This is a genomic window from Weizmannia acidilactici (assembly GCF_008974185.1).
Taxonomy (GTDB): domain Bacteria; phylum Bacillota; class Bacilli; order Bacillales; family Bacillaceae_C; genus Weizmannia; species Weizmannia acidilactici.
This window is the reverse complement of sequence record NZ_BKZP01000027.1, coordinates 1-46,423: the sequence shown is the minus strand read 5'-3', so window position 1 is coordinate 46,423 and position 46,423 is coordinate 1. Positions and strand designations below refer to the sequence as shown.

Annotated in this window: 42 protein-coding genes, 1 other RNA gene, 3 pseudogenes and 1 riboswitch; of the genes and pseudogenes, 37 read left to right on the top strand and 9 right to left on the bottom strand. The window is 46.9% G+C overall.

Features of this window, described 5'->3' with window-relative positions:
- Positions 1 to 280: 280 nt before the first annotated feature.
- Positions 281 to 1,144, bottom strand: coding sequence for a YitT family protein (locus BpJC4_RS11855; RefSeq protein ID WP_151680751.1), 864 nt, complete (start codon positions 1,142 to 1,144; stop codon positions 281 to 283).
- 165 nt (positions 1,145 to 1,309) lie between these two features.
- On the opposite strand from BpJC4_RS11855, the gene BpJC4_RS11850 reads away from it, so the two are divergent.
- From BpJC4_RS11850 to BpJC4_RS11765, 18 genes are all read left to right on the top strand, one after another.
- Positions 1,310 to 1,639 carry a nucleotide pyrophosphohydrolase gene (locus BpJC4_RS11850; protein ID WP_151680750.1) on the top strand — a complete coding sequence of 110 codons (330 nt, stop codon included), beginning with the start codon at positions 1,310 to 1,312 and terminating at the stop codon, positions 1,637 to 1,639.
- Between the two features lie 17 nt (positions 1,640 to 1,656).
- Positions 1,657 to 2,457 (top strand): 4-hydroxy-tetrahydrodipicolinate reductase, encoded by an 801-nt coding sequence (gene dapB / locus BpJC4_RS11845; protein WP_151680749.1) that lies wholly within the window; start codon positions 1,657 to 1,659, stop codon positions 2,455 to 2,457.
- Between the two features lie 17 nt (positions 2,458 to 2,474).
- Positions 2,475 to 2,882 (top strand): methylglyoxal synthase, encoded by a 408-nt coding sequence (mgsA, locus tag BpJC4_RS11840; RefSeq protein ID WP_151680748.1) that lies wholly within the window; start codon positions 2,475 to 2,477, stop codon positions 2,880 to 2,882.
- Positions 2,879 to 3,586 carry a bacillithiol biosynthesis deacetylase BshB1 gene (gene bshB1 / locus BpJC4_RS11835; RefSeq protein ID WP_151697946.1) on the top strand — a complete coding sequence of 236 codons (708 nt, stop codon included), beginning with the start codon at positions 2,879 to 2,881 and terminating at the stop codon, positions 3,584 to 3,586. Before mgsA ends, bshB1 begins: the two co-directional genes overlap by 4 nt.
- Positions 3,583 to 4,767: an N-acetyl-alpha-D-glucosaminyl L-malate synthase BshA gene (gene bshA / locus BpJC4_RS11830; protein ID WP_151680746.1), complete on the top strand. Its 1,185-nt coding sequence runs from the start codon at positions 3,583 to 3,585 to the stop codon at positions 4,765 to 4,767. Before bshB1 ends, bshA begins: the two co-directional genes overlap by 4 nt.
- Complete coding sequence (locus tag BpJC4_RS11825; RefSeq protein ID WP_151697945.1) at positions 4,721 to 5,926, top strand: CCA tRNA nucleotidyltransferase; 1,206 nt, start codon at positions 4,721 to 4,723, stop codon at positions 5,924 to 5,926. Before bshA ends, BpJC4_RS11825 begins: the two co-directional genes overlap by 47 nt.
- On the top strand, positions 5,896 to 6,873 hold the full coding sequence (locus BpJC4_RS11820) for a biotin--[acetyl-CoA-carboxylase] ligase (protein ID WP_151680744.1): 978 nt from the start codon (positions 5,896 to 5,898) through the stop codon (positions 6,871 to 6,873). Before BpJC4_RS11825 ends, BpJC4_RS11820 begins: the two co-directional genes overlap by 31 nt.
- 270 nt (positions 6,874 to 7,143) lie before the next feature.
- Positions 7,144 to 7,983, top strand: coding sequence for a 3-methyl-2-oxobutanoate hydroxymethyltransferase (gene panB, locus BpJC4_RS11815; protein ID WP_151680743.1), 840 nt, complete (start codon positions 7,144 to 7,146; stop codon positions 7,981 to 7,983).
- Between the two features lie 14 nt (positions 7,984 to 7,997).
- On the top strand, positions 7,998 to 8,843 hold the full coding sequence (gene panC / locus BpJC4_RS11810; protein ID WP_151680752.1) for a pantoate--beta-alanine ligase: 846 nt from the start codon (positions 7,998 to 8,000) through the stop codon (positions 8,841 to 8,843).
- 27 nt (positions 8,844 to 8,870) lie between these two features.
- On the top strand, positions 8,871 to 9,254 hold the full coding sequence (gene panD, locus BpJC4_RS11805) for an aspartate 1-decarboxylase (RefSeq protein WP_151680742.1): 384 nt from the start codon (positions 8,871 to 8,873) through the stop codon (positions 9,252 to 9,254).
- A 129-nt stretch (positions 9,255 to 9,383) separates the two neighbouring features.
- Positions 9,384 to 12,191, top strand: coding sequence for an ATP-dependent DNA helicase DinG (gene dinG, locus BpJC4_RS11800; RefSeq protein WP_151697944.1), 2,808 nt, complete (start codon positions 9,384 to 9,386; stop codon positions 12,189 to 12,191).
- Between the two features lie 179 nt (positions 12,192 to 12,370).
- Positions 12,371 to 12,541, top strand: coding sequence for a YpmA family protein (locus BpJC4_RS11795; RefSeq protein ID WP_151680740.1), 171 nt, complete (start codon positions 12,371 to 12,373; stop codon positions 12,539 to 12,541).
- A 22-nt stretch (positions 12,542 to 12,563) separates the two neighbouring features.
- On the top strand, positions 12,564 to 13,016 hold the full coding sequence (locus BpJC4_RS11790) for a cell wall elongation regulator TseB-like domain-containing protein (RefSeq protein ID WP_151680739.1): 453 nt from the start codon (positions 12,564 to 12,566) through the stop codon (positions 13,014 to 13,016).
- A 22-nt stretch (positions 13,017 to 13,038) separates the two neighbouring features.
- On the top strand, positions 13,039 to 14,226 hold the full coding sequence (locus BpJC4_RS11785; RefSeq protein WP_151680738.1) for a pyridoxal phosphate-dependent aminotransferase: 1,188 nt from the start codon (positions 13,039 to 13,041) through the stop codon (positions 14,224 to 14,226).
- 114 nt (positions 14,227 to 14,340) lie between these two features.
- Entirely contained in the window at positions 14,341 to 15,633 is a 1,293-nt protein-coding gene (gene asnS, locus BpJC4_RS11780; RefSeq protein ID WP_151680737.1) for an asparagine--tRNA ligase, read from the top strand.
- 122 nt (positions 15,634 to 15,755) lie between these two features.
- Positions 15,756 to 16,451 (top strand): DnaD domain-containing protein, encoded by a 696-nt coding sequence (locus BpJC4_RS11775; protein ID WP_151680736.1) that lies wholly within the window; start codon positions 15,756 to 15,758, stop codon positions 16,449 to 16,451.
- Between the two features lie 273 nt (positions 16,452 to 16,724).
- A complete protein-coding gene (nth, locus tag BpJC4_RS11770) occupies positions 16,725 to 17,378 on the top strand; it encodes an endonuclease III (RefSeq protein WP_151680735.1) in 654 nt (217 codons plus the stop codon).
- Between the two features lie 2 nt (positions 17,379 to 17,380).
- Positions 17,381 to 17,887, top strand: a complete 507-nt coding sequence (locus BpJC4_RS11765; RefSeq protein WP_151680734.1) for a YpoC family protein — start codon at positions 17,381 to 17,383, stop codon at positions 17,885 to 17,887.
- 48 nt (positions 17,888 to 17,935) lie between these two features.
- Here the strand turns inward: BpJC4_RS11765 and BpJC4_RS11760 are convergent, their stop codons facing one another.
- Positions 17,936 to 20,629 carry a PBP1A family penicillin-binding protein gene (locus BpJC4_RS11760; protein WP_151697943.1) on the bottom strand — a complete coding sequence of 898 codons (2,694 nt, stop codon included), beginning with the start codon at positions 20,627 to 20,629 and terminating at the stop codon, positions 17,936 to 17,938.
- A gap of 98 nt (positions 20,630 to 20,727) precedes the next feature.
- Positions 20,728 to 21,336: a Holliday junction resolvase RecU gene (gene recU / locus BpJC4_RS11755; RefSeq protein ID WP_151680732.1), complete on the bottom strand. Its 609-nt coding sequence runs from the start codon at positions 21,334 to 21,336 to the stop codon at positions 20,728 to 20,730.
- A gap of 223 nt (positions 21,337 to 21,559) precedes the next feature.
- Here recU and BpJC4_RS11750 point away from each other — a divergent pair, with 223 nt between their 5' ends.
- A complete protein-coding gene (locus BpJC4_RS11750) occupies positions 21,560 to 22,516 on the top strand; it encodes a DUF2515 family protein (RefSeq protein WP_151680731.1) in 957 nt (318 codons plus the stop codon).
- Positions 22,517 to 22,570: 54 nt separating this feature from the next.
- Here the strand turns inward: BpJC4_RS11750 and BpJC4_RS11745 are convergent, their stop codons facing one another.
- The gene (locus BpJC4_RS11745; protein WP_151680730.1) at positions 22,571 to 22,828 is read right to left on the bottom strand and encodes a hypothetical protein; all 258 of its coding nucleotides are present in this window, start codon (positions 22,826 to 22,828) and stop codon (positions 22,571 to 22,573) included.
- 85 nt (positions 22,829 to 22,913) lie between these two features.
- On the opposite strand from BpJC4_RS11745, the gene BpJC4_RS11740 reads away from it, so the two are divergent.
- From BpJC4_RS11740 to BpJC4_RS11730, 3 genes are all read left to right on the top strand, one after another.
- The gene (locus BpJC4_RS11740) at positions 22,914 to 23,153 is read left to right on the top strand and encodes a hypothetical protein (RefSeq protein ID WP_151680729.1); all 240 of its coding nucleotides are present in this window, start codon (positions 22,914 to 22,916) and stop codon (positions 23,151 to 23,153) included.
- Between the two features lie 101 nt (positions 23,154 to 23,254).
- Positions 23,255 to 23,617, top strand: coding sequence for a YppE family protein (locus BpJC4_RS11735; protein ID WP_151680728.1), 363 nt, complete (start codon positions 23,255 to 23,257; stop codon positions 23,615 to 23,617).
- A gap of 278 nt (positions 23,618 to 23,895) precedes the next feature.
- On the top strand, positions 23,896 to 24,393 hold the full coding sequence (locus tag BpJC4_RS11730; RefSeq protein ID WP_151697942.1) for a YppG family protein: 498 nt from the start codon (positions 23,896 to 23,898) through the stop codon (positions 24,391 to 24,393).
- 127 nt (positions 24,394 to 24,520) lie between these two features.
- On the opposite strand, the gene BpJC4_RS11725 is transcribed toward BpJC4_RS11730, so the two are convergent.
- Complete coding sequence (locus BpJC4_RS11725; RefSeq protein WP_151680726.1) at positions 24,521 to 24,976, bottom strand: Hsp20/alpha crystallin family protein; 456 nt, start codon at positions 24,974 to 24,976, stop codon at positions 24,521 to 24,523.
- 208 nt (positions 24,977 to 25,184) lie between these two features.
- On the opposite strand from BpJC4_RS11725, the gene BpJC4_RS11720 reads away from it, so the two are divergent.
- From BpJC4_RS11720 to BpJC4_RS11675, 10 genes are all read left to right on the top strand, one after another.
- A complete protein-coding gene (locus BpJC4_RS11720; protein WP_216643731.1) occupies positions 25,185 to 27,437 on the top strand; it encodes a DEAD/DEAH box helicase in 2,253 nt (750 codons plus the stop codon).
- Entirely contained in the window at positions 27,425 to 28,681 is a 1,257-nt protein-coding gene (locus tag BpJC4_RS11715; RefSeq protein ID WP_151680724.1) for a ribonuclease H-like domain-containing protein, read from the top strand. Before BpJC4_RS11720 ends, BpJC4_RS11715 begins: the two co-directional genes overlap by 13 nt.
- 418 nt (positions 28,682 to 29,099) lie before the next feature.
- A complete protein-coding gene (locus tag BpJC4_RS11710) occupies positions 29,100 to 29,348 on the top strand; it encodes a CotD family spore coat protein (protein WP_151680723.1) in 249 nt (82 codons plus the stop codon).
- Positions 29,349 to 29,441: 93 nt separating this feature from the next.
- Positions 29,442 to 29,993, top strand: a complete 552-nt coding sequence (locus tag BpJC4_RS11705; protein WP_151680722.1) for an SLOG family protein — start codon at positions 29,442 to 29,444, stop codon at positions 29,991 to 29,993.
- Between the two features lie 80 nt (positions 29,994 to 30,073).
- Positions 30,074 to 30,376, top strand: a complete 303-nt coding sequence (gene gpsB, locus BpJC4_RS11700; protein ID WP_151680721.1) for a cell division regulator GpsB — start codon at positions 30,074 to 30,076, stop codon at positions 30,374 to 30,376.
- 95 nt (positions 30,377 to 30,471) lie between these two features.
- Positions 30,472 to 30,861, top strand: an RNA gene (gene rnpB, locus BpJC4_RS11695) — RNase P RNA component class B.
- A gap of 200 nt (positions 30,862 to 31,061) precedes the next feature.
- On the top strand, positions 31,062 to 32,207 hold the full coding sequence (locus tag BpJC4_RS11690) for a THUMP domain-containing class I SAM-dependent RNA methyltransferase (RefSeq protein WP_151697941.1): 1,146 nt from the start codon (positions 31,062 to 31,064) through the stop codon (positions 32,205 to 32,207).
- A gap of 105 nt (positions 32,208 to 32,312) precedes the next feature.
- On the top strand, positions 32,313 to 33,830 hold the full coding sequence (locus BpJC4_RS11685; protein ID WP_151680719.1) for a carboxypeptidase M32: 1,518 nt from the start codon (positions 32,313 to 32,315) through the stop codon (positions 33,828 to 33,830).
- Positions 33,831 to 33,900: 70 nt separating this feature from the next.
- A riboswitch (purine riboswitch) is annotated at positions 33,901 to 34,002 on the top strand.
- 164 nt (positions 34,003 to 34,166) lie between these two features.
- Positions 34,167 to 34,754 (top strand): xanthine phosphoribosyltransferase, encoded by a 588-nt coding sequence (xpt, locus tag BpJC4_RS11680; RefSeq protein WP_151680718.1) that lies wholly within the window; start codon positions 34,167 to 34,169, stop codon positions 34,752 to 34,754.
- Complete coding sequence (locus tag BpJC4_RS11675; RefSeq protein WP_151697940.1) at positions 34,751 to 36,064, top strand: nucleobase:cation symporter-2 family protein; 1,314 nt, start codon at positions 34,751 to 34,753, stop codon at positions 36,062 to 36,064. The genes xpt and BpJC4_RS11675 overlap by 4 nt, the downstream gene beginning before the upstream one ends.
- 45 nt (positions 36,065 to 36,109) lie before the next feature.
- Here the strand turns inward: BpJC4_RS11675 and BpJC4_RS11670 are convergent.
- Both BpJC4_RS11670 and BpJC4_RS11665 read right to left on the bottom strand, forming a co-directional pair.
- A pseudogene (locus BpJC4_RS11670) lies at positions 36,110 to 36,820 on the bottom strand (SPFH domain-containing protein); the annotation flags it as partial.
- A 272-nt stretch (positions 36,821 to 37,092) separates the two neighbouring features.
- The gene (locus tag BpJC4_RS11665) at positions 37,093 to 37,296 is read right to left on the bottom strand and encodes a methionine aminopeptidase (protein ID WP_151680716.1); all 204 of its coding nucleotides are present in this window, start codon (positions 37,294 to 37,296) and stop codon (positions 37,093 to 37,095) included.
- Positions 37,297 to 37,467: 171 nt separating this feature from the next.
- Here BpJC4_RS11665 and BpJC4_RS11660 point away from each other — a divergent pair, with 171 nt between their 5' ends.
- The 3 genes from BpJC4_RS11660 to glnA all read left to right on the top strand — a co-directional run bounded on the left by BpJC4_RS11660 (position 37,468) and on the right by glnA (position 42,976).
- The gene (locus BpJC4_RS11660) at positions 37,468 to 41,061 is read left to right on the top strand and encodes a dynamin family protein (RefSeq protein WP_151680715.1); all 3,594 of its coding nucleotides are present in this window, start codon (positions 37,468 to 37,470) and stop codon (positions 41,059 to 41,061) included.
- A 114-nt stretch (positions 41,062 to 41,175) separates the two neighbouring features.
- On the top strand, positions 41,176 to 41,571 hold the full coding sequence (locus tag BpJC4_RS11655; protein WP_151680714.1) for a MerR family transcriptional regulator: 396 nt from the start codon (positions 41,176 to 41,178) through the stop codon (positions 41,569 to 41,571).
- Positions 41,572 to 41,638: 67 nt separating this feature from the next.
- Positions 41,639 to 42,976: a type I glutamate--ammonia ligase gene (gene glnA / locus BpJC4_RS11650; RefSeq protein WP_151680713.1), complete on the top strand. Its 1,338-nt coding sequence runs from the start codon at positions 41,639 to 41,641 to the stop codon at positions 42,974 to 42,976.
- Positions 42,977 to 43,085: 109 nt separating this feature from the next.
- On the opposite strand, the pseudogene BpJC4_RS17320 reads toward glnA, so the two are convergent.
- Positions 43,086 to 43,627, bottom strand: a pseudogene (locus tag BpJC4_RS17320) (site-specific integrase); the annotation flags it as partial.
- A gap of 373 nt (positions 43,628 to 44,000) precedes the next feature.
- On the bottom strand, positions 44,001 to 44,108 hold the full coding sequence (locus BpJC4_RS11640; protein ID WP_151680712.1) for a YjcZ family sporulation protein: 108 nt from the start codon (positions 44,106 to 44,108) through the stop codon (positions 44,001 to 44,003).
- Between the two features lie 976 nt (positions 44,109 to 45,084).
- Here BpJC4_RS11640 and BpJC4_RS11630 point away from each other — a divergent pair.
- Entirely contained in the window at positions 45,085 to 45,561 is a 477-nt protein-coding gene (locus tag BpJC4_RS11630) for a 2-thiouracil desulfurase family protein (protein ID WP_151697939.1), read from the top strand.
- Positions 45,562 to 45,966: 405 nt separating this feature from the next.
- A pseudogene (locus BpJC4_RS11625) lies at positions 45,967 to 46,423 on the top strand (transposase); the annotation flags it as partial.

Genomic DNA, 46,423 nt, shown 5'->3' with positions numbered 1-46,423 from the left:
AGACCTCAAGAGGGTGGAGCCAGAACAGGTTTATTGAAAGAGGATACAAATGGGTCATTGAGGAGAAACTCAAGGAAAGCATATTGGCGAATTTCTAAAAGTCCAATATTACACAAAACCCTTGGTAACTCCTACTGGAATCACCAAGGGCTGAAAGCCTGTATGAAAAGTATTGTGACAAGCGTCATTTATTTGGTTGAACCGCCGCATACGGAACCGTACGTACGGTGGTGTGAGAGGACGGGGGCTAGTCACCTCCTCCTACTCGATTATGATCCGGTTAATCCTGGATCGGCTGTTTGTTTTCATCAAGCGTAAATCCTTCCCCGAGCACATCGTGGACGACCATCATCGATACAAAGGCATGGGGATCAATGGAGTGGATAATGCCTTTTAAGCGGGAGACTTCGTTTTTCCCAACAACACAATACAACACATCGCGATCCTGCTTTGTGAACATCCCGTGCCCGCGGAAAACGGTGACGCCGCGGTCCATCTGATTCATCACCTTTTCGGCAATTTCATTATGCTTTTCCGAAATAATAAAAGCTCCTCTTGCCGTATAGGCGCCTTCCTGCAGAAAATCGACGACGCGTGAGCCGACAAAAACGGCAACAAGCGTATACATCGCCTCCCGGTAGTGCAAGTACGTAATGAGCGACAGCGTGATCACACAGGCGTCGAACATAAACATCGTTCTCCCCATCGCCACGCCTTTATATTTAAATATGAGCCTCGCAATAATATCGACGCCGCCTGATGTTCCCCCGTAACGGAAAATAATACCTAGCCCGACGCCGATAAACACGCCTGCAAAAAGCGATGCGAGAAACATATCATCGTGCAGCGGGATATTGAAATGCTTTTTTCCGAAAATCCATAAAAAAAGGGAGGACCCAAGCGTGCCAATGATGGTGTAGTAAAACGATTTTTTTCCTAAAAGTTTCCATCCAATAATAAATATGGGAATATTCAAAATCAGGTTGGAATAGGAGGGATTGATATGAAATAAATAGTAGAAGAGCAGCGTGATCCCGGTAAACCCGCCTTCCGCCAGATGGTTCTGGATATTGAAATGGACAATGCCAAAGGCGAAAATGGCAGACCCGAGCAAAATAAAAAAGATGTTTTTGATTTTCAGCATATCCATATCCTCCTTTTCCGGCAAATTTTTCATATCCGGCGTCCCCATTATAGCTTAAAAGAAATCAAAACCGCAATAAGGCGCATTGTACGCAAATGAATCATTTGTAAAATCCGCCAATTTTAGCTAACATGGAAGAGTATCAAACATTGCGGGGGTCAGGATATGACGGACGACAAAACAATGCGGCAAATGCAAAAAGAAGTGGACGATTATATCTCACAGTTTAAGGAAGGGTACTTCAGCCCGCTTGCGCTTACGGCCAGGCTGACGGAGGAACTCGGGGAACTGGCGAGGGAAATCAACCATTATTACGGGGAGAAGTCGAAAAAACCGGATGAAGAGCCGAAAACGGTGGAAGAAGAGCTCGGCGATTTGCAGTTTGTCATCATTTGTATGGCGAATGCTTTACATATTGATTTACAAAAAGCGCATGACCGGGTGTTGCATAAATTTAATACCCGGGATAAAGATAGATGGACGAGAAAAGATTGAAAAGGAGTTGTTGGGACGTGGATGTAATACGCATTATTGTTGCCGGCGCGCGCGGGAAAATGGGGAGCGAGGCGGTCAAGCTCGTTCAAAGGACGGAAAATTTTAAACTGGTCGGCGTTTTGGACCATAAAGACGGCGGGAAACTGTTGAATGATGTATCTGATTATGACGGCGAACCGGTCCGGATTTATACGGATCCCAAGGAATGCCTTGAAAATTGCCCGGCTGATGTATGGATTGATTTAACGGCGCCGAAAGCAGGGTATCACAATGCAAAAGCCGCCCTTGAGTACGGTGTCCGCACTGTTGTGGGAACGACCGGGTTTACGGATGCGGAACTCGACGATTTAAAAGCGGTTGCCGAGGAAAAAGGGATCGGCTGCATCATTGCTCCGAATTTTGCCGTCGGGGCGGTGCTCATGATGAAATTTGCGAAAATGGCGGCGAAATATTTCCCCGATGTGGAAATTGTTGAACTGCATCACGACCAGAAAGTGGACGCCCCGTCCGGCACGAGCGTAAAAACGGCACAAATGATTTCAGAGGCCCGTACGAAAAAAACACAAGGACATCCGAATGAAAAAGAAACGTTGAAAGGGGCAAGAGGGGCAGATTTTGAAGGGATGCACATCCACAGTGTCCGCCTGCCTGGCCTTGTTGCGCACCAGGAAGTGCTGTTCGGCGGCGGCGGCCAGCTGTTGACGATCCGCCACGATTCATTTAACCGGGAATCTTTTATGTCAGGTGTCAAAGTTGCAGTAGAAACCGTCATGAACCTCGATACATTCGTTTACGGCCTGGAAAATATTTTGGATTGATAGGGGAGTGGAGAGACATGAACATTGCACTGATCGCCCATGATAAAAAGAAAGACGATATGGTCCGGTTTGCCTGGGTCCATAAAGAGGTGCTTGTTAAACACAAGCTTTACGCGACAGGGACAACCGGTAAAAGGATTATGGATGAAACAGGGCTTTCCGTCCACCGTTTCCAGTCGGGCCCTTATGGTGGTGACCAACAGATCGGGGCGCAAATCGCAAAAAATGAAATGGATCTCGTCATTTTTCTGCGTGACCCATTAACCGCGCAGCCGCATGAACCGGATGTCTCCGCCTTGATCAGGCTTTGTGATGTCCACCAGGTTCCTTTGGCGACGAATATCGGGACGGCTTCCATTCTGATGGAACAGTTAAAAAGAGAAGGCATTTCTTGGCCGACGCTTGCGGGAGATGGAAAACAATGACAGGTAAGGTAGATATCCTCGCATTCGGGGCACATGCTGATGACGTCGAAATCGGCATGGCGGCTTCAATTGCCAAATGGGCATCCCTTGGAAAAAAGGTTGCGATCTGCGATTTAACGGAAGCGGAGCTGTCTTCCAACGGGACAGTCGAAAACCGGAAAATCGAAGCAAAAAAATCGGCAGCTTCTCTCGGGGTTGCAGAAAGGATGACGCTCCAATTGCCGGATCGCGGCCTTTTTATGCTGGATGAATATATCCGGAAAATTACAGGTGTGATTCGTGCATTTAAGCCTGAAGTGATATTTGCGCCGTATCATGAAGATCGCCATCCTGACCACGGCAACTGCGGCAGGCTGGTCGAAGAAGCTTTCTTTTCAGCCGGAATCCGGAAATACGTTTCCGATCCGGATCTTCCTTACCATAAGCCGAAACATCTCTATTTTTATATGGTAAATGGCTCCCATCAGCCGGATTTTATCGTAGATGTCTCGGATTATATGGATAAGAAAATCGAAAGCCTGCATGCGTATGAAAGCCAGTTTTCAGATGGGAAAAACAACGTCAGCACCCCGCTTACAGACGGCTATATTGAAACAGTGGTTTCCCGTGAAAGGTTGTTTGGCAAGGAGCTCGGGGTAAAATATGCGGAAGGATTTTTAAGCAAAAAGCCATTACTCGTGAATTTGGATGTGCTCGATTTATGAAAAAGTTGAAAATCGGGATTACATGCTATCCGACAGTCGGTGGCTCCGGCGTCATTGCCGCGGAGCTCGGCCAGCTGCTTGCGGAAAACGGACACGAGATCCATTTTATTACGTCAAGCGTGCCGTTTCGGCTTAATAAAATGTACCATAATATTTATTACCACCAGGTCGAAGTCAACCCGTATGCCGTTTTCCAATATCCGCCTTATGATATTGCACTCGCCAGCAAAATCGCCGAAGTTGCGGAAAGGGAAAAACTCGATGTGATGCATGTCCATTATGCGATCCCGCATGCGATTTGCGCGATTCTCGGCAAAATGATGGCGAAAATAGGCATGAAAATTGTAACGACACTGCACGGCACGGACATCACCGTGCTCGGGTACGACCCGTCCCTTGCTTCCGCCATCCGCTTTGGGATCGAACAGTCCGACGCAGTCACGGCGGTTTCCAATGCACTCGTCCAGCAGACATACGATTTAATCCAGCCGCAAAAAAAGATTACAACGGTTTATAATTTTGTTGATGAACGGGTGTACCGCAGGGTGAATGCGTCTCATTTGAAAAAAGAATACGGCATTTTGGAAAAGGAAAAAGTGCTCATTCACGTTTCCAACTTCCGGGCCGTAAAACGCGTTCCCGATGTTGTCAGGGCATTTGCAAAAGTGAGGGAGCAAATCCCGGCAAAGCTCCTGCTTGTTGGCGACGGGCCGGAAATGACAGTCGTATCCCGGCTTGTAAGGGATTTACATATTGAAAAAGACGTGCTGTTTTTAGGAAAACAGGACCAGCTGGAAGAACTTTATTCGATCAGCGACCTTATGCTGCTGTTATCGGAAAAGGAAAGTTTCGGGCTGGCGGCACTTGAGGCGATGGCCTGCGGCGTGCCATGCATCGGCACCGATATCGGGGGCATTCCAGAAGTGATTGACGACGGGCGCAACGGCTACCTGTGCCAACTTGGCGATATTGCAGGCGTTGCCGAAAAGGCTCTCCGTTTATTCCGCGATCCCGCCCTGTACGACTCTTTTTCAAAGGCGGCGGAGAAAACGGTGACGGAAAAATTTTATTCCAAAAAAATATTAAGACAGTATGAAGAAATTTATGAACAATTGGTAAATGAGGTTGATGGACATGCTTCCGCCATTTCAAACAGCACTCCCCGTCATCCAAACGCTTGAAGATGCAGGATACGAAGCTTTTTTCGTCGGTGGGTCGATCCGCGACAGCTTGCTCGGGCGCCCTGTGCATGATGTAGATATCGCCACATCGGCAAAACCGGAAGAAGTCAAGGCGTTATTTAAGCAAACGGTTGACGTCGGGATTGAACACGGAACGGTGCTCGTGCTGTACGGGAGGCGCCAGTACGAAGTCACAACGTTCCGGACCGAGTCGGAATATAAAGATTACCGGCGCCCGGAGTCGGTTGAATATGTGGATTCGCTCCTTCTTGATCTAAAGCGCCGCGATTTCACCATGAATGCGATCGCGATGGACAAAACGGGAAAATTGATTGACCCGTTTTCTGGCAAAGAAGCGATCCGGGACAAACGGATCGAAACGGTCGGCTCGCCGGAGGAAAGATTCCGCGAAGATGCGCTCCGTATGATGCGGGCTGTCCGCTTTATGAGCCAGCTCGGCTTTGAGATCGAAAACGGAACGAAGCGGGCGATCCGAGTCTATGCCCATCTGCTAAAGTATATTGCCGTCGAAAGGATTACACAGGAGTTTATCAAATTATTGGAAGGCGTGCGCCCTTATGAGGCGCTTGCTTTCTTATGCGAAACAAGGCTTTTGTCTTACCTGCCGGGGCTTGAAAAGATGGAAATGCGCCTCATGCCCGCATTAAACCCTGCTTTAAATGAATTGACAGAATCCCAGCTTTGGGTATATCTTATCAAAGCTGTGGAACCGGATGATGAAAATGCATTCCTGCGAAAATGGAAACTGCCGAATCTGAAGCGGAAAGCGATATTGCGCACACTCGGATTTGTTAGAAAGCGGACGGCGCGGCCGTGGGATACGGTAATGCTGTATGATGCAGGTAAAAAAACAGCAGTTGATGCGGAAACCGTTTTTTGCGCCTTCCGCCGGGAAGACTGGCGGGAACATACGCCCGCCATCGAAAAAGTTTTCCGGGAAATGCCCATTACGGACCGCAGCCAGCTTGCGGTAGACGGCAAAATGCTGATGGATTTCTTTTCTAAAAAAGGCGGCCCGTGGCTGAAAGAGATGCTCCGCGAGATTGAAACGGCTGTGTTAACCGGAAAGGTTGATAATCAGTGGGATGCGATTCGGGGGTGGCTTGCATGCAAACATCCACAAGAAAAAAAATTTTAGAACTGCTGACAGAAGCGGGAGGCGGTTTTGTTTCCGGGGAATTGCTGGCAAAAAAACTTAACTGTTCACGCGCTGCGGTGTGGAAGCATATGGAGGAACTCCGAAAAGAAGGTTTTGAGCTGGAAGCGGTCCGAAAAAAAGGCTACCGTATCAAGAGCACAGAAGATAAAGTGACAGAAAATGAAATCCAGTACGGCCTGGAAGCAAAACGGCTCGGAAAAACCGTTTATTACAAAGAAACGGTTGATTCGACGCAAAAATTGGCGCATCGGCTCGTGCAGGAAGGCTGCCCCGGCGGCACGCTTGTCATTGCCGAAGAACAGACGGGCGGCAGGGGGCGGCTACAGCGCGCCTGGTACTCCCCAAAATACACAGGTATCTGGATGAGCGTTGTGCTGCGTCCGGACCTCCCGCCGCAATGGGCGCCTCCTTTTACGTTGATCGCTGCGGTTGCGGTTGCCCAGGCGATCGAAGAAACGGCGGGGGTGCATCCTGAGATCAAGTGGCCGAATGATATATTGATCGGCGGGAAAAAATGCACCGGGATTTTAACCGAACTTCAGGCGGATACCGACCAAATCCAGGCGGTCATTATCGGAATCGGCATCAATGTAAACGAAACGGAATTTCCGGATGAATTAAAGCCGATTGCCACTTCCCTTTTGATCGAATCGGGGAGAAAAATCAAACGTGCGCTGCTTGTCCAGCGTATTCTGGAAAGACTGGAAAAATACGAGAAAATTTATATCGAAAACGGGTTCGCACCGTTAAAATTATTGTGGGAAAGCTACGCGGCCGTGATTGGCAAAAATATTACCGCACACACTTTAAAAGGAGATATATCGGGAAAAGCGATCGGGATTACGGATGAAGGCGTACTGCAATTGGAGGGGGAAGACGGAAAAATACACTCTATTTATTCTGCGGATATCGAAATCGAACGTTAAAAAATTGGCACAAATGGACGGGAAATATAGAGTTATTCGGCTGAACCTGTTATAATAAACTTGGGTAGTATCTATTCCGGAACTATACCATACAAGAATTGCAAAACAAAAATAGATTCTGCCTTGATCCGAATCGGACGGGGACAGAGGGCCGAAATGAACAATTGAAAAACACGAGAGCCCTTCTGTCTAAAGAAGGGCTCCATTTTTCTAATTGTTTGTTTTTCCTCTGATCCGGTCAATTCCATGACAGGTGAGGAGTGATTGAAAGTGAAGCAGACAACGGATTTTTTCAAAATGAAGCAGATGGAAGAAAAAATCGCAATGGTAACCGCTTACGATTATCCATCTGCGAAACTGGCGGAAGAAGCGGGTGTGGACATGATTCTTGTCGGCGATTCGCTTGGCATGGTGGTGCTCGGCTATGATTCGACGATCCCTGTGACGGTGTCCGATATGGTCCACCATACGAAAGCGGTGAAACGCGGGGCAAAAAATACATTTATTGTAACAGATCTTCCTTTTATGTCGTATCATTTGGGCCGCGATGAAGCGCTGAAAAACAGTGCATGTATCATTCAGGAAGGAGGGGCGCACGCAGTTAAATTGGAAGGCGGTGCTGAAGTGGCGGACAAAATTGCAGCGCTAACGGAAGCCGGCATTCCGGTCATGGCGCATATCGGGTTGACGCCGCAAAAAGTCGGGATTTTCGGCGGCTATAAAGTTCAGGGGAAAACCGCCGCGGCGGCAAAAAAACTGCTGGAAGACGCAAAAGCTTGCGAACAGGCCGGCGCCTTTGCGGTCGTCCTTGAATGCGTGCCACGGCAACTTGCGGAAGAAGTGACGGCAAGTTTGACGATTCCGACTATTGGCATTGGCGCAGGCCGTGCTGTTGACGGGCAGGTGCTCGTATTCCACGACCTGGTGCGCTTTGGCAGCGAAAGGGTTGCAAAATTTGTAAAACAGTTTGCCGACGCTGATACGGTCATGCGGAACGGGTTAACGCAGTACGTACAGGAAGTGAAAAACCGGCTGTTCCCGGAAGAAAAACATACGTACACGATGAAATCAGAAGAGCTTGCGGTGCTTTATGGAGGGCGCACACAATGAATACAGCTGCGGGGATGAAAGTCGTCACAACAAGAAAGGAAATTCAGGCGATTGCAACAAAACTAAAAAAAGAAGGGAAATCCATCGGTTTTGTCCCGACAATGGGATTTCTCCATGAAGGGCACCTGGCACTTGCGGAAAGGGCAAGGAAAGAAAACGATTTTGTGTTTATGAGCATTTTCGTCAATCCGCTCCAGTTCGGGCCGAACGAAGATTTCGAGCGGTATCCGCGCGATGCAGAAGGGGACCGGAAAAAAGCAGAAACGGCAGGGGTGGACGTTTTGTTCATCCCAACGTCGGAAGAAATGTACCCGCACCCTTTATCGGTGCAAATGAAGGTCACCAAGCGTACCGATGTCCTCTGCGGCCGGAAACGCCCCGGCCATTTTGACGGGGTGGCGGCAGTACTCACAAAGCTTTTTCATCTCATCCAGCCTGACCGCGCTTATTTCGGGTTGAAAGATGCCCAGCAGGTCGCGGTTGTTGAAGGTTTGGTGCGTGATTATGATTTTCCGGTTGAAATTGTGCCGGTTGGCATTGTCCGTGAGAAGGACGGTCTCGCGAAAAGCTCACGGAACGTTTATTTGTCGGAAGCGGAACGGAAAGAGGCGCCTGAACTGTATAAAAGTTTGCAAATTGCAAACAAAGCGGTCGAAGAGGGGGAAAGGAATCCCGAAAAAATCATTTCGATCGCCAAGCAGCATCTTAAAACCCATACAAATGGAAAAATCGATTATGTCGAACTGTATTCCTACCCTGAACTGCAGCCGGTCGCTGAATTAAGAGGGCGCTCTATCCTGGCCATAGCTGTCCAATTTGAAAAAGCGCGCCTTATTGACAACATCATTTTCGAAATATAACATCACGCAGATTTTGGAGGGATTGTTTTGTTCCGGACGATGATGAACGGGAAAATACACCGCGCAACCGTGACGGAAGCGAATTTAAACTATGTTGGCAGCATTACGATTGATGAAGATCTTTTGGATGCGGCCGGTATGGCGGCAAATGAAAAAGTGCAAATCGTAAACAACAATAACGGGGCTCGTTTTGAAACCTATATTATCCCGGGAAAAAGGGGGAGCGGGGTTATCTGCTTAAACGGGGCGGCAGCCAGGCTTGCCCAGGTCGGGGATATCGTGATCATTATCTCTTATGCCTTGATGACGGAAGAAGAAATGAAATACCACCGCCCGAAAATCGCCTTGCTTGACGCCAATAACCGGATTGAAAAAATGCTGTCGGAAGAACCGGCTTCGACCGTAATATAAAACGAAAACCGCACTTGCTTGCAGGTGCGGTTTTCCATTTTGCGCGATCCTATATGGCGAATCTTCGTTTTTATGTTAAAATAATACAATATGAAAGATACGGGGCAAAATTTTATATCAGGTGATGGTATGTTACAGCGCTATGTAGTCGTAGATATTGAAACAACAGGAAATTCAGCAAAGAAAGGCGACCGCATCATCCAATTTTCCGCCGTTGTGATTGAAGGCCGGGAAATTAAGGAGCAGTTCACCAGCTTTGTCAACCCGGGACAGCCGGTTCCCGCCTTTATCGGGGAATTGACGGGCATTGAGGACCACATGCTGGAAGATGCGCCGCTTTTTTTGGAAATCGCCCCGCGCATTATGAAAATGCTTGAAAACAGTATTTTTGTCGCCCATAATGTGCTTTTCGACCTGCCATTTTTGCAGCAGGAATTAAAAGAAGCCGGATTACCGCCGTTCCGCGGATTCAACATGGATACGGTCGAATTTTCCAGAATCGCCTTCCCGACTTTGGAAAGCTATAAATTGGCCGACTTGGCGGAGGCTTTGTCCCTTTCCCATGAAAGGCCGCACAGGGCAGACAGCGACGCGTTAGTTACGGCTAAACTTTTTCTTGCCTGCATTGAAAGATGTGCATCCCTACCGCTTGTAACGCTTGAAAAACTCGCCCCTCTTTCTTATTCCTTAAAAAGCGACCTTGCCTACCTTTTTCAGGAAATTCTTGAGGAGAAGCGCAGACATGCGGATGATCTCCCTCCTGAATTGGAAGTATTCCGCGGCATTGCCTTGAGGCGGAAAAAAATCGTGCCGCCCGCTTCCGGCCCGCGTGTTATCGGAAGTTACCCGGCAACAGTTGGTGAAAAAGAAAAATTATTCCAAGGTGCCGGCAGCGGCTTTGAAATGCGCCCCGCCCAATTTGACATGATGGACCATGTCCGGGATGCTTTGTCTTCCGGCCGCCATGTCGCGGTGGAAGCGGGAACGGGCGTCGGCAAATCTTTGGCTTACCTGCTGCCGGCCGCTTACCAAGCAGTCGCCTCACAGAAGCCCGTTTTAATTAGCACGTATACGGTAGCACTTGAACACCAGCTTTTAAACAAGGAAATCAAATCGCTCGAGCGCATCCTGAATGTCCCGCTCCGGACGGTTTTGCTAAAGGGAAGGAGCCATTACCTGCATTTATTCAAGTTTGAGCAGTCGTTAAAAGAGCAGGATCACCAGTATGATTCGGTGCTGGCAAAAATGCAGATTTTGGTTTGGTTGACCGATACAGAAAGCGGGGATGTCGACGAGCTGAACTTATCGGGCGGCGGGAAAAAATATTGGCGGCGGATCAAGCAGGACGGCTGGCATACCGATAAAAAGGACCCGTGGAAAACGCGTGACTTTTATCTCCATGCCAAAGCTTGCGCGGAACAAGCCGACATTGCGGTCACGAACCATGCGATGCTGTGCGGGGAGCTGGGCAGGGACCGGTCCGTTTTTGACGTGTTCCAATACGTGATTGTGGATGAAGCACACCATCTGGAACAAGCCGCACGGGAAATGATGGGGAAACGCGCGGATTATAACCAAATGAAATATATGGTGAGCAGGATCGGCCTCTATGAACAAAAACAGTTGTTCTATGAGCTGGAGCAGCTGATGGAGAAATACGGGCTCCATGGCAGGACGCACACGTTCGAAGCCCAATCACTCTTAAAGGCGCTTGATGCCGAAATCGATGACCTGTTCGGGATGCTAGCCCGGAAAGTCATGCGCCATAAAAAAGATACGTCCGGTTATCATAAGATTAAATTAAGGATCAAAAAAGAAAACTGGAAACAAAAATCATGGCAGGCCGTTTTGCATTGTACGGAACGCATCCGGGCTTCTTTAAAAGACATTTCGCAGGCCGTAACAGAAAGGCTTGAACAGCTGCTTGCGGGAAAAAGCCTTACGGAAGAGGAACAGGCTTTTATCGAAGAAATGTACAGCTTTTTGGCAGACTGGGATGCATTAAGGGACAATATGGCGATTTTCATCGGACAGAACGAGAACGGGGGAAGAAGTGATGTCGTATGGCTTGAAGGGGATTTGCGCGCGCTCCCGAACAGTCTTGTTATCCATTGCCAGCCGGTCTATGCCGGGGAAATATTGCGGAATAAGCTTTTTGCCAAAAAGAAGAGTGTCGTCCTGACTTCGGCGACATTGACCGTAAACGGTAGTTTCCAGTATTTTCTCCAGGAAGTCGGACTCTCGGCAAAAACGGCAAAAACGGTCCGCATCCCTTCGCCGTTCCGGTATGACAAAAAGGTGCAGTTCATCATCCCGAGTGATCTGCCGGATATTTCAACTGTCCGGCTTGATGACTTCGCAGAAAAAACAGCCGGATATTTGCTTGCCGTTTCCGAAGCGACAAAAGGGCGGATGATGATTTTATTTACATCGTTCGATTTGCTGAAAAAGGTGTACCAGCTCATGAAAGATAGCGGTATGCTTGAAGATTATATGCTCATTGCGCAGGGGATCTCGAGCGGAAGCCGGTCGAGAATGACGAAGACCTTCCAAAAATTTGATAAAGCGATCTTGTTCGGCTTAAGCAGCTTTTGGGAAGGGGTGGATATTCCGGGCGATGACCTTTCATGCCTTGTGATGGTTCGCCTGCCGTTTTTGCCGCCGGACGAGCCGGTTACGGAAGCGAAATGCGATTATTTACGGGCCCAGGGGAAAAATCCGTTTTCCGCCTATTCTTTGCCGGAAGCGGTATTAAGGTTTAAGCAGGGGTTCGGCAGGCTGATCCGGACAAAAACGGACCGCGGGATTTTTCTCGTCCTCGACAGAAGGATTGAAACGACGACGTACGGGCCGGCCTTTACAAAATCGCTTTCGCCAGTCAGGATCAAGCACCAGACGCTTAATGAAACGCTCGATACGATTGAAAATTGGCTGTAAAAAAATTGCGCTGCCGAAAAGCAGCACAAAAAAGGTGGACCAGAAAAAATTATTGAATTCATCATTTTTTCATTCATTTTTTGCTGCTATAATGATGAAGGAAATGATTCAGTGATCATATTATAGCCTGTGCGGGGCGTGATATGAGTTACAATATCTGCTTATAAAGGGTGGTCTCGATGGAAGGCAAAATTGAAGTGCTTTCAAGCGTGAAAATCAAGCATCAGCCGGACCTGTATAAAATCGTTGATGTGCTAAACAGGGTATTAAAGCATGAAAATTTGATGTTTGGGCTTGCGTTGGACACGGAAGACCCAAGCATGGCGAAATTTACGATTTACCGTACGTAAGATTGGAAAATGAGGGTTATGGATGAAAAAAGCATTGATCATTATCGGCATATTTATTGCCGTCATCGTGGGATTCGCGGCGCAAACCTATTGGGGGGCAAGGAAACCGTATAACGATGCTTACAAAAAAGCGCAGTCGCTTGCAAAAACGGAAGCTGGCATCCGGTCAGTCGACCAATTTTACCTTTATAACGGGAATGCCACCTATTATGTTGTCGTCGGGAAAGGAAAAGGCGGCGCCAAAAAGGCAGTTTGGATCCCCGAAAAACATCCGAAACGCATTGTAGTGTTAAACTGGAATAGCGGGATATCAAAACAGGATGCAGTCAATCAGGTAAGGCAAAACAAACAGCCGGATAAAATTTTATCCGTGCGCCTCGGCATGGACAGCCAAGTTCCCATTTGGGAAGTTGCTTATATAAAAGGAAACAACCTTAGTTATTATGAGGTTCCTTTCTTAAAAAAATCCCATTGACAAGATTGGAGAGATGAATGGAATGGAATTGGCAACACGGGTCAGTGCATTAACACCATCGTCGACATTGGCGATTACGGCAAAAGCGAAAGCAATGAAAGCGGAAGGTATCGATGTCATCGGCCTTGGCGCAGGTGAACCGGATTTTAATACCCCGAAGGAAATCATCGAAGCCGCTTACCAATCGATGTTGGACGGTCAGACGAAATACACCCCGGCCGGCGGGATGGCTCCACTCAAGCAGGCTGTCATCGAAAAGTTCCAAAAAGACCAGGGGCTTGTCTTTAAACCGAATGAAATCATCATTACGAGCGGGGCAAAGCACGCGCTTTATACGCTGTTCCAAGTCCTATTAAACGAAGGCGATGAAGTGATCATCCCGGCACCGTACTGGGTCAGCTACCCGGAACAGGTGAAACTTGCGGAAGGCAAACCGGTCTTTGTGGACGGGAAAGAAGAAAACGAATTTAAAATCACCCCGGAGCAGTTAAAAGAAGCGATTACGCCGCGCACAAAAGCGTTTATTTTGAATTCACCGAGTAATCCGACCGGCATGATTTATACACGGGAAGAACTGGAAAAACTTGGTGATGTCTGCCTTGAGCACGGAATTTTAATAATTTCCGATGAAATTTATGAAAAGTTGGTGTACGGTGGCAGTAAACATGTGTCGATTGCCGAAATATCACCTGAACTAAAAGCGCAAACCGTGATCATTAATGGCGTCTCGAAATCCCATTCGATGACAGGATGGCGGATCGGCTATGCGGCCGGAAATGCGGAAATCATTAAAGAGATGACTGATCTCGCCAGCCATTCCACTTCCAATCCGACAACGCCTTCCCAGTATGGGGCATTGGCGGCTTATACGGGTGATCAGGCGCCGGTTGAGGAAATGCGGCAGGCGTTCGAATCGCGGTTAAATGCGGTTTTCGACCAGCTCGTACAAATTGACGGGGTGACATGCATTAAACCACAGGGTGCTTTCTACTTATTCCCGAATGTGAAAAAAGCCGCAAAAATGACAGGATACGACACGGTTGACGCCTTTGCCGCCGCTTTGCTTGAAGAAGCACGCGTCGCGGTCGTGCCGGGTTCCGGTTTCGGTGCGGAAGACAATATCCGCCTTTCGTATGCGACTTCATTAGAAAATTTGCAGGAAGCGCTGAAACGGATTGCAAACTTCATTGAAACGCATAAAAAATCTTGATTTTTTTAACCTGTTTCCTTTTTCCGGCCCGTTTTAGTATAATGGATTCCGTTACATATGTTGAACAGGCCGGAAAAAGGAACGAATGTTTTTTCTTTTTTGGAGGGAAATACCGTGAAAATCACAATTGCAGAAGTACACCATCATATTGGGGAGGAGGTGACGATCGGCGTTTGGCTGAACAATAAGCGTTCGAGCGGAAAAATCGTCTTTCTGCAGCTGCGCGACGGGACAGGTTTTATCCAGGGGGTCGTTGTGAAAAACGAAGTGGAAGAAGACATATTCCATACGGCAAAATCAATGAGTCAGGAAACGTCTTTTTATGTAACAGGTACGGTCCGGGAAGACGCCCGTTCCCCTTTTGGCTATGAATTGCAGGTATCCGGCATCCAGGTCATCCATGAAGCCGTTGATTACCCGATTACGCCAAAAGAACACGGAACCGAGTTTTTGATGGACCACAGGCATTTGTGGCTCCGTTCGCGCCGCCAGCATGCAGTCATGAAAATCCGGAATGAAATCATCCGGGCGACTTACGAATTTTTCAATGAGAATGGGTTTACGAAAATCGATCCGCCGATTTTGACGGGGAGCGCGCCGGAAGGGACAACGGAACTGTTCCACACAAAATATTTTGATGAAGACGCCTATCTTTCCCAAAGCGGCCAGCTCTATATGGAAGCTGCGGCAATGGCGTTCGGGAAAGTCTTTTCGTTCGGCCCGACGTTCCGTGCCGAAAAATCGAAAACGCGCCGCCATTTGATCGAGTTTTGGATGATAGAGCCGGAGATGGCGTTTTATGAACATGAAGACAGCCTGAAAGTACAGGAACAGTACGTTTCCCATATCGTCCAGTCTGTTATGAAGAACTGCGGCTTGGAACTCAAACGGCTTGAGCGCGATACATCTATGCTAGAAAAAGTAACAGTGCCTTTCCCGCGGATCACTTATGATGATGCCATTCAGTTGCTCCACGAAAAAGGGTTCGATGATATCCAGTGGGGCGAAGATTTCGGAGCGCCGCATGAAACGGCGATTGCCGAAAGCTTTGACAAGCCTGTATTTATTACTCATTACCCTACGGCGATTAAACCGTTTTATATGCAACCGGATCCTAACCGGCCGGAAACCGTGTTGTGCGCGGATTTGATCGCGCCGGAAGGGTACGGGGAAATTATCGGCGGCAGCGAACGTATCAATGATTACGATTTGCTGCTCAAGCGGATCAAGGAATTTAACCTTTCCGAAGATGCTTATAAGTGGTACCTCGATTTAAGAAAGTACGGTTCCGTCCCGCATTCGGGTTTCGGGCTCGGGCTGGAACGGACGGTTGCCTGGATTGCAGGTGTCGATCACGTGCGCGAAACAATTCCGTTCCCAAGGCTTTTGAACCGTATCTATCCTTAATATGGAAAAACGGCTGCAGTTTTTTTGTGCAGCCGTTTTTCTCTTTTAGCGCAGCAACCGGAATGGTTTTTCCATTCCTTTGCGGCCTTTAAACTGCTATACTTATACATGAGGTGTCCAATATGGATAAAGAGATTTTACTGGCTTGGTGGGAAGAAGGGGTTTTGTCGGTCCCCCAGCTTTTGTTGAAAAAATATAAACAGCTCGGCCTGGATGAAACGGAACTTGTGCTTTTGCTGCAAGTTTATTCTTTTTTAAAAGAAGGAAATTCATTCCCGACGCCCGAAGATTTGGCAAACCGGATGACGATTCCGGAAAGCATGTGTGTATCCATCTTGCGGCGGCTGATCCAGCATCAGTTTTTATCCATTGAAGAAGGGCATGGCGAGGGCGGTATCCTTTATGAAAAATATTCCATTAAGCCATTATGGGCCAAGTTGGCGGATGAATTTGTCTATGAGAAAAAACAGGATGAACTCGAAAAAAGCTTAAACGAAGAAACCGATTTATACACAACGTTTGAACAGGAGTTCGGCAGGCCGCTTTCCCCGCTGGAATGCGAAACATTGGCAATGTGGATCGACCAGGACGGACAGTCCCCCGAATTGATTAAAGCCGCCCTCCGTGAAGCTGTCATCTCCGGCAAATTGAATTTCCGCTACATAGACCGCATCCTGTTTGAATGGAAAAAGAATCGTATCCTTACTGTGGAAGAAGCGCGCGAATATGCGAGAAATTTTCGTAAACCATCCAAACCGGCCGCTGAAAAACCGAAAACATCAAATCCAGTTCCGTTTTATAACTGGCTCGAGCAATGAAAAAAAGCGGAGGATGTTTATTCATCGCGTACGGATTTGATTTGGCCTCAGGCTGGTGATAAAGGAAACAAGGCGAAGGAGCCGATGCCCGCTTATCTCAGGGAAGAGGCCGGAAAATCCGATAGCCGATAACGCCGCAGCTGGACAATAAAGAAAGGCGGAAGCGCTTTGCCAAGCCCCAGGAGAATGTTCCCGCCGGGTTTACCGATGGTTGAATAAATAAGTTTACAATAATTTTATTATGTTAACTTAATTGCTTTAGGAGTTATGATCATGCTGACAAAACAACAAATCCGATATTGTTTAGATGAAATGGGGAGGATGTTTCCGGATGCCCACTGCGAGTTAAACCATTCCAACCCTTTTGAACTGCTCATTGCTGTCACTTTATCCGCGCAGTGTACGGATGCGCTCGTCAATAAAGTAACAAAAATCTTATTCCAAAAATATATGGTGCCGGAAGATTACCTCGCTGTTCCTTTAGAAGAACTGCAGCACGATATCCGGTCGATCGGCCTCTTCCGCAACAAGGCAAAAAATATCCAAAAGATGTGCCGAATGCTGATCGAAGAATTTAACAGGGAAGTGCCGAAAACCCGCGAAGAACTAATGAAGCTTCCCGGTGTAGGGAGAAAGACGGCGAATGTCGTCTTGTCCGTTGCGTTCGGCATACCGGCGATTGCCGTGGATACCCATGTGGAAAGGGTAAGCAAACGGCTCGGTTTCTGCCGGTACAAAGATAGTGTGCTTGAAGTCGAACAAACACTGATGAAAAAAGTGCCAAAAGAAGAATGGTCGGTCACGCACCACCGGATGATTTTCTTCGGCCGTTACCACTGTAAAGCGCAAAATCCGCAGTGTGAAATCTGCCCACTTTTGGATTTATGCAGGGAAGGAAAAAAACGTATGAAAAAAAGGGAGGGGTGAAATTGGAAATCACGGTTCCGGAATGTTTAATGCACCCTTTATTTTTTAGCGGCAGAAAACAGCAAATCGATCCCGGAGCGGACAGCCTGGAAAATCGCGGCTTTTTCCCGTATGAATTGATATATGCTTCTGTGCCCCAAAATGCGGAAACGCCTTGGCAGGACGGAAAACGGTACATTCCTCAATATCTGGAATATTGGAAAGGGGTCAAAAGCATGTTGGAAGGCCAGTTCCGCCAGAGGGAGAAGCATACAAAAACGGGCATGCTTGAGGGCATTGCCGTTTTTATTTCTATTTTATTTTGGAGCAACCGGAAACCTGTTGTGCTCAAGGGGCTGGATAAAGAGCTTGGGCGTCTTGAAACGGTCCCGGTCAATATCGGGGAACGGCTCTGCTTTATTTTAAACCGGCCGGGATCCTACCCCTCTTTTTGCCAGTTGTCCGAACTGATCGATGAGCAGCATAAACATTGGGCGGGAAAACAGGCGAAGGTAAAATGGCAAAAATAAAAGCAAAAAAAGCATGGAGACTGTGGGTCTCCATGCTTTTTTTGCTTTTTATTCGCTACCGCCGTTTTTTATTACGTTTTTGTTTGTTTTTGGGCTTTTACCCGAATTGCCTTTTGAGTTGTTGTTCGAACTACCTCCGTTCGCTTCAGTGCCGTTATTTGAACCGTTCTCTGAACTGGATCCACTATTGGTGCTACTATTATTGCCATTTCCGTTATTGTTGTTTTCTGAACTGTTGTCATAATCACTGCTGCTTGAACCGTTGCTTGAACTGCTTCCATTGCCGTTCGTATTATCACTGCTTGTGCCGTTATCGGATCCTGACCCGTTGTTATTGTTTGAATTTTGGTCTGTGTTTGAGCTGTTCGAGCTGTTATTCGAAGAAGAACCCTTTGACTGGCCATTTTCGTTTCCGGCCTGCGTATCGGAATTGTTGCCCGGCACTGTTACGCTTGCCGATGCCGCTTTGCTTGTCACGCCGTTTAAAGTGGCGGTGACATTAATAGTATAGGTTGCGCCCGGTTCCGGATTGGAAATGGTCAGCGACTTGCTTGTTGTCGTGCCAAAGGATTGTGCATTGCCATTAACCGACCCGGCAACTTTAAAGGTTGCGCCCGAATCCGCATAATCCCATGTCACAACAATTTTATTGCCGTTAGCGTCGTATGAGGCCTGGACATTTAACGGCGAATCCAGTTTTACGGATTTTTTATCGATTGCTGTATCCACATGCCCGCGGATATACAATTCGCTTCCAATTCTCACCACGCTCTTCGGCATTGTAAAGTCAGGCGTTGTCTTGCCCTCTGAAACATAGCTCATTAAATGGCGGTAGATTTGCTGGGCAATCGTTTGGTATGGTCTTGTAATGCCGTATTTCTTGCCGTTTTCGCTTTCGTAGCCGGTCCATACCGACAGTGAATATCTCGTAGTATAACCGGTAAACCAGGCATCCTGGACAGAGGAACTTAATATTCCGTATTTTGCCAAGTCCTCATCACTGAAGTTTGTCGTACCTGTCTTACCTGCGGCATGAAGCCCCGGGATATTTGCGGTGATACCCGTGCCTTTTGTCAGCACATCTTTCAGCATATCTGTAATCATATAAGCGGTATAGTCGCTCATGGCAATTTTCGCTTGGTAATGCGGCTTAATTTCTGTTACGCCGTCCCGCAAAACAATTTTTCTAACCGCATGCGGCTGGTTGTAAATCCCTTCATTCCCAAAAGCCGCATATGCAGCGGCCATCTGCAACGGTGAAACCTGCAGGCCCCCGCCGATAGAGGCGGACTCGTTCAGGGCGTTTTTTCCGAAGTTAAAGCCGAGTTTTTTGGAAAATTTTAGCGCGTTTTCCCCGCCGACTTCCTTATATGTTTCAAAAGCAGGGATATTCCGGGATAAATAAAGCGCCTTTCTCATGGACATTGCGCCCAAAAATTTGTTGTCCCAGTCATTGATCGGCGTGCCGTCGCTATATGTGGTTTTCACGTCATTGAGCTGGTGGGCGGTCGACCATTTTAAATATTCGATTGCAGGACCGTAATCCAAAATCGGCTTAATCGTGGACCCCGGAGAGCGTTTCGTGTCCACCGCATAGTTGAAGCCACGCTCCACTTTCATATTGCGCCCGCCGCCGAGTGCGCGAATTTCACCGGTTTCTGTATCAACCAGCGCAATGCCGGCCTGAAGTTTATTGTCCGGATAGTTGATGACGGAATTTGAATTTAAGATTTTCTCCGTATATTTTTGCGCATTCGGATCTAAAGTGGTGTAAATCGTTAACCCGTCCGAATAAACATTGTAATTTCCAAGTTTCTGGACTTCCTCAATCACTTCATCCATAAAAGCAGGGTATTTATTCGCATTCGAGCTCCTGTCTTTTTCACTCACAAGGCCTGTCTTAATCGGTGTTGCCTGTGCCTGTTTCATCTGTTTTTTTGTGATTTTTCCGTGTTGATACATGAGGAAAAGGACAATATCCCGCCTTTTTTTCGCCAGATCCGGATGGTCAAACGGGTTGTAATTATTCGGGCTTTGTGGCATTCCTGCAAGGACGGCTATTTCCGGAAGTGATAATTTGCTTAAGCTTTTGCCATAATAATGTTCAGCAGCCGTTTCAAAGCCGAAAATGCCGTCCGACATATACACTTTGTTGATATACATTTCGAGAATCTCATGCTTTGTATATTTTCTTTCAAGCTGGATCGCGAGCCATGCTTCCTGGGCTTTCCTTTTTATCGTTTTTTCGTTTTTGTTATTAAGGGCCATGGAAACAACCTGCTGTGTCAATGTACTTGCGCCTTGTGAGCCGAAACCGTTTTTGAAGTTTGCGACGACGGCTCCGGCAATGCGGATAGGGTCAACACCGTGATGCTGGTAAAAGCGCGCATCTTCCGTTGACAGGATTGCGTTTTCCGCAAGTTTCGGAAGATGGTCGTAATCAAGATACTTCCGGTTTTGAGAACCTAAAACCGCAACAGTTTTGTTATTCTTGTCTTTTATAACCGATGGGACCGGATCGGTCAGTTGTTTTTTTGTCAATTTCGGGGCAGTGCTTGCATAGTACGCAAACGTAATGCCACCTGCAAGCAGCCCGACAAGCCCCAGAAGGAAACAGACAAGAACCAGCCGTTTGATAAACGTTAAAACTTTGTTTCTCGGTTTCCCTTTCTTTTTGTTTTTATGTTTATTTGCCTGCATTTGTTTCCGGCGTTCTTCGCGGGTTTGGTATTTTTCTGCCATGCTTAGCATTCCTTTCTTCTAAACCTGAAAAGCCGATTTAGATTACAAGTACATATTCGGTGCCGGACGCGGCTTTACGCCGGCCGGGCTTATTGGTTTTAAAAATTATACAATTTTTTTAAAATGGCGATATAATCAATTCTTGGCCTGTATCCGACCGGAATCGGGTACCCGGTTGCTTCGATTTCTTCTTTTTTTATCGATTTTCTCCCTCCGGCAAGCATTCTATCCCAGTAAAAAAATAAATGGCGGGATTCGAGCAAAAAAATTTCTTCCTCTTTCGCAAAACGGAGAATGACAAAGCAGATTCCGCCTTGTGCCACAACCTGCTTCATGTGGCTGATTTGATGCTTATGGAAGTTATGAAGCGGAAAAGAAGTATGGTTTTGCGTTTCCTTCGCTTCAAAGTCTATATATTTGCCGCAGCATACCCCGTTGTAGTCAGTCGTGGACGGCTGCTTAAAATACGCTTCTTTGATGACCGCGGTGCTCCGCGATTGGTAATCGACCTGGACAATTTGGATCGGGGTCGGCTTTTTATGAATAACGGCGATGCCTTCCTGCAAATAATATGCATTGGTTTCGTTAAGATCATCTTCCAATGTCATGCCCCGGTTGCCATACAAAATATTTTTCTGTTTTTCCTGTGTGTTGTAAGTTCCGGGGTTTTCTTTATACACTTTTCCGTTCGGGTAACGCAATTCCATGTTCTTTCACCTCATAAGCTAAATTATATCATAGCAGAACAGACAGGAAATATGTATTAAAAAATCAAACGGTCGGATAAGCAAAATGATTTACTGCTGATCCAAGCGAAATTGCGCGAAAGATACAAAAAGGAAGCGCCATTCCCAGCCTACCGAAGCGCGGAGGTAATTGTGTGTGGCAAATCCCACCGCATAAAGTAAAATGTAAAGGCAGGCGGAAGACATGCCGAAAAACCGTTTGGACCCGGGCCAATGGGTGAAAAGGATCCGGGCGGAAACATCAAAACTGAATCAGGATAATATTACAAGGACGGACGCTTATTTTCAATTTTACCGCCGGCATCCGGAAATCAAGTGGGCCTTTCTGGCTTCCATGGTGTCAAGGAATGCAGGCTGGAATATGTGCGACCTTGGGGGCGTGCTCTCCGCCATGATTCCGGAGCAGGCCCGCAAACAGCTTTTTTCGACTTACGAACGGGCCAATTGGATGATTTTCCATGACGCCTATCCGCAATTGTTGGTTTACCGTTATGCCACGTTGTACGATCCCGGGTTGCTTGAGATTCTCCCGGCATTCCAAACGTCTCGTTTTATGGTAACCGAATGGGCGCATTTTTTCCAATACCGGAATCAGGAAAGGCTTTTAAATGCGCTCATCATAAATGAACAAAACCTTATCCAGCATCCGGTTGTCGGGCATCCTTATTACCGGCGCCGCGTTTTTTCATCCATATGGTACCGGCTGCAGGATCTTTTCCATTTGAACTGTGTCGTGTTTCCAACGCTTGAGGGGAGGCTGTACGGGGATTCGGTCGTGCATTTCAACAATACGGGAAAAAGGATTGCTCTCGGGAAACGGCTTGCAGGTATCCTCTTCCATCCGGATATATATACCCGTTTTTTCCGGTTTGCTTTAAATATTCCCCACACCGGATCGCGCTATGATTATGAATGCCTTTTCGGGCTGACGCAAGATGCACCAGCGCTCCGGGCGATTTTCCCCGTTGTCCGGCACGACTGGAAGGAAAAGCGGGACTGGAGTAAGGGAAAAAAGCTGCAGAAAGAGTGGTTTTTACCTGGGGAACTTGAACACCCGTTAGACATCACCAACTGGTACTTCCGTAAACGGAAACGGATCAGGCAGTTCAGCGCAATGGCGGAACAGTTGAAAAGGTGGTGAAAATAAGTTTCGACGAGCAAAAAGCAAGGAAAAACTCCTTGCTTTTTGCTTTGATCAGGTGGAAGGGCGGTCAGGGCCGTTTAATTTCGGGTTTCCGCTTACCGTAGACCCTTTTTGTTCCTGCGCCTTTTTTTGCTGCTGCGCTTTATTGTCATTCGTTTTCATGGCAAGAGCACCTCCCTCGAGATTAAACCGGTTTTTCCGGCCGTTTTTATTGTTTGCAAAACCTCTTTTTGCATGCATGCTGTCGAAAAGCAACGCAAAAATCGGAGAAAGCCATTTTCTTTGCCGAATTGCTTCTAGTTTTGTCAAGTATGAAGGGACTTCATAGCCGGAACAAGAATGAAAAATTAAGCAAAAAATTCCGGTGTGTTCCGGGCGAAAAGGGGGAAAACGAATGCTTTCAAAAGCAGAGTTTTTGGAAGGACTGGATGAGATGGAAATTGCATTGGAAATGATCAGATCTGGAATCCAAAAGAAAATGGAAATAGAAATGGAGAAATTGTCCGTACAGCAATGGTACCTCTATACAAAAGTTAAAATGAAATTGGATAATCTCGAAAAAAGGGAGGAGGAATTCAGGAAGATTGCCCTTGCGCAATCGTACAGGATTGATGAAAAGAAGAAGACTTCCTAAAATAAAAGAAAAAGGTTTTACCAGGCAGGCTCTGCTGCAGGGTATTCCGCTGCCACAGGCATAAACAGAGCACTGCTGATGGCCAATATGGGGGTAGGCAGATGGAACTCAGGCATCTCATAGATTTAAACAGGCAATTGATCGAATATACGGAACAGCTTTCAAATATTTACCATGAGGTCAAGGAAACCGGGGAGGAAAAAGATTTTTTCAGCGAAGTCAAACCTTTTTGCGATCGCCTGAAAGAGGTAATTGATGAATGGTTGCCGCTTGCAAAGGTATGGGTGGCCGAAAACAGGCCGAAACATCTGTTTGTCTTACAGCTTGAACATACGGCCGAAAACTTGCAGATGGTTTCCGTGCGCGCCTTTTATCCGTCATCAAGCCGAAAAATGGTGTTGGACCATTTCCAGTCGGTTAAATATATATTGGCAAGGCTCCAGGAAGAACTGGAACGGGCGTAAAGCTTGGCTTTTCTCAAAATCCATTCGCCCCTGGGAAAGGCTCCTCCGCTTTTCAATTGTCAGCTGCAGGTATTTTCGGCTAGTGAACTTCAATCCCACTTCTTTTGAAAGTCAACATCGGCTCGCTCTATGGAACTCGATGCGTTTCCTTTATCTCAGTTCGGGGGCTGTGAAGTTCATACGCCGATAAGCAAACGCCCTCCGCTTTTCTTGGACATATCACCATTTTCTGCGCCCTTCATACATTAATCATGAGGAGCATGCAGGAGGAGATGGCGATGCGCGTTTTTCATGAACCTCATTTCAGACGCCCTGTGATGGGGAATCATATTTATCCGGCGCAAATGCCCGGCCTCATGCCGCACTACCCGCTTTTACCGTACCAGCCGCAGCAACATGTTTACGGCTATCCGCTTTATCCGTACCATTATGGCCCGTTTGGAGGGGGATATAATCAAGCGGCAGGGCCTTTACACGGGCAAATCCAACAAAATTTCGGGCATGATGACGGCATGCATTTGTTCGAAAATCCGCTGCAGCCGAATCAGCAGCAGAAAAACGGTCAGCAGGGCGGAAACAGTTATATGCATCCTTACCCGAAACACAATTTTCCGCAAAAGCCTCCGCATATTGGAGGGTCGTTTTTAAATTCTTTTAAGTCGCAGGACGGCTCCATCGATTTTAATAAAATGGTCAATACCGCCGGGCAGATGATGAATGCTGTAAACCAGGTATCATCGATGGTAAAGGGGCTCGGGGGCCTGTTTAAAAAATAGGCTTCCAGGCTCTTTTTGCTTATTCAAAGGCTTTATTCACAGCCTGCCGCCAGATGCCCGTTAGCAAAGCGGATGGCGCGGCCATGAACTGAATGATAAAAAAATGAGGGCTGCCTAGAATGCAGCCCTATTCGATCAGCAGTCTTTTCTTCTTTCCTTTCGGCACCCGGATCGTAAGCAAGCCGTTATCGTACTTTGCTTTCACCTGCTCGCCGTCAATCGGATGCGGCAGTGAAACCGTCCGGGACAGCCGCCGAACTTCGCTTTTCTTTACATAAGACTGCTTTTCTTCATCAACGCTTGTTTCTGTTTCGTCATGCTTAACGGAAATAGTGATAAATTGCTGGAAAATATCGATTTCAATCTGGTCTTTTTTGTATCCGGGCAGTTTGGCCGTAATCAAGTACATGTCTTCTTCCTCTTCCATGCGTACCGGAAAAGCATCAAACGGAAACGGGGAAGAAAAAAATTCGTCGATGCTCTGCAAAAAATGCTTGACCGGTTTTTCCTGGAAAAAATGATCCATGGCGTGCATCAGCTCATAAAAAGGATTTTTTTCATTTGGGCCGGATAAATTGGACATGCGGATGCTCCTTTCTGGATAAAGTTTCGTGCTGTCCCTCGCCCTTTTTATCAAAGGGCAAAAACTTTTTACCTTACTATATGAAAATGCGGCGAAAAAAGTGAAATACACTCTTTATAAACGAACGTTTATTCGCTATAATGGAAGAACGGGGTGAGGAATATTGTTCAGAAAAAAGAAATTGCAGGATATATTGGAGCAGCTGCGGATGGACCGTACTTTCCGGGAACGGATTGTCCACTGGCATACGATAGAGGGGAAACCGGCCGTAACGGCGCCTTTTCCGGAAAACGTGGAACCGCGCGTCCGGTCCGCTTTGGAAAACAGGGGGATAAAAGCGCTGTATTCACATCAGGTTGAGGCGTTCAACCTTGCGATGTCGGGCAAAGACTTTGTGGCCGTTACCCCGACGGCATCGGGCAAAACGCTTTGCTACAATCTGCCTGTTCTGCAGACGGTGATTCAAAACCCGAATGCGCGAGCGCTTTATATGTTTCCGACAAAAGCACTCGCACAGGACCAGAAAAGCGAAATGAACGAAATCATTGGAGAAGCGGGCGTTGCGGTGAACAGTTATACATATGACGGTGACACCCCAAGCAGTATCCGGCAGCGGGTGCGCAAAGCCGGCCATATTGTCATCACCAATCCGGATATGCTGCACTCCGCCATTTTGCCGCACCACACAAAATGGGTATCTTTTTTTGAAAATTTACGGTTTGTCGTCATCGATGAACTACATATATACCGAGGTGTGTTCGGCAGCCATGTTGCCAACGTGCTACGGAGATTAAAAAGGATATGCCGCTATTACGGGAGTAATCCCATTTTCATTTGTACATCTGCCACGATCCAAAACCCGAAAGAGCTGGCGGAAAACCTCACCGGCAAAAAAATGGAACTGATTGACAAAAACGGCGCGCCGAGCGGGACAAAGCATTTTCTTTTTTACAACCCGCCGCTCGTAAACAAGCCGCTCAATATCCGGAGAAGCGCGACCATTGAAGTCCGGAATATTGCAAGTGAACTTTTAAAAAACAAAATCCAGACGATCGTGTTTGCAAGAAGCCGGGTCAAGGTGGAAATCATTTTAAAATATCTGCATGAAACGGTGAAACATGAGCTCGGGGACAAATCGATCATGGGGTACCGCGGGGGGTACTTGCCGACCGAGCGCCGCAAAATCGAACAAGGCTTAAGGAACGGCGACATTTACGGGATCGTCAGCACGAACGCCCTCGAGCTTGGGGTCGATATCGGGCAGCTGCAGGTGTGCATCATGACCGGTTATCCCGGCACGATTGCAAGCGCCTGGCAGCAGGCCGGACGCGCGGGGAGGCGGCAGGGGGAATCGCTCGTTATCATGGTGGCAGGGTCGAACCCGCTCGACCAGTATATCGTCCGCCATCCGGAGTTCTTTTTTAACCGTTCCCCTGAAACTGCGCGCATCAATCCGGATAATCTTGTCATTTTAGTGGACCATGTTAAGTGTGCAGCATACGAGCTGCCGTTTAAAAAAGGCGAAACGTTCGGCGGTGTGGAAATTGAAGATGTGCTTGAATTTTTAACAGATGAAAGGATCCTCCACCGGCGCGGTGATGCTTGGTACTGGATGAACGACGCATTTCCCTCCCAAAACATCAGCCTGCGCTCCGCTTCGCAGGAAAATGTCGTCATTATTGATATCACAAGCGCGCCGGACGTACGGGTGATCGGGGAGATGGACCAGTTCAGCGCAATGACATTGCTGCATGAAGAAGCCATTTACCTTCATCAGGCGGTGCAATACCAGGTGGAAAAACTCGACTGGGAAGAGAAAAAGGCGTTTGTCCGTGAAGTAGCTGTCGATTATTACACGGACGCCAATCTTGCCGTGGAACTGCGGGTGCTGGAAGAAGACAAGGCTTGCGATCTGCAGGGGGCAAAAATCGGCTACGGCGACGTAATGGTGCGTGCGATGCCGACGATTTTCAAAAAGATTAAATTCAATACGCATGAAAACATCGGCTCGGGACCGATCCACCTGCCTGAAATGGAACTGCATACAAATGCGGTCTGGTTCTCCTTGGACGAAAACGTGATGCCGAAAGAACAGCTGGAAAGCGCGCTTATTGGCGCGGCACACGCGCTCCAGTCGATTGCACCGCTTTTTGCCATGTGCGACCTGCATGATCTCCAGGCGGTGCCACAGGTAAAAGCGGTCCATGACGAAAAGCCGACGATCTTTTTCTATGACCGGTATCCGGGGGGCATCGGGCTGAGCGAAAAAATATACGCCGGCGCGCATGAAATCCTTGAAGCGGCAAAATCGATGGTATCAAGCTGCCCGTGCGAAGACGGCTGCCCATCCTGCATCGGGGCGGAAACTTCAGCAGGCGATGCGAAAGGTGCAGCCATAAAGCTTTTGGATTATTGGCTGCATGCGCTAGAAAGCGGGGGACGTGCATCATGCCGTCACTAAAAGACAAATTAAACCGGATGAAAAGCCATATTGTAAGGGACAATCCGGCGCCTCCCGTGACAGACGGGAAGCAGCAGGTGGAGAAAATCCCTTACCTTGATATGTGGGAAAAGGGACTGGCTTCCCCGTACTTTTTGGATGGCGATTACTGCCTGATCCGGACCGTTCGTTATCCGCTTGAAACGCAGCACGGCAAATATAAGTTCCAAGATTATCTCAAGGCGGTAAAGCTGTGGAATAGGAGCCCCGTCCGGCATCCCTTATCCGCCAAAGGGTACAGCCCGTACGATTTGTTTTTCTTCGACACCGAAACAACCGGGCTCGGCGGCGGAGCGGGCAATACGATTTTTCTGCTCGGGTATGCGTCTTTTACGGAAGAAGGGGTCGTTTTAAAGCAGCATGTTCTTCCGGAACCGGGGCTTGAAGTACCGCTTTACTACAGTTTTTTGGAAAATATCGATTACACAACGCTTGTCACATATAACGGAAAAGCTTTCGACTGGCCGCAGGTAAAAACGCGGCACACGCTTATCCGTGACCATGTGCCGCGTCTCCCTGAGTTCGGCCATTTTGATTTGTACCATGCGGCAAAAAGGCTTTGGAAGGATGAACTCGAATCGGTCAAACTTGTAAATGTCGAACGGGAAATTTTAGGATTTGAACGGGCGGGGGACATCCCCGGGCATTTGGCGCCGATGATTTATTTTGATTTCGTCGAACGCAAAAATCCTGAAGGCCTGTTCGGTGTTTTAAAGCATAATGAACTGGACATTTTATCTTTAATTGCATTGTACACGCATCTGACTTTTCAAATTTTGCAGGCGGACCCCGGGCAAACGGCAAAGGAAAAACGGCTTGTCGGAAAATGGTTTGAATCTATCGGCGAAGATGATGCTGCCATCCGAAACTTTGAACAGGCGGCGGCCGGTGATGATCTGGCCGCTAAACACCGCCTCGCTTTCCAGTTCAAAAAACGGAAAGAATACAAAAAAGCAGAACGGCTGTGGGCCGAAGTGGCGGAAAAAGCGCCAGGTGCCATGGGGGCGGAAGCGTGCATTGAACTGGCGAAACTGTTTGAACACACGGAAAAGAACTACCAATTGGCTGCTGGCTACGCCGAAAAGGCGCTTGGCATATTCGAGCGGTTTAGCGCTTTTGGTTCAGCCAAATGGAAAAAGCACCGTTTGGAAACGGAAAAACGGCTCGTACGGCTGCACAGGAAATTACGCAGCCGGGAAAAATAAAATCCGGTTCGGCTATTTCCTGGGCAAGCGCATCATTCGACGGAAATGGCCGCGGTTTTGGCGGGAAGTGTTGCGATTTGTCGCATCGGAAGGCTTCCTGAGAAAAAACGGAAGGCTATGTCGATTTCCGTATTTTGTTATTGTCTGGAGCCGGTATGCCCGTTACAATAGTTTTTGTCTAAATTGAAAATAAAGAGGTTGGTTGAAAACATGCATCGGGCACTACTGTTTCTGTTTTTTGTGTTCATCGGTCTTGTTGCGTTTTTATTTGCGGCGCTGCATGATTCAATATCCTTATTTTTATAGCGGGCGGGCAAACACGGTAAATTGGGTTTTTTCATTAGTACATGTTCCCTTTTCGAGTCATAGGTTAGTAGTGTAAGAAAAAAGACGATTGATGATGAAAGGAGATTGGAATATGTTTCACCATTGCCCGCCGCGCATCATGCCGGCAGTTGTCCATCCGACCAAGTGCTGTGTTACGCATACGCACCAGGATATCATCGTACCGCATATTTTCCCGACACATACAACCCATGTGAACCATCAAGCATTCCATCAGCAAAACTACTTTCCGCATACGGATTCGTTTGTCAATGAAGTGGATCCGGGAACGGTTACCAATTTTTATGATCCGGTTGTACCGCGGCCGCCGAAGTGCTGCTGACCGGACAATACGGCAAGGATCAAGAAGATCCTTGCCGTTTTTCCATTTTCGGGTCTAAAATAGAATTAATTTCAGGATAAGGAGCATAAAGCTTTGGGTAAAGTTGTCGCCATTACCGGCTATAAACCGTATGAATTGGGGATATTCGGGACTGATCACCCGGCAATCCATTATATTAAAACCGCCATCCAAACCCGGCTGCTGGAACTGGTTGATGAAGGGTATGAATGGGTGCTGATTTCCGGGCAGCAGGGGACGGAATTATGGGCCGCTGAAACGGTTTTCGACTTGCAGATTGAATATCCCGAATTGAAGCTGGCTGTTTTAACGCCGTTTGAAGGCCAGGAAGAAAAATGGCAAGAAGAGCAGAAAGCGTACTATGAAATGGTGCTGTCGCAGGCGGATTTTGTGGCTTCCATTTCCCGGAAGCCTTACGAAAGCCCGCAGCAGTACCACAATAAAAACAGAATTTTTGTGCATAAAAGCGACTGCCTGCTCATTGTATTCGATGAAGAACGGGAAGGCTCCCCGAAGTATTTGTACGAGGCCGCAAAAAAATACAGAGAAACGCATCCGTATGACATCCGCATCATTGACTTTTATGATTTACAGGCAATAATAGAAGATGAACAAACGGATTTTTGAATAAAACTACAATTAATTGACAAACAAATTTGTTTTTGAAAAAATGAAATTATGTCTGGGAAATGTAAGGTGGTGCAAACATGTTATCGGATCAAATTAAATTGACGGCCAAAGACATTTTGGAAAAGGAATTCAAGACAGCTGTCAGAGGGTACCGGCAGGAAGAAGTGGACAAGTTTTTGGATTTGATCATAAAAGATTATGAAACCTTTAATCAAACAATCGAAGAACTTCAGCAGGAAAACCAGCGTCTCAAAAAGCAGGCCGAAGAATTAATCAAACGCCAGCCGGTACAGCAAATGACCGGAACAACCAATTTTGATATTTTAAAAAGGCTTTCAAACCTTGAGAAGCATGTTTTCGGCAGCAAACTAAACGAATAGCCGGACGCTTTTTTGGGATTTTTTTCAGGCTCCGCTATAAATTGCTGCTTGCAAGTTCCATTTTTGTTTTATATAATGAGTGAGCATTGTGAATAACGTTTGGGTAATCGCTGCAGCCGGAATTGGCTGTTGAGGAAAGTCCATGCTCGCACGGTGCTGAGATGCCCGTAGTGTTTGTGCCTGGCGAATCCATAAGCCAGGGCAGCCTTTAATAAGGCTGACGGCAGGGAAAACGCCTAAACCTTTTACGGCATGGCGGAGTACCCTTGAAAGTGCCACAGTGACGGAGCTTTACGGGAAACTGTAAAGGTGGAACGAGGTAAACCCCGCAAGCGAGTAACTCAAATGATGGTAGAGGCACCCTTTCCGAGGAAATGAACGGGGAAAGGGACAAGCGTGATGCTTGTAGATAGATGATTACCGCCTTCGTACGAGATGCCGCCACATCGTTTGCAGTACAAAGGTACAGAACATGGCTTACAAAACGTTATTCTGGCTGGATTAGTGGGTAATGGGCCCGGCGCCGCGGTATATGGTGGAAATCGAATACCGTCGGTGCCCGGCCTTTTTTATACATAAATGGCGTGCCACAATACATCCTCGAAATCCCTTTCGCAGGCGTGCAGCGTGGTGACTGGCAGTAATATTTCCTTTACAATCTACATAAAAAAGGACGGGTGGAACAATGTCTGATTTTCATTTGATCGCAACGAGCGCGATGGGGATTGAAGCCCTTGTCGCAAAAGAAGTACGGGCGCTCGGGTATGACTGCACGGTGGAGAACGGGAAGATCGAATTTTCCGGCGATGAATCGGCAATTGCCCGCGCCAATCTTTGGCTGAGGTGTGCGGACCGCGTGAAAATCAAAGCGGCGGAGTTTAAGGCGGAGACGTTTGATGAACTGTTCGAACAGACAAAAGCGGTTCCTTGGGAAGATTATCTTCCGCAAGATGCGGAATTCCCTGTCACGGGAAAATCGGTCAAATCGAAGCTGTTCAGTGTGCCGGACTGCCAGGCCATCGTCAAAAAAGCGATTGTCGAACGGCTGAAATCCCGTTACAGGGGAGTCAGCTGGTTTAGCGAAAACGGGCCGCTTTATAAAATCGAAGTCGCTTTGTTGAAAGACATCGCAACGATCACCATTGATACGAGCGGCGCGGGGTTGCATAAACGTGGGTACCGTGCGGCGCAGGGACAGGCCCCGATTAAAGAAACGCTTGCCGCGGCAATGATCCAATTGACAAACTGGCATCCGGACCGCCCGTTCCGCGACCCGTTTTGCGGATCCGGTACGATTCCAATTGAAGCCGCTCTGATCGGCCAAAACATCGCCCCGGGTTTTAACCGCGAATTTTTAAGCGAAACGTGGCCGTGGATGGATGAAACCGTTTGGAGGAGGGCACGCGAGGAAGCGGAAGACCTGGCCCGGTATGATCAGCCGCTTGACATTATTGGTTCCGACATTGACCACAAAATGGTTGGGATTGCACAGCAAAATGCCGATGAAGCGGGTCTCACAGGCATCGTCCGTTTTAAACAGATGCAGGTGGCCGACTTTACGGCGAAGGAGGAATACGGTGTCATTCTCGGCAACCCGCCGTACGGGGAGCGGATCGGGGAACGCGCGGAAGTCGAGAAAATGTACCGCGACATGGGGCGGGCCTTTTCAAAACTGAAGACGTGGTCCGTTTACATCCTCACTTCGTTTGAAAATTTTGAGCATGTTTACGGCAAAAAAGCAACGAAAAAAAGAAAATTGTACAACGGATCGATCCGCACCGACCTTTACCAGTTTTGGGGGCTGAGACCGCCAAGGAAAAAGGAAGAGTGACCGTTTAAAGCAGCGCAAACAATTTAGCGCTGCTTTTTCTGTTTGTGTTTATTCTAAACAAAATGGTAAGATGGGAATTAGAATCATTGGATGGGAGGCATGATTATGGCAGTGGGGCCAATTGAAGAACTGGAAAAGACGTTTTTGCAGTACGTTAAAAAAATCAAAACATACGAAGAGGCGCTCGCATTGATTTACTGGGATTTGCGGACTGGCGCGCCTAAAAAGGGCGTGGAGCAGCGCGCGGAAGTGATCGGCGTTTTATCGGGTGAAGTGTTTGCCATGCAGACATCGAAAGAGATGGGGGAATTAATCGAAAGGCTCATGCCGTACAAAGGCAACCTGTCGGAAGTAACCGCCAAAACATTGGAAGAGTGCAAAAAACAATACGAACGCAGCAAAAAAATTCCGCCGGCAGATTACGAGGCATACACAGTGCTCGTTTCAAAAGCGGAAAGCGTTTGGGAAGAAGCAAAGGCGAAGGCCGACTTCAACCTTTTCAGGCCGTATCTTGAACAAATTGTCGGGTACAAAAAGAAATTTGTCCAGTACTGGGGATATGATGGCAATCCGTACAATACCTTATTGGATTTGTATGAACCGGGCATCACAGTGGATGTGCTTGATAAAGTTTTCCAACAGGTAAAAGAAGCGATTGTGCCGCTCGTACATAAAATTAACGCTTCCAAAGAAAAGCCGCGCACCGATTTTCTTTTTAAAACGTTCCCGAAAGAAAAGCAAAAAGCTTTCACCTTGAAAATTTTGGAACAAATGGGCTTTGACTTCAATGCCGGCCGGCTGGATGAAACGGTGCATCCGTTTGCAACCTGCATCAACCAGGGAGACGTGCGGATCACGACGCGTTACGATGAAAAAGACTGGCGCGTCGACGTTTTCGGTGTCATGCACGAAGGCGGCCATGCCCTCTACGAGCAGCATATTTCAAAAGGGCTTTCAGGCACGCCGCTTGCCGAAGGGGCTTCGATGGGGATTCATGAATCGCAGTCACTGTTTTACGAAAACATCATCGGCCGCTCATACGCGTTTTGGAAGAAAAATTACGCACTGTTGAAGCAGTACGCTTCCGGGCAGTTTGACGATGTGCCTTTGGGGGAATTTTACCGGGCAGTAAACGAAGCGAAACCTTCCCTCATCCGGATTGAAGCCGATATGCTGACGTATTCGCTTCATATAATGGTCAGGTACGAAATCGAAAAAGCGCTGTTCAACGATGAAATCAGTGTGAAAGACCTGCCTGTAATTTGGAATGAGAAATATGGGGAATATTTGGGCGTCCGGCCGCAAAACGACGGGGAAGGCGTGCTCCAGGATGTGCACTGGGCCGGCGGGGATTTCGGCTATTTTCCGTCTTATGCGCTCGGCATGATGTACGCCGCCCAGTTTAAGCAAGCGATGCTGAAAGATTTACCTGATTTTGACGGACTTGTTGCAAAAGGCGACCTGCAACCAATCCGAGAGTGGCTCACAGAGCATGTCCATCGGTTCGGCAAAATGAAAAAACCGGCGGAAATTTTGCGTGATGCCACAGGAGAAGAGCTCAATGCCCAATATTTGATTGATTATTTAACAGAAAAATTCACGGACGTGTACCGGTTACAGTAATAAATTGAAAATATTCCTTCTTTTTGTCGGGAACTTTTCAAATTTGCCGAACAATGCTATAATACGGATACATTTTAATTCGGCATTCACTCATATAATCGCGGGAATACGGCACGCAAGTTTCTACCAGGCCACCGTAAATGGCCTGACTATGGGTGGGCAATGCGGACTTCTTAATTTTAAGATGTTCTGATTCCTTTTTGCATATAAAAGCGCAAAGGGCGTTGCTTACTCCATGTATGTGGGTGCAGCGGCCTTTGGGCTTTTTTCTTTTCCCAAAGGCCGGATTATTTCAGCAAAGTGATTCAGCAGGGAAGGCGAAGAGGAGGAGTAAGATTGAAAGCATTGCAGGAGAAAATTAAACAGGACGGCCTCGTACTCTCGGACCAGGTCTTAAAGGTGGACTCGTTTTTAAACCACCAGGTCGACCCGGTATTGATGAAAAAAATGGGGGAAGAATTTGCCCGGTTGTTTAGAAAGGACGGCGTCACCAAAATTTTGACGCTTGAATCATCCGGCATTTCGCCGGCTTTGATGGCTGCGCTCGAATTAAAAGTGCCAATGGTGTTTGCGCGGAAAAAAAAACCGCTGACGCAAAGCGCGGATGTCTACACCGCAACTGTCCATTCGTTTACAAAAAATACAACTCATGAAATTATCGTTTCGCGCGCCTTTTTAACAAACCGTGACAAGGTGCTCATCATTGATGATTTTCTTGCATACGGGCAGGCGGCGGAAGGATTGATCGATATTGTAAAACAGGCGGGCGCGAATTTATCGGGCATCGGCATTGTTATTGAAAAAGCGTTCCAGCCGGGCGGGGAAAGGCTCCGCAGCCGGGGGATCCGCGTTGAGTCTCTGGCCGTGATCCAGTCGCTTAAAAACGGCACGGTTTCGTTTTTAGAGGAGGCGTATGCAAATTGAAATCGAACAAGGCAAAAATGACCGTTCTCGCGATCCAGCATGTGCTTGCAATGTATGCAGGGGCCGTCATTGTCCCGATTATTGTTGGCAGCTCGCTTGGGATGAACAGCAAGCAGTTGACCTATCTTGTTTCGGTCGATATTTTCATGTCCGGCATTGCAACACTCTTACAAGTATGGAAAAACAGATTTTTCGGCATCGGCCTTCCGATTGTCCTTGGCTGCACTTTTACTGCGGTCGGCCCGATGATCGCAATTGGTAAGCAGTTCGGCGTTTCGGCCATTTATGGCGCGATCATTGCTTCTGGCCTGTTTGTCATCATCATCAGCAAATTTTTCAGCAAACTCGCACGCTTTTTCCCGCCGGTTGTCACCGGATCAGTCGTAACGATTATCGGTGTGACGCTTATTCCGGTTGCCATGAACGATATGGCTGGCGGACAGGGCAGCAAAGATTTCGGTTCAATTTCCAATATTGCGCTCTCGTTCGGCACGCTGCTTGTCATTGTCCTTTTACAGCGTTTTGCAAAAGGATTTATCCGCTCCATTTCGATTTTAATCGGGCTTGCATTCGGAACGGTTGCCGCCGCCTTTTTCGGAAAAGTGAGCTTTGCCCCTGTGGCTGAAGCGTCATGGGTGCATATCGTCCAGCCGTTTTATTTCGGCATGCCGTCATTTGAATGGAGTTCCACAATTACAATGATTTTGGTTGCCTTGGTGAGCCTCGTCGAATCATCCGGCGTCTATTTCGCTTTAAGCGATATTACGAAAAAACCTGTCAATGAAAACGACCTAACGCGGGGTTACCGGGCAGAGGGGCTTGCCGTCATGCTTGGCGGGATTTTCAACTCATTCCCGTATACCGCCTTTTCGCAAAACGTCGGCCTTGTGCAATTATCCGGCGTGAAATCGAAATCTATAATGTATTTGGTTGGTACATTTTTGCTTGTATTCGGCACGATTCCGAAACTCGGCGCGCTGACGACGATTATCCCGTCTTCTGTGCTCGGCGGGGCGATGATCGCAATGTTCGGTATGGTCATTGCTTCCGGTATTAAGATGTTGAGCAAAGTCGATTTTACGAAAAACGAAAACTTGTTCATCATTGCCTGCTCGGTCGGGATCGGGCTCGGGGTAACGGTTGCTCCGGATATATTTAAGGATCTACCAAGCAACCTCCAGCTTCTGACGCAAAGCGGCATTGTCGCCGGAAGTTTCACCGCCATTTTGCTGAATATCTTCTTCCATATTGTGCCGTCAAAAGCAAAAGCGGAAGCAAAAGTAAAAGAAGCGGGGACACAGGCTTTCTGATTGAAAAAAGGCTGAATCGGATCGGATTCAGCCTTTTTTCACACGCTAATTCAAATTCCCTGTATTGATGACCGGCTGGGCTGCCCGGTCGGAGACAATCGAAACCATCAAATTGTTAATCATCACCATTTTCCGTTCTTCATCAAGATTGAGCCCGTCTTTTTCAAGCTGTTCGATCGCCATCTGCGCCATGCCGACTGCACCTTCGACGATTTTTTTGCGGGCGGCGAGAATTGCAGAAGCCTGCTGGCGCTGCAGCATGACGCTCGCGATTTCTGTAGAGTAGGCAAGATGGGTGAGCCGTGCTTCTATCACATCCACCCCAGCCACATCAAGGCGCGGCTGCAGCTCTTGTTTTAAATGTTCTGACACTTCTTCTCCGTTTCCGTGCAGCGAAAGGCCCTCTTCATCCGCGTTGTCATAAGGATATTTTGTGGCAACGTGGCGCAGCGCTGTTTCGCTCTGGATCTTTACAAATTCTTCGTAATTTTCGACATCAAACACCGCTTTTGCTGAATCTATCACCCGGAACACAATGACGGCCGCGATTTCTATCGGATTGCCGTCCACATCATTGACTTTTAATTTGGCGCTGTTAAAATTCCGTACCCGCAACGAAACCCTTCTTCTGAAACTGAGCGGCACCGTCATATATATGCCGCTTTCCCGAATGCTGCCGATGTAGTGGCCGAAAAAAGTGACAACCAGCGCCTGGTTCGGCTGGATGACGGAGATTCCGGACGCCAGCAATAAAGCGGCAGCAAGCAGGATAACCCCGGCCTAAAAACGAACTCCAAACAGCAGCATCAACCCGGCCAGACTTATCACAATAATGGCTAAAATCCCGAGAAAACCATTCATATGCCAAGCTTTTTTCTCAATCATCTAGCCCATCCCTTGAGATCTATTTTTCTAACTTTATACCATGGTCATAACACTTTGGCACGATGCCGTCATGCTGGATCCAAAAGTTTTCCACTAACATTTTATGAAACAAAGCAGATAAAAACCGCCCAAGGCTTGGATGGTTACAGTTGATTCGACTCCCAATCCGCTAAGGTTCCTGTTCCATTGCAGCCTGAGCAGTCAAAAGGATAGATGTACTCGAAAGCAGCCGGCATTATAAACCCGCGGCCGCCGCAATCCGGGCACTTGGTTTTTTCGCGCATCGCAGAAAGGTATTTTTCACGTCGCACCGACTGTCGGTTAGAGATGGCGCTGAATAAACCCATTTGCGATCACCTCCCGATCTTTCCCCCTATATTATGGCTTTTTTTCTGGATCATTACCCGCATCGTCTCTTGATTTTTCGTACGGAGCAAAAAATTAGTTTAATATAGTATGAATAAGGCGAAAAATTCGTTAAAATAAAGCTATCACGAAAACTAGGGGAGTATGGAAATATGGTCAAACTACAGGAGAGGAACAAAGGGATAATAGCACGCATTTTAGGTTTAATTGAACATTTTCGGCAAAACGGGGATATAGATAGGGCGGAGAAAGCGAAAAGCCTGTTGAAAAAAGTGCGCCAGCAGGACTTCTATATTGCGTTTTGCGGACATTTTTCCTCCGGCAAGTCCACGATGATCAACGCTTTATTGGGCAGCCGCGTATTGCCGTCCAGTCCGATTCCGACAAGCGCCAATTTGGTAAAAATAAAAAGTGGTGCGGAAGACTACGCCATTGTTTACGAAAAAGGGGAAGCGCCCCTGTTTTTTCACGCGCCTTATGACTTTAAAGTGGTTAAAAATTATTGCAAAAAAGGGCATATCAAAGAAATCGAAATAAGCATGCCGGATTCAAACTTGCCAAAAGGGCTGACGGTGATGGATACGCCCGGTGTCGATTCAACGGATGATGCCCACCGCATCGCCACCGAGTCCGCGATCTATTTGGCCGATCTCGTCTTTTACGTCATGGACTACAACCATGTCCAGTCCGAGCTGAATTTTACATTTACAAAAGAACTGCTCGATCACGGCCTTGAGCTTTACCTTATTGTCAACCAGATTGACAAGCACCGCGAAGAAGAGCTGCCGTTTTCATCTTTCCGGAAGGGGGTTGAAAACGCATTTGCTTCATGGCATGTGCACCCGCGCGGCATTTTTTACACGTCATTAAAAGACCTCCGCCATCCGCATAACGGGTTCGGGGAGCTGAAGGAGCTGATCAGCCGCGCCGTTTCCGAAAAAGATGCGCGGCTTGAACGATCTGTTGAAGCATCTTTGCGCGTCCTCGAAGCGGAACATGCTGTATGGCTTGAAGAGCAGGTGATGCAGCAAAAAGAAAAATATGTAGCGGTGGCGGAAAAATATCCGGATATGGATAAAGAAAAGACGTTCCAAGCCGAACAGCGGTGGCTAGAAGAAGAAAGGGCGCTGTCCTCGCGCCTTGAAAAATGGGAGGCAGATGCACATCGTTCGCTTCAGGCGCTTTTGCAAAACGCGTATTTAATGCCGTTTGAAACGAGGGAAAAGGCGAGACTGTATTTGGAAAGCATGCAAAAAGATTTCCAGGTTGGTTTTTTTGCGAAAAAGAAAAAAAGGGAAGAAGTGAGGAAACAGCGTCTCCAGGATTTTTACGCCGCGCTCAAAAGCAGTGTGGAAGCACAAATCGACTGGCATCTCCGTTCGCTTGCGCAAAGTGCCTTAAAAACGCTCGGCCTTGCCCGGTCGCACCCATTTGAACAAGAGGCTTCGGCATTGTCCGCGGATTTCAGCGAAACGCTGCTTGCCGGGCAGGTGAAGGAAGGCGCACGCATCACCGGTGATGCCATCCTTCATTATTGCGACAATGTTTCCGAACAAATCAAACGTTTGGCCCGCAAAGCATGGGAGAATTGGCAGGCGCGTGTGCTGGAAGAAGCCGGGAAGGAAACGGCGGAACAGCTCGAAAAACTCCGCCGCGAGGCCGCGCCTTTAAGGGAACTGGCGGACGCATACCGCGGCCTTGAAAAAATAAAAATGGAACTGGCGGAAAAACGTAACAGCCTGAATGCCCCGGCCCTCCATCCTGAGCAACTGCTCGCCGAAATCGAACAGGAATGGGGACAGGAGAAAACGCATTACCGGGTCTACCGTGGGGAACGGGAAGCGGAAACGGCGGCCGGCTCAGGGACGGGGGCTGGAAAAACAGTTTCAGAATCCTGGGAACAGGCCGCAGTTTTGCCTTCGGATACGGTGCTCGCCAAAATGGAACAAGCAATTGACCTGCTTGGGAACAAGCAAGGATTTAAACGGTATACAGAAAACCTACGGAACAAGAGCATGCGTCTCAAACACCGGCGCTATACCGTCGCGTTGTTCGGGGCCTTCAGCGCCGGGAAATCATCTTTTGCCAACGCGCTGATCGGCGAAAAAACGCTGCCTGTTTCGCCGAACCCGACGACAGCCGCGATCTGCCGGATCTGCCCGCCGGAAGCAGAACACCCGCACGGCACGGCAGCCGTCCAGCTGAAAACGGAAGCGCAAATGCTTGAAGACCTGCAAAAATCGCTTTCCGTTTTCGAACTAAGCTGTAATTCTTTCGATGAGGCGCTCGTGCAAATCGATAAAATATGGCCCTCCAAAACGGAAAAGGCGAAAGAAAAAGTCCACTTGTCTTTTTTGCATGCTTTCCGAAAAGGTTACACGCGTTTCCAGACGCAATTGGGGATGAAACTTAAAACCGGCATGGAAACATTCCGGCAGTTTGTCGCAAATGAAGCACAATCATGCTTTGTGGAATCGATCGATTTATATTACGACTGCCCGCTTACAAGCATGGGCATCACTCTTGTCGACACGCCCGGGGCCGATTCGATCAATGTGCGGCATACCGGTGTGGCGTTTGAATATATCAAAGATTCGGATGCCGTCTTCTTTGTTACCTATTACAACCATGCGTTTGCGCGGGCGGACAGGGAATTTTTGATTCAGCTCGGGCGCGTAAAAGATGCTTTTGAACTGGATAAGATGTTTTTTATCGTGAACGCGATTGATCTGGCATCTTCCGGTGAAGAATATAAAGAAGTGATGGCCTATGTTGAAAGCCAACTTCTGCATTTCGGTATACGCAACCCGCGTCTTTACGGCGTCTCAAGCCTCCTTGCACTCGAGGGGCAGCCGGAAAAATCGCAGCTTCCGGCGTTTGAAGCCGGCTTCCGCCAATTTTTGGACCGCGAACTGCTGAATATGGTGCTTCTGTCCGCGCAAAGTGAATTGGACCGCGGGCTACAGATGGTGGATGCCGTCATTGCGGATGCAAATGAATCAAAGGAAATGAAAAAAGTGAAGCGGGAACAGCTGAAGCAATTAAGCCAACAGGCAGCCGCCCTGCTTGAGGAAACAAATCCGTCTGTGCTTCTTGAAAGTGCCGCGCAGGAACAGAAAGAACTGCTGTATTATGTAAAACAGCGCGTATTTTACCGCTTCCCTGATTTTTTCAAAGAAGCGTTTAATCCGGCTGTCATTAAATCATCCAGGGATCTGCGGGGGGCATTGGTGGAACTTGCGGGATCGCTCGGCTATGACCTCGCGCAGGAAATGCGGGCAACAACCGTCCGGCTTGAAGCGCACTGTAAACAGTTGATCGCTTCCATAAATCAGGAATGGAATGTGCAGATAAAAAATCTGCTTGATGATTTATCAATCAGCGCATTTGAAGCGGCAGCACACGAAACGCCGGAATTTCTGCCCGCTTTCCATGAAGCGGATTTAAAGCCGCTTGAAAAAACATTCCGCCATTTTAAAAATGCAAAATCTTTTTTCGAGAAAAACGAGAAAGCGGACATGCAGGATGAACTGCAGGCGATGTTCGAACCACTTGCACAAAATTATTTGGAAGTGCAGGGGGAAAAGCTTTCCGCGTCATTCCGCGCCTGGCTGGAACGGGAATTCAGCCGGATGATCTCAGAAGCGAAACTTGACATCAACGAGCAATTTGCTGCCAGACTTGAAGCACTCAAGGAAAGTGTGGACGTGGATGAATGGGTTGAAATCCGCAAAAAGTTGGCATGATATTCTTATAGACAAAAAAATTTCACGAAAAAATATGTAAGATATTATAACATTATATTGACAAAAAAACTTACATCGAATATAGTGGGAATATAAAGAAAAGGAGAGTTCGATATGGGTCGAAAAGAAATACGGCGCTCGATGCCGCTTTTGCCGATCGGAACCGTCATGAAATTAACGGATTTATCGGCCCGGCAAATCCGCTATTACGAAGAACACGATCTCATTTCTCCTGCAAGAACAGAAGGGAACCGCCGCCTTTATTCGCTGAACGATGTCGACCGTCTTCTGGATATTAAAGATTTGCTGGACCAGGGGATCAACATCGCGGGCATCAAAAAAATCTTTCTAATGAAAGATCATCATGCAGCGGGTCCTCAACCGGTCCTTGTAAAAAATGAGGTGTCAGACGAAGAAATCCGCAAGCGGTTGCGCCAGGAACTGTTGCAGGCCGGCCGATTCCAAAGCCCGAGCTACAGGCTGGCGGATGCATCGAGGTTCTTTCATTAATTCGTTTAGAAGCTAGTTTTATAGCTTAGATATATATTTTTAAAGCATAAAGGGAGGAATACTGTTCATGCCAAAGTTTACACGCGAAGAGATTCTTAAAGATGCTAAAGAGCAAAATGTAAAATTTATCCGCCTGCAGTTTACGGACATTTTAGGGACGATCAAAAACGTTGAAATCCCGCTCAGCCAGCTAGAAAAAGCGCTTGACAATAAAATCATGTTTGATGGATCTTCTATTGAAGGATTTGTGCGGATTGAAGAGTCCGACATGTACTTATATCCGGATTATAATACATGGGTTATTTTCCCTTGGACAGCCGAAAAAGGAAAAGTTGCCCGCCTGATCTGTGATATTTACAATCCTGATGGCACACCGTTTGCAGGCGATCCGCGCAATAACTTGAAACGTGTTTTGAAGGAAATGGAAGATCTTGGATATACCCAATTTAACCTTGGGCCTGAACCGGAATTCTTCCTCTTTAAGCTGAATGAAAAAAATGAGCCTACGCTCGAGCTGAATGATAATGGCGGTTATTTTGACCTCGCTCCGACGGACCTCGGTGAAAACTGCCGCCGTGATATCGTGCTGGAACTGGAAGAAATGGGCTTTGAAATCGAAGCTTCCCACCATGAAGTGGCGCCTGGCCAGCATGAAATCGACTTTAAATATGCCGACGCCGTAACGGCCTGTGATAATATCCAAACATTTAAACTTGTGGTAAAAACAATCGCCCGCAAACACGGCCTGCATGCGACATTCATGCCAAAACCGCTGTTCGGCGTGAACGGCTCCGGCATGCACTCAAACCTTTCGCTCTTTAAAGGGAAAGAAAATGCATTCTATGATCCGGGTGAAGAAAAACTGCAGTTGAGCGAAACAGCTTACCAGTTCATCGCCGGCATTATGAAGCACGCACCGAATTTCACGGCTGTCACAAACCCGACTGTAAACTCTTATAAACGGCTTGTGCCTGGTTATGAAGCCCCTTGTTATGTGGCTTGGTCCGCACGCAACCGCAGCCCGCTCATGCGCATCCCGGCTTCCCGAGGTTTAAGCACACGCGTTGAAGTACGCAGTGTTGACCCGTCCGCCAACCCTTACTTGGCAATGGCTGTGCTGTTAAAAGCAGGGCTCGACGGCATCAAAAACAAACTGCAGGCGCCTGCACCGGTTGACCGCAATATTTATGTTATGACAAAAGAAGAACGGGAAGAAGCTGGCATCATCGATCTTCCTGGAACCCTGCTCCAGGCGCTTGAAAACTTAAAATCCGACGAAGTGATGACAGAAGCCCTTGGCGACCACATTCTCGAACACTTCCTGGAAGCAAAAGAGATTGAATGGGATATGTTCCGCACACAAGTGCACCAATGGGAACGCGACCAGTACATCGAAATGTATTAATAGAGGTAACCCCTTGAAGCGCAAGGCTTTGAGGGGTTTTTACATTTTGGTCAAATCCATTTTTGAAATGCGTCAATAAGCTTATGGCCAAAATTTGACCAAAAAAATTTCAGTTTTTGCTGCGGTTGTAATAGTCCTCAAATCTGTTCATTTTTTCTCTCTCGATTTTCTTCGATATATGGCCGTACACATCGGCGGTAATTTGTATGCTTCCGTGTCCCAGTCGTTCCTGCACATGCTTCAAATCAGCGCAGGCCTCGAGCTGCAGCACTGCATGAGTGTGCCGTAAAGAATGGATCGGAAGGGGAGGGAGCCCGGCCCTTTTTAATATCCGTGATAATGCATTTAAAAGGTTCGATTTCAGCATAAAATGACCGTCATTTCGGCAGTGCAAGGGTTTAGATCATGGTGATAAATTTCATTCAGGGCAAGTTTATTTTGGTTTTGATATTTCTTATGGAAGGTTAAATCGTTGATCAGACCTTTGCCGATCGTAATCATTCTTTTGGAATTGTACGTCTTTGGATCTCCAAACGGCTCTTCTTTTGATTTTGCTTGAAAGTCTAATGTTTTGTTAATGCTGATTGTTCCATTTTTCAAATCGACATCAGTCCATTACATAGCGGCGGCCTCGCCTTTTCTTATCCCGGTTGAACGACTGATGCTGATTGAATGGCTGTATGTCATTACTGGTTATACACGGGCGTTTTGGAAAAAAGCGACCTGGAGATTATTCATCTGTATGAATTAAACCTGACCTGAAATTAACTATTTGAATGTGTATTGTTGATGGAGATACAAATTATAATCAATGAATGATTCAGGCTACACTGATTATTTGCTCCTTTTTTTGAAATGTCTTGTTAACTTTTAGTTAATAGGGAGAACTGCAAGTATAAAAGGGTATTGTTGCAAATAAGAAAAAAGAAGCGAATTTTACGCTTCAGTAAAAAAGGTGAACCGAACGGAGGGTTTAATATTTAATTTTCTCTGTTAGGTTGTTGGCTAATTAATCTTTATAAGATTAGTATCCGTAGCCACTCATGTAAGATGTTCCCACAATAATCAGTAGGATAAACAGAACTACAATTAAAGCAAAATTAAAACCGTGGCCATATCCGCCATCTGACATCATGATCACCTTCTTTGCGGGAGATATTATAAAATATGCGGTTTTGGCGTAAGAGAAAGGGCAAAGCATGGAATTACTTTGAAAAAGGGCAAGTGTAGTAGAATAGAAAGTGCTTCATTTATTGAAAATCACCAATAACGTCTAGGACAATGATTATACGTAACAACATTTCTTCTTACAGGTCTAACAAAGTGTCTAGGAACAGTAAAGACGTTTACACGATTAACTTCTACTAATGGGTGGATAATAGGTTGGACACGAGGGAAAAAACGATTTCGAATCACATATTTTGGCCGACAAACTATTGGTCTAATATACAATTAACCTCACCACCTTGTTCACAAGATAGTACATGATATTCTGAAAAACAAAAGTACGAAATAGCTAAACATGGAAAATTTTAAAATTGTATTAAGAACTATGTTTAAGGCGATCCGAAACTGTTACAGAATGGAGTGAAAAAACGACAGTTGGACAGCTAATCAAAGATATAGAAAAATTGAAGATGAGTCAAAGTGAGCGTTTATTCCAGAAAGGTATGAGTCTCCGTTTATAACCAGTGAATTTAAAGTTAGTGAAGACCGAAACCTTGAAGGAGAGCGAAAACAATGAAGACTTTAAAAAGCAGCTGCCGTTATTTGAATATCAAGTCTCCTTTGATGATGTAAATCAATATTACCGACATTTTGTCCTAAGTGTGGAAGTGACGAACAAAAAGATGAGAAGAAAAAATTACAGTGTTATATTTGAAACTTTCAGGAAGTGTGTTAGAGGAGAAATTTAGTTCGCAGTACGAGCAAACCGCGAAATATGAAGGAGAACGCTATGAAAGCATCAGAATCTAAGATTTAGAGTAAATAAATCCGAAACATTTAATCTTGTTGGTAAGTTGAATTATTATTACAAAAAATAGTATAGTTATAAATAGGAATCTGGATAATAATTGGATCGTGATTATACAGGGAGGGAAGAGTGGATGATTGTTGTCAGTGCTTGTTTAGCGGGTATGGACGTAAGATATGATGGTTCGCATTGTTTGGATAATCGTATCAGTGAGCTACTTGAAAATGGAAAAGCTGTTTCAGTTTGCCCTGAGTTGCTTGGAGGATTGTTAACACCAAGAGAACCTGCTGAAATTATAGGTGGTAACGGAGATGATGTCCTGAACGGAAATGCAAGAGTCATTACTAAATCTGGTAAGGATGTTACGGAACAATTTGTTGAAGGTGCGTACTTGGCTTTAAAAAGAGTAAAAGAACTCAATGCAAATGTTGTAGTCCTTAAAGAGAATAGTCCATCTTGTGGAAGCTCCAAGATATACAATGGTGAATTTACTGGTAAGAAAATTGATGGGAGTGGTGTCACGGCAGCTTTATTAAAAAAGTACGGAATTAAAGTCTTCTCGGAAAAAAATTTATCTGAACTTCTTAATACCCTAGATGTGTGCAATTAATGTCATAAGATAAAAATAAACAAGTTTGACGGAATAACCTGGGCGCTAAATTTACGCTATATGCGTTTATTTGGCGTCCTTTTTTGCTGGAGTGATAAACATGCGTTTGCGAAATATTGAAATAAATCCTAGTACGAAGAGACTGGAAATTGATATAATGATGTAAACGAGCACATTATTCTAGGCACCCTTTTTCAAATTAATTCAGGAACACTCCCGGAATATTGTGCTTATTTTATTTCCAATATTACAGAATGTGAAAAATTCTTCCAAATTGAGTGAATTTCAAAATTCCAAGCCCTTGTGTCCTTAGGTTTTCAAAACATAAAAAAGGAAGTACCTCCCCCAAGTCTTGTATAACGGTAATTAACGAAAAAACCAAAAAAGACTGGAGGGACACTCCCTGTGACCGTTATACGACAAGTGAGTTTATTTGGCATCCAGGAATTATACGAAATGGAACCTACCCATCGTTACGATGCCATTATTTCAGCTATAAATCTTAATAAAACCAAGAAGTCCCATCTTGGTGCACCTGAAGAATTAAACTATGCCGCCATGATTATTCAGTTTTCGTCCGTTATGTTGAACGAATCCCAACCGTTAAGGATCTTGTGAAACGTTTTAATGAAGACATTGCATTCAAGTTAAACTGCGGTTTTCTTGTATCGGACAATACGCCTTCTGAATCCTCTTATTCCTGGCTTACGGCCAAGCTGGAAGAGTCGAATATTTTGGAAGAAGTTCAGGAACTAGTGATCACTCAAGCGATTGCCGATGGATTTATTACGGATGACACAGTTGCCATCGATGCCACTCATTTTGAGGCTCGTGACCAGGCGCCGTCAAAGGAGGAGAAGCC

Excerpts from the sequence above, each read along its gene's own strand:
- BpJC4_RS11725 (WP_151680726.1), bottom strand. The coding sequence starts at position 24,976 with ATGTCCAATTTATCCGGCCCAAATGAAAAAAATCCTTTTTATGAGCTG.
- BpJC4_RS11720 (WP_216643731.1), top strand. The coding sequence starts at position 25,185 with ATGGACCGTACTTTCCGGGAACGGATTGTCCACTGGCATACGATAGAG.
- BpJC4_RS11825 (WP_151697945.1), top strand. The coding sequence starts at position 4,721 with ATGCTTCCGCCATTTCAAACAGCACTCCCCGTCATCCAAACGCTTGAA.
- recU (WP_151680732.1), bottom strand. The coding sequence starts at position 21,336 with ATGGAATTGCGTTACCCGAACGGAAAAGTGTATAAAGAAAACCCCGGA.
- BpJC4_RS11715 (WP_151680724.1), top strand. The coding sequence starts at position 27,425 with ATGCCGTCACTAAAAGACAAATTAAACCGGATGAAAAGCCATATTGTA.
- BpJC4_RS11820 (WP_151680744.1), top strand. The coding sequence starts at position 5,896 with ATGCAAACATCCACAAGAAAAAAAATTTTAGAACTGCTGACAGAAGCG.
- BpJC4_RS11790 (WP_151680739.1), top strand. The coding sequence starts at position 12,564 with ATGAAAAAAGCATTGATCATTATCGGCATATTTATTGCCGTCATCGTG.
- BpJC4_RS11850 (WP_151680750.1), top strand. The coding sequence starts at position 1,310 with ATGACGGACGACAAAACAATGCGGCAAATGCAAAAAGAAGTGGACGAT.
- BpJC4_RS11630 (WP_151697939.1), top strand. The coding sequence starts at position 45,085 with ATGATTGTTGTCAGTGCTTGTTTAGCGGGTATGGACGTAAGATATGAT.
- gpsB (WP_151680721.1), top strand. The coding sequence starts at position 30,074 with ATGTTATCGGATCAAATTAAATTGACGGCCAAAGACATTTTGGAAAAG.
- BpJC4_RS11795 (WP_151680740.1), top strand. The coding sequence starts at position 12,371 with ATGGAAGGCAAAATTGAAGTGCTTTCAAGCGTGAAAATCAAGCATCAG.
- BpJC4_RS11685 (WP_151680719.1), top strand. The coding sequence starts at position 32,313 with ATGGCAGTGGGGCCAATTGAAGAACTGGAAAAGACGTTTTTGCAGTAC.
- BpJC4_RS11690 (WP_151697941.1), top strand. The coding sequence starts at position 31,062 with ATGTCTGATTTTCATTTGATCGCAACGAGCGCGATGGGGATTGAAGCC.
- glnA (WP_151680713.1), top strand. The coding sequence starts at position 41,639 with ATGCCAAAGTTTACACGCGAAGAGATTCTTAAAGATGCTAAAGAGCAA.
- BpJC4_RS11730 (WP_151697942.1), top strand. The coding sequence starts at position 23,896 with ATGCGCGTTTTTCATGAACCTCATTTCAGACGCCCTGTGATGGGGAAT.
- nth (WP_151680735.1), top strand. The coding sequence starts at position 16,725 with ATGCTGACAAAACAACAAATCCGATATTGTTTAGATGAAATGGGGAGG.
- panC (WP_151680752.1), top strand. The coding sequence starts at position 7,998 with ATGAAAGTCGTCACAACAAGAAAGGAAATTCAGGCGATTGCAACAAAA.
- BpJC4_RS11660 (WP_151680715.1), top strand. The coding sequence starts at position 37,468 with ATGGTCAAACTACAGGAGAGGAACAAAGGGATAATAGCACGCATTTTA.
- BpJC4_RS11785 (WP_151680738.1), top strand. The coding sequence starts at position 13,039 with ATGGAATTGGCAACACGGGTCAGTGCATTAACACCATCGTCGACATTG.
- BpJC4_RS11640 (WP_151680712.1), bottom strand. The coding sequence starts at position 44,108 with ATGTCAGATGGCGGATATGGCCACGGTTTTAATTTTGCTTTAATTGTA.
- BpJC4_RS11775 (WP_151680736.1), top strand. The coding sequence starts at position 15,756 with ATGGATAAAGAGATTTTACTGGCTTGGTGGGAAGAAGGGGTTTTGTCG.
- BpJC4_RS11710 (WP_151680723.1), top strand. The coding sequence starts at position 29,100 with ATGTTTCACCATTGCCCGCCGCGCATCATGCCGGCAGTTGTCCATCCG.
- BpJC4_RS11760 (WP_151697943.1), bottom strand. The coding sequence starts at position 20,629 with ATGGCAGAAAAATACCAAACCCGCGAAGAACGCCGGAAACAAATGCAG.
- mgsA (WP_151680748.1), top strand. The coding sequence starts at position 2,475 with ATGAACATTGCACTGATCGCCCATGATAAAAAGAAAGACGATATGGTC.
- BpJC4_RS11665 (WP_151680716.1), bottom strand. The coding sequence starts at position 37,296 with ATGGGTTTATTCAGCGCCATCTCTAACCGACAGTCGGTGCGACGTGAA.
- BpJC4_RS11740 (WP_151680729.1), top strand. The coding sequence starts at position 22,914 with ATGCTTTCAAAAGCAGAGTTTTTGGAAGGACTGGATGAGATGGAAATT.
- BpJC4_RS11655 (WP_151680714.1), top strand. The coding sequence starts at position 41,176 with ATGGGTCGAAAAGAAATACGGCGCTCGATGCCGCTTTTGCCGATCGGA.
- dinG (WP_151697944.1), top strand. The coding sequence starts at position 9,384 with ATGTTACAGCGCTATGTAGTCGTAGATATTGAAACAACAGGAAATTCA.
- bshA (WP_151680746.1), top strand. The coding sequence starts at position 3,583 with ATGAAAAAGTTGAAAATCGGGATTACATGCTATCCGACAGTCGGTGGC.
- BpJC4_RS11750 (WP_151680731.1), top strand. The coding sequence starts at position 21,560 with ATGCCGAAAAACCGTTTGGACCCGGGCCAATGGGTGAAAAGGATCCGG.
- BpJC4_RS11735 (WP_151680728.1), top strand. The coding sequence starts at position 23,255 with ATGGAACTCAGGCATCTCATAGATTTAAACAGGCAATTGATCGAATAT.
- BpJC4_RS11855 (WP_151680751.1), bottom strand. The coding sequence starts at position 1,144 with ATGCTGAAAATCAAAAACATCTTTTTTATTTTGCTCGGGTCTGCCATT.
- bshB1 (WP_151697946.1), top strand. The coding sequence starts at position 2,879 with ATGACAGGTAAGGTAGATATCCTCGCATTCGGGGCACATGCTGATGAC.